Origin of the sequence: Collinsella aerofaciens (genome assembly GCF_039752775.1) — a bacterium.
Classification (GTDB): domain Bacteria; phylum Actinomycetota; class Coriobacteriia; order Coriobacteriales; family Coriobacteriaceae; genus Collinsella; species Collinsella aerofaciens_R.
Genome location: NZ_JBDMGT010000015.1, coordinates 1 through 49,405, shown reverse-complemented (window position 1 = coordinate 49,405; position 49,405 = coordinate 1). Strand labels below are relative to the sequence as shown.

Sequence of the window (49,405 nt, the reverse complement as noted above, 5' to 3'; positions counted from 1 at the left end):
GTGTTGGCTAAAATGGGTCGGCCGGGATTGGTCAATCTCGGCCGACTATATTTGGCTAAATTATTCCGGCGCTAACATTCAGACGCCTCTTACTCGCGATATATTAAAACTCAACCCCTGGCAGCATCGTCAATCGAAAATTGCCCCGCCGAGCACTTTAGCTTGGCGGGGCATTTCAATATAAAAGCGGATTTAAATATCAACAAGGCCTGCACGCTCCAACGAGACAGCCGGCTTCGCTGCTCAAATTGCCCTTGGTGAACCACAAGTTGAGCAATCAGTGGCCAGAATCCCCTTTAGGCGGCGCTTGTTTCTTTGTATTCGAAGACTGGTTCTAGGAGGTCTTCGATGTTACAGTGGAGGGCTTTTGCTATAGCTCTTACGGTTGTTACCGAGGCTTCGTTGATGTTTCGTTGGCGCTGTTCGTACATTTGGATTGAGCGGAGCGATACGCCTGATTCGTATGCCAGGTCTTGTTGGGTTTTCTTAAGCTTCTTTCTTGCTAACGCAAGTTTTGTTCGCCTGGACGCTTTCTTCGCCATATCGCAGACGAGGCGAGCCACACGTTCCTCCGAGGCTTCGTGCCAGGGGTAGTACAGACTGCGTAGCACATCAAATGGAACGACATGCAGCAAATCTTCGAAAGACTCTCCTAGGCGCCACTGAAGGTATGCCAATATCCAGCCTGTCCAATATTCCGGTGTCTTTTCGAATCGGTAGGTTCGATTTGGCATCGGCCTTGATTGATAGCCCGACCTTTCGGCGATAAGCGCGAACAGCTCAACGCCCGATTTTCCCGACACTACCCATGCGTTGCCGCGTTCGAACTCGCGAGCTACGCCGCTCAGGCAAAAGAGTTCAGCAACTTCCGATCCTTCTGCTCCATAATCGTTAACGGCATAGTCAAAGCAGTCGCCGAGATTGTTCATTGCATCCTCGAGATAGTAGACGGGGTATGTTCTACTCGGCCCACAATCCGTTAACTCTTGGATCATTTAAATCAACCCTCCCTGCCATTAAATCCCTAATGTAGACACCCTCAGAGTCGAATCCATTCACAGTTTCCAAGTACTTGCGCCGCGCGTTCTGCTCTCGCTTAAAGCGCTTGGGATAATACTCAGATCCCAACGCCTGCTTCCATTCGCAGAATCTGATTGCTGAGAACGCACGCTCACTCATAAGCGCATATTGAATGCCCAAATCCCCCAAAAACATAATGCGCTGCAATTGCCTGAGCGAAATCATGCCGTTGACAAACTGTCTTGCAAACGAGAAATAGGAATCGTCGGCGCGATAGCCTCGAATAACGTCATAGGGAGAAATATCAATCAGGCAGTTATCCAGCAGATAACGAAGTCCTTCGCGCGCTAGCGGTGTCGAAACATTGAACTCCCTATTGTTAGCCAAAATCGCAAGCCAATTGAGGATTGAAAACTCCCCGGACTCCAAATCCAAGACCGCGAGACCATCAATATCGAGCTCATATCGATTCGCGATACCATCGGACTCGGTCCGACATGCCCACTCCATTGCCATTTCCTCATGTGGCGTGCAATAAAACCCACACCCATAGTCATTGAATTGTCTGCATTTATCCAACGACGGATGCTCGACAACAACCTCCGACCCGTGCCAAAGCTCCATATCGACCTCCAAACAAAAATATCACCCCAGTGATAGTGTAGCAATAACTATCACTGGGGTGATATAGATAGATGCAAACTATTGCCTGCCAAGAGCCCTTATTAGAGGCAAGCCTCGGCGATGCGGCGCTTGAGTTCATCGATGCCGGTACCGGTCTGGGAGCTTGTGATGATCACGTTCTCGGCCGGGACGTTGAGCTGCTTTTTGATGGCTGCTGCCTGGCGGGCCTGCTGGGTGCGGCTGAGTTTGTCTGCCTTGGTGAGGCAGACAATAAAGTTGAACTCGTTGCCCTGCAGGTAGTCGATCATGTCATGGTCGAGTTTGCTCGGGTCGTGACGAATATCCACCAGCGACACGACCAGGTTAAAGCTGCGCTCCGAGTCGAAGAAGTCGCCGATAAGTTCTGCCCAACGGTCACGCTCGGCCTTGGAACGACGGGCGAAACCATAGCCCGGCAGGTCAACGAAGTGCACGTCGTCGGCCTCGAAGAAGTTGATGTTGCTCGTCTTGCCCGGTGTGCTCGAAACCTTGACGAGGTTCTTGCGGCCAAAAAGCTTGTTCATGATCGACGACTTGCCCACGTTGGAGCGGCCGACGAAGCTCACCTCGGGGCAGGTGGACTCGGGAATCTGCGAAACCTTGCCATAGCTGGCAACGAACTTGGCAAGCTGGTAGTTAATGGAATCGGCCATGGACACTCCTTGGTCGTAGGTTCTTACAAAAGAGCGCGCTAATAGATAGCAGCGATACGGCGAACGATATCGAGCGTAATGCCACTCGCGGTGCGGGCATACTCGAACAGGTCGAACTCGCGGTCGCAAATCGCATCGTACGCCTCGTCACAATTATCGCTGATAGCGCGCAGCACCAGGCAATCGACACCATTTTTGGTTGCGACGTGGGCAATTGCCGCGCCCTCCATGCCGACACAATCGGCATGCGTCGCCTCGATAGCGTCATTGCGCATGGCGGCGCCCGTCACAAAGCGGTTACCCGTGGCAATCGTGCCGACCAGGAACTGCTTTGCGCCCTCGTTCGAGGCGGCTGCATTTATCGAAGCGTTAACAAAGCCACGCTCAGAAAGCACATCGGCAGCAATATCGACCAGCGCAGGCGTCGAGCCAAACTCCTCGAGCCCCGGTGCAGACTCGGCGATAAGCGCGGTATCGGTATCCAGATAGCGTAGGCATTTGCCGATAACCACGTCGTCGATATGGAGCTTGGGGTTCAAACCGCCCGCGATACCCGAGAGCACAACGGCCTGCGGGGCATATTTACTAATGAGATGCTGTGTTGCGGCGGCGGCATTCACCGTGCCCATACCCGCCGTTGTGGCGACAATCGACAGACCGTCGAGCCCGCCGGTCACAACGTTCAAGCCCGCCTCCTGTACCATGCAAGCGTTACTCAACTCTTCCTTAATCTGCATGATCTCTTTTTCGAGTGCGCCGATAATCGCGATTGTAGCCATGCCATTCCCCAAACCTATACGAAATTCTCAACCACGGTATGGTACCAGCATTTTGTTTGACCTCGTCAAACGAACACGCTAGGCCAGCGCAGCTCGCGTATCAAACAGAGCCTTTGCAATCGCAGCCGTAACCTCGCTCGAGCGGTCGCTCCACGGCATCGATGTCATGATGCTCATGACATAGGTACGGCCATCGATGTCGATAAGGCCCGCATCGCATGTCGAATAGCAACCATCCTCGCTAATCCAGCCTGCCTTGTTGCGCACCAAGGCTTGGTCGTCCGCAATGCCGTCACGAATAAACGATCGGGCCGTAGAGGCCAGAAGGCCCGACAGCCATTGTGACGTCTCGGTATCATGGCTCAGATACTCGCTCATCTCGCGCCACAACTTGGCCGAGGTTCGCGGGCAATAGGTGGGAAAATCACTCATCGGATCGAGTGCGGTATCGTAATCGACGCCAAGACTGACAATCCAATCCTCGTAACCGACACGGTCAAACGCCGCGCGTAACGCAATAAACGAATCGTTGTCCGAATTAACGACCGCGGCCTCGATCAGGTCGCGCACCGTCTGCCAGCCCATGTTGTAGCCACCATAGGTGCCAAGGGAATCATCGAGTGAGACCTGGCCCGTCTCGACCAGGGATTCGCAGATGTACAACGCATAGAGTGCCTTATAACTGCTCGCACCGTACACCTCGGCGTCCGCGTCATACGTCACACCCTTGCCGCTCGTCAGATCGTAAAACACCACGCCCACATCGCCCAGCTCCTGCGCCTGACTCAGGGCATCTTGGAGCGCGGCGAGGCTCTCATCCTCCAGGGCGGGGATCTGGTCATCAACCAGTGAGAAGGTCTGCACGGTATCGCCTGAGGGAATATCGTTAAAGTCCGCCTTCGAAAGCCTCGTCTTGAGGCTCGCTGTCGACAGGGTTTGGCTTGCGGTGGCTTTAGATTCAGAGACCTTTTTGTTTTGCATCTGTACCGTTGACGCATCTGAGTGTGCCATTCGCTCCGACGCGTAGGTTTTGGCGGTAATTCCGAGGATAATAACCGCCAACGTTAGCATCCCAATGGCGGCAATCTTCGTCACGCGGATGCGAGCGTCGACAAGGCCACGCGAAGACGTGCCCTTCGTCTCATATCTGCTGCTATGCTGCGGCACATACTCGTCCCGCGATGCGTTGTTTCGCACGTGGTCTCCTGACTGCTACCGTTTATATACGAGCAGCATAATACCGAGCAGGCATTTCTTTCCAAAGATATTCAGCGGCGTTTAAGGCGTCTTTAAAGAAACCACAAGCGTATTTATCCAAATGGCACGATTCTGTTGCGCATCTCCGCCCAAAACGCAGTTGCGGTGGAATAGTTCCTATTTGGGCGGCATAAGCCGAAAAACAAGAACTATTCCACCACAACTTGACGGGCCTCTTTGGCAATCAACTTGGTGCCCAGAGGCACTCATTTAAGTCTGTCCCCAATGAGTGCCTGAAAATGGCTCGCTAGCCGATGGCGTTTTTGAGTTCCGCGCGGCGCTTTTTCATGCCCGTCATGACGGCGTTGCGCAGCTCGGGCATGCGCGCGGTATCCATCTGTGGAACGCCCTCGAGCTTATAGGGAATCCCCAGCTGCTCGTACTTGACGACACCCATCGTGTGATACGGCAGCATTTCCAGACCGACCACGTTATGCCATGGAGCGATCAGACGACCGAGTGCCTCGCACTCCTCAACCGTATCGGTAATGCCGGGCACCACCACGTGGCGGATAACGACCTTAATCTTGCGACGGGCAAGCTCATCACCAAACGCCAGAATGCGTGCGGGATCGCAACCGGTCAGCTTTTTATGCTCGACGGGATCGGCGTGTTTAATGTCGAGCAGCACCATATCGGTCTCGTTGAGTACGGCATCGAACTTCTCGGGATGGTTGGGATCGAACGCATAGCCGCAGCTATCCAGGCAGGTATGCACGCGACCGTCGGGGTTATTGTGCATGGCGCGGAACAGGTCGGCCAAAAACTCAGGCTGCAGGAGCGGCTCGCCGCCGGACACCGTAATACCACCGCTGCGGTAAAACTCATGGTTGCTCTGAAACTCGTCCATCAGGTGCTCGACGGTCACCATGGTGCCGCCGTTAACCGACCAGGTATCGGGGTTGTGGCAATACGCACAGCGCATGGGGCAGCCCTGAACAAACACCACAAAGCGGATGCCGGGTCCATCGACCGTTCCCATCGTCTCAATCGAATGCACGCGGCCCAGGGCAAACGCAGAGTCCTCGGGACGAGCGTCCACACCCTCGAGTGTCATCTCAGCCATTCCCGCTACCTTGCCTCTCATTGGTTTTAGCTACATAAATGCCAGAGTCATTCTAGCCCATATGCATGATGGCGAAACGGTTTAGCGGTCAATTGGGTTGTTCTATTTGGCCCCACGCAAGAGCGGCGGGAAGGTTGTCGCAACCCGCCCGCCGCCGAGGCAATAGAAATCGATAGACGCCAGGTCTTACGCTTTAAGCGTCAGCACCGCACCGAAGGCGGTCGGGCCGCAATGGCTCGAGATGACACCGCCGACCTGAGTCCAGGTAACGTCCTTAAAGCCCAGGTCGTGCGCATAGACTTCCATGTCGTCGCGCAGCTCCTGGGAAAGACCTACCGAATACGCCAGGCCAATGTGCGAATAGTCGATCTCGCCCTTCGCAACCATGTGGTCAATAAAGGCGCGGGCGCATTTGAGCATAGAGCCGCGAAACTTCTTGGTCGCCACAAACTTACCGCCCGTTACCTCAATGCAGGGCTTAATCTTGAGCAGGTGGGCGCCCAGGAACGCGACGTTGGACAAGCGACCGCCCGCCTTAAGGAAGGCAAGGTCCGTAGGAACAAAACCCAGCAACACACGGTCCATGACGGAATTCGTAAATGCAAAGATCTCGTCGACGGTGGCATCGGGGTGAGCCTCGATGTATTTGGCGGTCTCGACGGCAACGAGCGACTGGCCCACCGAGACAAAACGCGTATCCATGGAGAAGACGTAGTCACGGCCCTTAGCCGCAATCTTGGAGGACTGATGCGAGCAAGTCGTGACTTCGGAGTACGCAAGATGCAGAATGGTCGCATCGGGCTGCTCGGCATGGATACGGTCATACACGTGAGCAAAATCCGCAGGCGCGCAGCCACTCGTCTTAGGCATAACACCGAGCTCGTTGCAGCGCGAGTAAATCTCGAGCGGATCGATGGAGCCGTCCTCAACGGTCTCGTCACCAATTGTGACATGCATGGGCACGCGCACGATGCCGTAGCGCTCGCAGAGCTCCGGCGTCACATCCGACCCAGACTCAACCACGATTACGTACTTGCCCATTCTTATCACGACCCATCTCGACATTGGCTTTTCAATACATGGCGCGCGCCGCCGCACTGTTGCACAACGGCCGCAAAGCGCCAAAGAGACGCCGCCCCTTGCGCACAACAAAGGACAGCGTCTCCCTGGAAAACTCCGTGCTTATCTGAGATTCTACACGGTTTATTAAAGAGTGTTACTTACTCCGCAAACGGTAGCTATACACGATAAACGGTAGTTCGCTGCGGCAACTGCGACACATTCCGCCCGGCAAGTCCAATCGTGCTCCACGCACGGTTAATGCGCGAGGCGGTAGAAATCCATCGACGCCGCACCCTCGGCATGCAACCCCATCGCCGAAACCGCCGGCGAATAGGTACGGCTCGTAAGTGCCGCCTCGCCGCTGTTGGCAAAAATCTCGACCATCGTAGTGTCCGAAAGCACGCGCAGGTCGCGAAGCTCGCTGAGCTCGATCGACCTTTGGTCGCGCCCATAGCCTTCGTCACCCATGTCGAGGGTAAGCATCCCATCTGCATAGCGCACAAAGACACCCTTGCGGATTTCGAGCTCGACCATCTTGGCGCCCTCACAGGAAACCACAAGATCAAACAGGCGGCCCGGCTCCTCAACGGTTTCACCGCCTGTCGCGCGAGCGCAGTCGCCGCGCATCCTCTCAATCTCGTGCGCCGGCTGCTGGCAGAGCTTACCATCGCGCATGCTCAGCTCTCGCGGCACCGTCAACGCGCACTGCCACCCGCGCGCCACCGTCGGGTTTTCTGCCGTCGCATCGGGGCAACCCGACCATCCGATCATCAAACGCCGGCCTGCAGCATCCTCAAAGGACTGCGGAGCATAGAAATCAAAACCGGCATCGACCATCGGGGGCATGCCCTGCCCGACGATTTTAAAGCTCGGCGCCTCCCAATCGGCCTCGATAGGGAACCACACGCACTGATGCGGATTGCGGTAACGCCAACCATCGGCAGGCACACCCTGCGGACAGCAAACGAGAATAAGCTCGCCATCGAGCTCAAACAGATCGGGGCACTCCCACATAAAGCCAAAGTTCTCGTCCAGCTCAATACGCGTCGCATAGTTCCAGTCCTCTAGTTCGCGCGAGGTATAGACAAGCACGCAGCCGCGGTCGTCTTTCGTACGAGCGCCCAGAACCATGTAGTAGATACCGCCATGTTCAAGGATCTTGGGGTCGCGCACGTGCGTACCGATATCGTCGGGGTAATCGACCGGTCCAACAGCTATGCGCTTCTCGCCCAATTCGTCGGGATTCTCGGCAACCATATGAATCTGGTTTTGCTCACGGCCCGTCAACACGTAGTCGTAATCATCGCGGTCAAAATGCTTGACGTTGCCGGTATAGAAGTAGTGAATCTTGCCATCGCGTACAAAGGCAGAACCAGAATACGCTCCGCTCGAATCCAAATCGGAATCGGGGAACAGCACGGGGCCGTGATTCTCGTACGTCACAAAATCCTTTGTCGTCAGATGGTTCCAAAGCACTGGACCGCCATGCGCAGCATCGAACGGATCGTATTGATGATAGATGTGATACGTATCACCAATCTGAACCAAACCGTTGGGGTCGTTGAGCCAACCAAGCTCAGGCTCCACATGGAACAGGAGCCTATCGGGGTCGGACGCGATGCGACCCGCCGTCTCATCCTGTCCAGCTCGCCACTGCTCATAGTCCGCACGCATCACCTTGTTTTTTTGATTTAACATCGCCATTGACTTTCTCGTCTATAGGGAAGGACGCCCGACTCACACGAGCCGAACGCCCTTCCTCAAATGGACTTATCCGCACATTGCACTGAATGGCTCAACTAGAAGCTGACATCGAAGCCTGCGCCAGCGCCCTCTTCATCGGTGGTCGGCACGCCCTTTGCCTTGTTGTAGGCAAAGATCAAGACGATCGGCACGATAAAGGCGATGAGATTGCCAGCCACATACCACACGAGGGTCTCGGGCGTGACGATGAGCAGGCCAAGCACGCCGGTCAGACCCTGACCGATAGCGCGCACCTCAAAGAGCTTGACGAAGGCACCGCCGCAGCCTGCACCGATGCATGCGCAGATGAACGGAATGATCGAATAGCGCATGTTTGCAGCAAAGATAGCGGGCTCGGAGATTCCGACCAGCGTCGGGATAAAGGACGACATGCAGATGTTGCGCTCTTTGGAGTGCTTCTTGTGAATGAGGTACATACCGATGGCGCCGCCGCCCTGGGCGATGATGGAAACCGACCAGATGGCCTGGATGTAGTTGAAGCCGGTCGTGGCAACGAGGTTGGCCTCGATACCCTGGATGAACTGATGCGTACCGGTAACGACGAGCGGCTGCAGGAACGCGGCGAAGACAAAGGCACCAAAGACACCCATCCTGTTGTACAGGATATCGATTACGCCGGCGAGGACGTCACCGATCAGGTTGCCGAGCGGGCCGAACACGGTGAACAGGGCAACGTTAGCAAGAATCAGGGTAACGGTCGGGACAAAGACGAACGAAACGACCTCGGGGATGTACTTCTGGGCAATCTTCTCGACCTTGGCCATAAACCAGGCAGTCAGGATTGCGGGGAACACACCGCCCTGGAAAGCAACCATGGGAATGGATAGCGGACCAAAGTTCCAGTACTCAGCACCCGTCGGGTCCATAACGAACGTGTTGCGGTTCATAAGGCTCGGGTGAACCATGACGATACCGACGAGGATGCCCAGGATCGGGTTACCGCCAAAACGCTTGACCGCGCTGTACATAACCAGGACAGGCAGGTAGTCGAACGTGGTGGCGATAATGGCAAAGAAGCTTGCGAGGTTCTTGAGGAACTCGCTGTGATCGGCGAGGCTGCCTTCCATGCCAAAGAGGCCGTTGGCAACGATCAGCGACTTAAGGCCGATGATGATTGCAGCGCCGACGAAGGCGGGAATGATGGGGATAAAGATGTCCGAGAATACCTTGAGGACCGAGAAGAACTTGCCCTTCTTGTCCGCCTCGGCGCCCTTGACCTCGGAAGCACTGATCTCCTTAACGCCCGTCAGAGCCATAAACTCATCGTAAACCTTGTTGACGGTACCGGTACCGAAGATGATCATGAGCTGGCCGCTGTTGTACAGCACGCCCTTGACGCCATCGATGTTCTCGAGCTCGGCCTTGTTGTATTTGCTCGTATCCTTGAGCACCAGACGCAGACGGGTCACGCAATGCGTGGCGCCCTCGATGTTCTCCAGTCCGCCGACGTTGTCGACGACTTGCTGGGACACTGCCTTGTAGTCCATGTTCCTCTCCATTCCTTTTCTAAATCATAAAACGGTTCGTTGCCGCTACAGAGACGCGATCGTTGCGTTTGCGCACTTGAGCGCACCGTCGGTGACGGTAAGCGCCACACCCTGGCCCTGCTTGTTGCAGAAGCGAGCGTTGAGCGCGACATCATCGACAAAGATGGTCGCGATGTCGTCGTCGACGACCAGACGCACATGGTGAGTGCCCTCGCCCTTAAAGAACAACGGACGCTCGAGGCCCATGTTGTTGACCTGGAACCACGGGTACTGGGGAGCCGGCGTGAACTCGAGCTTGCCCTCGCGCAGGTTGGCGCGGAACTCATAGGCAAGACCGGTCTCGGCGTCCTCAGCGAACTTGACCGAGAAGCCGGCAGCGTTACCGCCGAGCTCAATGTCGGCATCGAGCAAGTAGGTGGAGCCGGCATCCGCGGCGAGCACCTGCTCGACCTTGCCCGACTCGCAGGAAAGCTCAAAGGTCTCGACAGCCTTGCCCTCGCCAAAGGCGCCAAGCATGCTGTCGGGGAGCTTGGTGCCGAGCGTTCCGTCGGCACGCTGAACGATCTCGAGGGGCATAAAGGTGCCACCCCATAGGTAAGAGCTGGGGTCGCCGCCCTCGTCACGCGTAGGAACCCAACCAAAGAGAACGCGACGCTCGCCATCGAATGCGGTGCGAGCGGCGTAGTACGCGCGGCCGTCGAAGGAGTCGTCAGCGGGGGTAATCCAAGGACCGTTGATGGACTTGGACATGCGGTAACGGGTCTTGTTGCCGTCGCTGTACTCGGAAAAGACGAGGTACCACCAGTCGCCCATCTTAAAGAGATCAGGCATCTCAAACATGGTGTACAGGCCCGGGTTCCACCAGTCGCCCTGGAACTCCCAGTTGGTCAGATCCTTGGAGGTGAACTTGACCAGGCGGCCGGTCATCAGACGCTTGTCCTCGCCCACACGCGTGCCGAGGATGAGCATGTACTCTTCGTTCTCCTCATCCCAAAGCACAAAGGGATCGCGCCAGTTGCGGTCATCGTAACCCTCCTGGGGCGGAAGCAGCGTCTCGGCGATGTTCTTCTCCCACTTGACGGCGTCGTCGCTCGTTGCGTGAAGAAGAACCTGCTTCATCAAACGTGCGCGGACCTTATCGCGATTGCAACCAGTGTAGAGCGCATGGTACTTGTCGCCCACCTTAAACACCGTGCCGGCATAAATGTACTGGTCGACTTCCTCGTCGCCGCCGCGCTCAAGGCTCTCGCCAAAGTCCTTGTAGTTGACGAAATCCTTGGTCGTGGCGAGTGCCCAGCCAAACGGCTCTCCGAAAGGTTCGGGGTTACGCGTGTCACGCTGATGATAGAGATAGAACGTGCCGTCCTCGCCGTACGGCATGATGTCGCCTACCCAAATTCCCTCAGGCTGGTAATACACCTTGTGCATCCGAGACTTCCTTTCCACGACATACTAACTCGGTACAATGGCAAGATATGTCAATCGTTTTCATATGTCAAACGTTTTCATACCAATACGTCTTTTCGCAGTTCCAGTCGTCGGCAAACGGTTGACATATGCCGGTGAACGGTCATCAGAGGCGTTTGAGGAATTCTTTTGGCACGGGATGAACTACGCGGTTTTGCCCTCAATGAGTTCAACGGGGAGCTTGATATTCGATTCGGGATTATCGCCGTTAATAAGAGCGATGATGGATTGCGCCGCGAGCTCTCCGATGCGATCGATATCTTGACGTACGGTTGTTAAGTCAGGCATAAACGTCATAGTTCGGCGGGCACCATCCGCGCCCACGACCTTAATATCGTCCGGAGCGCTCAAGCCGCGCTGCTTCATCACGTTGAGACAGATGGCCGCCATCGTGTCGTCTCCCGCAAAGATGCCGTCAATATCGGGGTTCTCATCGAGGATCTTCGCAACGACCGCGCCCTTTTCGTCGTCGGGCTTAACGAACTCAACCTCACGGACAAGCGCGGACAAACCGGCCTGCTCAACAACATCGAGGTAGGCATCGGTACGCTTATTGGCAGGCATGCGCATGCGGCTATTGCTGCGCAGGCACAGGATACGCCTGCAGCCGTCATCAATCAGACGGCGCGTGGCGAGCTCGCCAATGCCATAGCTGTCACTTGCAATCTGGACAGAGCCCTCGCCAAGATCGCAGTCGATGCCAACCAGGCTCAAGCCCATCTCGGCATATGCCTCGGCACCGATATTGAGGGAGTTGACGATGACGCCGTCGACCATATTGCGGCGGAGCATGTCAATATAGGAACGCTCAAGATCGGGTCGATTGGCGCTGTTGCACAGCAACATCTTAAAGCCGTTTTCCGCTAACGTGCGCTCGACCGCCTGCACAACCTGAGCATGGAACGGGCTGCTCACAAAGGGAACGATCATACCGATAAGATTCAGGCGACCGTTGAGCATGGCACGGGCGATATCGTTGGGCGTATAGTTGATGCGCTCCATCGCGGCATGGACCTTATCGCGGGTCTCTTGGCTAATATAGCCGCGATTATTAAGCACGCGAGATACCGTAGTAGGCGAAACCCCCGCCACCGCTGCAACTTCCTTGATGCCAGGCTTAGCAGAATCCTTAGAACGAGCGCCCTCGCGAGCCATAGCACCCTCCCCCATCAACATGTCAAACGTTTACATACGAACAAAGCATACCCCAACAACAGCGGGAAGACGGTAACAGCACAAGTAAGTAAACGACTCATCCAAATAATTAGGAGAGTTCCGCCTAAAGGGTGACTCCGAAGAACCCCGCTTGGCCGGTTTTGGGTTATTTTCCAAAACATCCCGCAGGACGCAAAGAGGCCCCGCCGCGCAACGCGCGCAGCGGAGCCTCTTTGCATGTCCGAGGACGTTTTGGAAAATAACCCAAAACCGGCCCCAGTAATCCTACAGGAGTTGAACCCTTTAGAACTTATCGTGGAAGGTACGCGCAATGACCTCGTCCTGCTGCTCCTTGGTGAGCGTGTGGAAGTTCACGGCATAGCCGGAAACGCGGATGGTCAGCTGCGGGTACTTCTCGGGGTGAGCCTGAGCGTCGAGCAGCGTCTCACGGTTGAAGACGTTGATGTTCAGGTGGTGGCCACCCTTCTCGGCGTAAGCGTCGAGCATGTGGACCAGGTTATCGGCCTGAGTCTCGGAAACTTCAGAAACCTTCATAATGTGTCTCCTTCGATCGATAGGCGCCGGCCGAAACCGGCGCGCTAATCAGTAATCGTTATTGTTAGTATAGCACTAACAATAGTTACTCGCCCAGCTGATCAAGGTCGATATCGCCAAAGAACACCTGGTCCTCCTTACCGAGCGCACTCGGGATGATGGAGAAGGTGTTGGAGATGCCGTCCTGAGCATCGCGGAACGGGAGCTTGGAAACCGAAGACAGCGAAGCGATGGCGCCATGGCTATCGCGCTTGTGCATGGGGTTAGCACCCGGGGCGAACGGCTGGCCAGCCTTGCGGCCGTCGGGCGTGGAGCCGGTCTTCTTACCGTACACGACGTTGGAGGTAATGGTCAGAACCGAGGTCGTGGGCACGGAGTTGCGGTAGGTGTCGTTCATGCGGATGTACTCCATGAACTGGTGCACAACGTCGTGAGCGATCTGGTCGACGCGGTCGTCGTCGTTACCGTACTTGGGGAACTCGCCCTCGGTCTCGAAGTCGACGATGATGCCATTCTCGTCGCGGACGGGGTGAACCTTGGCGTACTTGATGGCGGACAGGGAGTCAGCCACGACGGAAAGGCCAGCGATGCCCGTAGCGAACCAGCGGTGCACGTGCTTGTCGTGCAGAGCCATCTGGATGCGCTCGTAGCAATACTTGTCGTGCATGTAGTGAATGATGTTCAGCGAGTTGACATACACGCCAGCGAGCCACTTCATCATGTCGTTGTACTTGGCCACAACGTCATCGTAATCGAGCGTATCGCCCTCGACGGCGCGATATTTGGGGCCGACCTGCTTCTTGGAGACCTCGTCAACACCGCCGTTGAGTGCGTAGAGCAGGCACTTGGCCAGGTTGGCGCGGGCGCCGAAGAACTGCATCTCCTTGCCAATGCGCATGGAGGACACGCAGCAGGCGATGCCGTAGTCGTCGCCGTGGTAAACGCGCATGAGGTCGTCGTTCTCGTACTGAATCGAGGAGCTGGCGACAGAAGTCTTGGCGCAGAACTTCTTGAAGTTCTCGGGCAGACGGGTCGACCACAGAACGGTCATGTTGGGCTCGGGGCTGGTGCCCATGTTCTCGAGCGTGTGCAAGTAGCGGTAGCTCATCTTGGTAACGAGCGTACGGCCGTCAACACCCATGCCGCCGATGGACTCGGTGACCCACTGCGGATCGCCAGTAAACAGGGCCTGGTACTCGGGGGTACGGGCAAACTTGACCATGCGGAGCTTCATGATGAAGTGATCCACGAACTCCTGGATCTGCTCCTCGGTGAAGGTACCGTTGGCAAGGTCGCGCTCAGCGTAGATGTCGATGAACGTGGAGGTACGGCCGATGGACATAGCGGCGCCGTTCTGCTCCTTGACGGCAGCGAGGTAGGCGAAGTACATCCACTGGATGGCCTCCTGCGTGTTGGTAGCAGGGTTGGAAATATCGAAACCATAGGTCTCGGCCATCATCTTGAGCTCGCCGAGGGCGCGGATCTGCTCCTGCAGCTCCTCGCGGTCGCGGATGTTGTCGGCGGTCATGACCGTCGGGGTGGAAGCCTTCTGGGCCTCCTTGTCCTTGATCAGGTAGTCGACACCGTACAGGGCGACACGACGGTAGTCGCCGATGATGCGGCCGCGGCCATAGCCATCGGGCAGACCGGTGATGATGTGAGCCGAGCGGCAAGCACGCATCTCGGGGGTGTAAACATCGAAGACGCCGGCGTTGTGGGTCTTGCGCTCGAAGGTGTAGCGCTCGACAACGTTCTCGTCGACCTTATAGCCGTGCTGGCTGGCAGCCTGGCAAGCGATGCGGATACCACCGTTGACGTGCAGCGCGCGCTTAAGCGGCTTGTCGGTCTGGAGACCGACGATGGTCTCCTTCTCGCGGTGGGCGTTATCGATGTAGCCAGCGGGGTGGCTCACGATACCCGTGACGGTCTTGGTGTCCATATCGAGGACACCGCCCTGCTCGCGCTCCTTAAGCAGCAGGTCGAGAACCTCGCCCCACAGCTCCTTGGTACGCTCGGTCGGGCCGGCGAGGAACGACTCGTCGCCCTCGTAGGGGGTGTAGTTCTTCTGGATGAAGTCTCGGACGTCAACCTCTCCCGTCCAAATGCCTTCCTTGAAGCCTTCCCATGCCTCCTGCATTGTGTAACCACGCTCCTAGTTACGTGTAATGCGGCGCTCTCTCACACCGCTGCTTATTGAATTCTTGAATGTTCGGCTTGCACTACCGGCTTCTTCCGTTCTTCACCACACATTGGTGCAGGGAAAACGTTTGTCCACCTTGGAACTACAACCCAAAACCCAAGATTTCACCCGTCTGAGAAGGATAACATAGCGACCCTCTCCATCTGGGCTGTTATATGTTTCTTTTTTTATATCATAAGGACGTTTTTTACAAACCCGCAGGAAATGCGAGTGCAAACAACTACCGTTCACCGATTTGTATGGTATTTTTCCTTGCCTTTGTACGACGTTCGCTCTAGCTGTTATGCCAGCTTTAGCAGGGTAAAGTGTCCCAGAGACCCTACAGAAACTGCAGGGCGGCCACGGAATCCCCCGTGGCCGCCCTGTGGCGTAGCTAGTTTTTAGCTTTGATTGCCGCTTGGCATTAGGCGGCTGCGGCGGCCTTGTCGGTCGTTGCCTTGCTATTGCCGTTGCCCTGGCCCTCAAAATGCTTGTAGCACCAGCTGGTGACCAGCGGGGTCAAAATAGCCGTCACGATTGCGCAGGCAGCAACCTGTGCCGTAGCCGTCGCGAGCACGGCGCCGCCGTACATGGCCCCGTTGACGCTTGCCATGGCAGCAGGCGTGGCCACATTGGCTCCGGCGCAGCTCGAAATGGCCGCACCTGCGACACCCGTACCACCCGTGAGCTTATCGACCGCGATGACGGGAATTGCAAAGACCACCGAGCAGATCACGCCGAGCAGAATACCGGGGAGACCGCCATTAATGAGCTGGCCAAAGGTCATGGTCGAGCCCATGGCAAAGAAGACGAGCACGATGATGGCGGAAAGTGCCGGTGCCATCATCTTCTTAAAGCTGGGGAACAGGTTACCTAGAATAATGCCGACGACGATCGGCAGGATGGCACCCACGAGCGACCAGCCGATCGGAGCCTGGCCGGCAGCGCCGAGCACAATCATCGTGACCGGAGGGCCGACAACGAGCGTGGTGATGGCGACAGCGCCACGCTCGGCCTCGTTGCCCATGGTGCCCATCAGACCAGCGTACATAGCGTTGTTGGCGCCGGTGCAAGCCGCCAGCATCACCATGGCAGAGATGCCAAACAGGTTGTCGTTGAACACATAAAGGATGAGCAGCGACACGGCAACGACCACGATCTGCTTGACAGCGATGATGATGGCGCCGCGTGCAGCGGCGGCGGGAGCACTCTTAAACGAAATCGTCGTACCGACGATGAGCAAAAAGGCGCCAACGAGCGGGCCTGCACCCTGCTGGGTCATGCCAAGCGTAAAGCTACCGAGCGTTTTAAACAGGTCGGGGAATAGCGTGTTGAGCAGGCAGCCCAACAGAAGCGGCACCAAGATATTGGCGCCCGGGATGGAGGACATCTTAAAGAACGGCTCCTTTGCCGCCGGCGCCTCCACCGCAGTCGATTCACTCATATATATCTCCTTTGGATGCATGCGAATCGTAGCCGCACGCGCCTATGTCAGAAAGAAGGCGACGGTCCCGAGTCGCAGGAGCCGTCGCCGAATAATCGTCGCGGGGTATTACCCGTCCAAGACGATGCCGCCGTCGCAGTCACCGATCTCGCCGTTCACGAAGCTGGCGAGGTCGGAAGCGAAGAACAGCACCATCTGCGCAGGCTCGCTGGCCTGGGCGGCGCGGCCCAGAGGAATACCGTTGATGATGCGCCGAGAGTTCTCGTCAGAGAGAATCGAGGTCATATCGGTCAACGTGAGCGACGGGCACACGGCGTTGCAGCGGACGCCAAACTTGCCGCCTTCCTTGGCGACTGCCTTGGTCAGGCCGTTGACACCGGCCTTGGAGCTCGCGTAGGCCGCGGTGCCGAGCAGGCCGCCACCGATCTTGCCCGCAACGGAACTCACGTTGACGATAGTGCCGGCATGGGCCGCCTTAAAGTGCGGGTACACGGCGTTCATCATGGTAAAGGTGCCGTTAAGGTTGATGTCGATGGTGCGACGCCACTCGGTGTCATCGATCTCGTCGAACTTCTTGGTGCTGATGACGCCAGCGCAGTTGATCAGGATGTTGGTTTGCGGCAGGTCCGTAAAAATCTGCTCGACGGTCTCGCGCGCCTTGGGCGCATCGGCGACATCGAGCTGATAGAACTTGTTGCCCTCGCCAAGCTCGGCCACAGCGGCCTCGCCCTTAGCAGCGTTCCTTGCGATGAGCGCGACATGTCCGCCGCCCGCGACGATGCCCTTGGCAATCTCGAGGCCAATGCCCTGAGTGCCGCCCGTGACAATCGCGGTCTTGCCCGTGAAGTCAAATGCCATGACTCCATCCCCCTTTATGTAAGGTGTCTCCTTGCGGGAAGTTGGAGCATCGCACGTGGCGATTATATGAGTCCCAGTCGTCATGGTGGTGACAACCCCTCGCCTAACCGCGTGCATAGTAGTTCTTTGAAACGCTTCAGCAATTGAATGATTTTAAGTCTTAATGCACTCTTAATATTGCCTAGCGGCCAAGTAGATTTTTGGGACATGCTTAGAAATCTACCGCATAGGGCGTGCGTGCAGGGGTATCATCTTTCACCGAAAATAGTTTCTAGTGTTAGGGGTTTTCGGTGGAAGATACCGATTTCCGTGAACTTGGGCGTCAGCTCCTTACCGAGTTCGGCAGCATGCATCAGCGCATTTCGCGTTTTGCGGACAAAGCCCTCGGCGGCGAGATGGCCGTCATGCGCGCCCTCATACTCGCCGGCGGTTCGCTCACGCCGAGCGAACTCGCTGATCGCGCCTGGGTCTCGAGCGCCCGCATCGCCAATATCTTACGCGCCCTCGAAGCCAAGGGCTGGGTCGAGCGCGAGCACTCAAAGACCGACCGTCGTCGCGTGCACGTCACGGTGACCGACAAGGGATTCCAGGATCTCGAAATCAAACGCCGGGAATTCGAGGACCGCACCGCGGCTTTCCTCGAGCAGCTCGGCGAAACAGATACCCAAGAGATGGTGCGCCTTCTTAGACGTGCCAACGAAATTATCGACCGCAATCAAGAAAGGAGAGATGCCGAGTGAGGATTCTCAAGCTCTTTAAAAAGCATGTCCTGGCACTGTTCGCAGCTATCGTACTTATCGTAATCAGCTGCAACGCCGATCTGGCACTGCCTACCTATATGAGCGACATCGTCGACGTGGGCGTGCAGCAAGGCGGCATCGCCTCGCCCGTGCCCGACACCATCCGCGCCGAATCGCTCGACGACCTCGAACTCTTTATGAGCGCCAAGGACGCCAAGACGGTAGAGGCTGCGTTTGGCAAGGCAGACAAAAACGGGATTCGCACGCACAAGGGCACCGAGGACGAGCGCGCCGACGGCAGCAAGCTCGCCGACATTATGAGCCTGCCCGAAACTGTCGTCCTTTCGCTCAACCAGGGCATTGACGCCAGCTCCATGGACGACATGATGGGCACGTCCGGTGAGAAAGACAACAGCGGCGCCCAGGCCATGCCCACCCCCGAGCAGATGGCGGCGATGACGCCCGAGCAGCTCGCCGAGATACAGCAGAAGGCCGCAGCGGCGCAGAACATGCAAAAGCAGATTGATGCCGACGGCGGTAAGATCACTATGAAGAGCCTGCGCCTGGGTGTCGAGGGCGGTCTGGTAGACCAAAGCAAGCTCGTCGAGGGCGCCAACCAAATGGCGGACAAAATGGGCTCCATGTCGGGCTCCATCGTCACCCAGCGCGCCGTGAGCTATGTACAGGACGAGTACAAGGCGCAGGGCATCGACCCCGCCGACGTGCAGAACGCCTACCTGAGCCGCATGGCGACCACGATGTTTGGACTGTGCCTCGTGTCGCTCGTCGCCACCATCCTGACCGGTGCCGTGGCTTCGCGCACCGCCTGCTCCATCGCCCGCGACCTGCGCCGCGAGACCTTCAACAAGGTTATGCACTTCTCGCCGGCCGAGGTGGGCAAGTTTAGCCAGGCCTCGCTCATCACCCGCTGCACCAACGACATTCAGCAGATCCAGATGGCCGCAACTCTGTTTATCCGCATGTGTCTGATGGCCCCCGTCATGGGCATCGTCGCCGTCATGCGCGTCCTGGCCAACCATACCGGCCTGGAGTGGACCATCGCCGTTGCCATCATCGCGGTCTCGGCCGTCGTCGGCGTGCTTATGGGCCTCACCATGCCCAAGTTCAAAAAGATGCAAAGCTTTGTTGACCGCGTGAACCTTACCGCCCGCGAGCTGCTCGACGGCCTTATGCCCATCCGCTCGTTCAACCGCGAGGAACATGAGCTCGAACGTTTTGACAAGGCGTCGCTCGACCTGATGACCACGCAGCTCTACACCAACCGAGCCATGAGCTTTATGATGCCGCTCATGATGCTCGTCATGAACTGCATCACCGTGCTTATCGTCTGGTTTGGCGCGCAGGGCGTGTCCGACGGCGTGATGCAGGTCGGCAACATGATGGCGTTTATCTCCTACACCATGCAGATCGTCATGGCGTTTATGATCCTCACCATGGTTTCGGTCATCCTGCCCCGTGCCGAGGTCGCAGCCGAGCGCGTAGATGAGGTCATCACCTGCCCCACGAGCATCAACGACCCTGCCTCGCCCAAACTGCCCACGGCCAGCTCGCCGCGCGGTGAGCTCACCTTCCGCGACGTGAGCTTCCAGTACCCCGATGCCCGCGCCGACGTCATTAGCGGTGTGAACTTCACCACGCATGCCGGTCAGATGCTCGGCATCATTGGCTCCACGGGCTCGGGCAAGTCCACGCTCGTACAGCTGATTCCGCGCCTGTACGACGTCACGGGCGGCAGCATTTCGCTCGACGGCATCGACGTGCGCGACATGACCCTTTCCGAGCTGCGCCGCCGCATTGGTTACATCCCGCAGCAGGGGCGTCTGTTCTCGGGTACCGTCGAGAGCAACCTCAAGTTTGCCGGCGACATGGTGAGTGACGAGGATATGCGCCAGGCAGCACGCGTCGCCCAGGCGGAAGACTTTATCGCCGAGCGCGAGGGCGGCTACGACTCCCCCATCAGCCAGGGCGGCTCCAATGTCTCGGGCGGTCAGCGCCAACGCCTGGCCATCGCCCGCGCATTGGCCAAAAAGCCCGAGGTCGTGGTGTTCGATGACTCGTTTAGCGCCCTCGACTACAAGACCGACGCGCGCCTGCGCGAGGAGCTGGCAAAAAACGTTACCGACGCCGCACTCGTGGTCGTAGCCCAGCGCATCGCGACCATCATGCACGCCGACCAGATCATCGTGCTCGACGACGGCCACGTAGTGGGCACCGGCACGCACGAGGAGCTGCTGCGCAGCTGCCCGGCGTACCTGGAGATCGCACAGTCGCAGCTTTCCGCCGAGGAGCTGGGGCTTACCCAAAAAGAAATTGCAGCCGTCATGGAAGGAGGCGAGCGCTAATGGCAGACGAGACCAAGACTCAGATTCCCAAGCCCACCCGCCAGCGTGGTCCCATGGGCCGCATGGGTGGCATGCGCCGCGGCGAAAAGGCCAAGGACTTTAAGGGCACCATGAGGCAGCTGCTCGGCTATATCGGCCAGCACAAGATTGCCGTGTTTGCCGCCGTCGCCTTTGCCGTGTGCTCGGTCATCTTTAACATTGTGGGACCCAAGGTGCTCGGCCAGGTTACGACCAAGCTGTTCGAAGGCCTGGTCGCCAAGGTCAACGGCACCGGCGACGTTGACTTTGACTGGATCGCCAAGACGCTCGGCTTTTTGCTCTGCCTGTATCTGGCGAGCTCTGTCTGCAGCCTGGTCCAGGGCTGGCTCATGACCGGCGTCACGCAAAAGATCTGCTACCGCATGCGCAAGGAAATCGCCGCCAAGATTGCCGTCGTGCCGATGAGTTACTTCAACGGCCACAGCAAGGGAGACGTACTCAGCCGCATCACCAACGACGTCGATACGCTGGGTCAGTCGCTCAACCAGAGCGTGACGCAGCTCATCACGTCGGTGACGCAGATTATCGGCGTGCTCGTCATGATGCTTTCGATCAGCCTACCGCTTACCGGCGTCACCGTGCTCACGCTGCCGGCCGCCGCGATTATCTTGACCGTGATGATTCACTTCTCGCAGCCGTACTTCCGCGAGCAACAGCAGGTTCTGGGCGCCGTCAACGGCATTATCGAGGAGGACTTTGCCGGCCAGAACGTCATTCAGGTGTTCGACCGCGCCGAGGCCTCGATCGAGGAGTTCGACCGCCAAAACGACCGTCTCTTTATTAGTGGCTGGCGCTCGCAGTTCCTGTCGGGCCTGATGATGCCGCTTATGAGCTTGGTGGGCAACATGGGCTACATGGGCGTCGTCGTGGTGGGTGCACAGCTCGCGCTGACCGGCAATGCCACGCCCGGCGACATTCAGAGCTTTATCCAGTACGTTCGCAACTTTACGCAACCCGTGCAGCAGCTGGGCAACGTGAGCAACACGATGCAGTCGATGGCAGCTGCCACCGAGCGTGTGTTTGAGTTCCTGGCCGCGCCCGAGGAGGAGCAGAAGGCCGACGCGCAGATTCCCGAAAAGCGCCCCGGCCACGTGGAGTTTGACCATGTCAAGTTTGGCTACACGCCCGACAAGACCATCATCCACGACTTTAGCTGCGAGGCGCAGCCCGGCCAGACCATCGCCATCGTCGGCCCCACCGGCGCCGGCAAGACCACGCTCATTAAGCTGCTGCAGCGCTTCTACGATGTGGACGGCGGTTCGCTGCGCGTCGAGGGTGTCGACGTGCGAGATTGGGATCGCGCGGCGCTGCGCGGCGAGTTTGCCATGGTGCTGCAGGATACGTGGCTGTTTAACGGCACCATCCGCGAGAACATCCGCTACGGACGCCCCGATGCGACTGACGCCGAGGTCGAGGCCGCTGCACGTGCCGCGCGCTGCGACCACTTTATCCATACGCTCGCCGGCGGCTACGACTTTATGATCAATGAGGAGGGCACTAACCTGTCGCAGGGTCAGCGCCAGCTCGTGACCATCGCCCGCGCCATTTTGGCCGACCGCCCGGCGCTGATTCTAGACGAGGCGACTTCCAACGTGGACACCCGCACCGAGGAGCTCATCCAGCGTGCCATGGATGCGCTGATGCAGGGCCGTACCAGCTTTGTCATCGCGCACCGCCTGTCCACGATCCGCAACGCCGACGTGATCTTGGTGATTCGCGACGGCGATATCGTCGAGAAGGGCACGCACGACGAGTTGCTCGCCCAGGGCGGCTTCTACGCCGACCTGTACAACTCGCAGTTCGACGAAGCGGCGTAAAAACCGGCGGCAAACAACCGCAATGCCAAGAAAACGGGGGCGCAGGACAACCTGCACCCCCGTTTTGTGTCCTTCGAGCCTCGAAACGCCTTCCCTGAGACCTCACTGACGGCGCTTTCCAGACCCCGTGGGCAAAAAAGGGCAAATATGAGTACTGTTACCTTTTTAGTAACATCCAAAACCGCCTCAAATGCCGCTCCCACGGCTTACGCGCGTCCCTAAATTGATCAAACAGCACCATAGCGGACTTATATGTGTTTGCGTTAATGAACATATTTTGCTGTTATGTCTATTATTTTGCGAAGGCAATATGATACTAAGATAGCAACCGTACTCATATTTGGCATTTTTTGCCCACAGGGTATTTCCTAGGGAACCGACAACAGCCTTAGGGTCCCGCGCGGCGCCGCTCCCTCCCGGCATCCGCCGACGTTTACCCAGATAAAACCGACCAAAATAAACCTGTCCCTTTTTGGTAGGTTTCGGGGTGACAAGGGGTTGCACTTTAGCGTGCGACAGCGGATAATGCCGAGCATTCGACAATACGCTTATTGCTCTTTCTATAGATTGAGGAGACCCCTATGGCCATGGAATTCAAACGCAGGCTGCCGATCCCCATGGAGATCCGCGAGGAAATGCCACTTTCTGCCGAGCTTACCGCCAAAAAGCAGGCATTTGACGCCGAGGTCGCCAAAGTCTTTACCGGCGAGGACGCACGCAAGGTGCTCATCATCGGCCCGTGCTCTGCCGACCGCGAGGATTCGGTGCTTGAGTACATGAACCGACTGGCCAAGACCGCCGAGGAGGTCAAGGACAAGCTCATCATCATTCCGCGCGTCTACACCAACAAGCCGCGCACCAAGGGCACCGGCTACAAGGGCCTGCTGCACAACCCCAACCCCGAGGCTCCCGACGATCTGCTCGAGGGCGTCAAGGCCATCCGCCATATGCACCTGCGCGTTATTGAGGAAACGGGCTTCTTCACCGCCGACGAGATGCTCTATCCGTCCAACTACCAATACCTCGTCGACCTGCTGAGCTATGTTGCCGTGGGCGCACGCTCGGTCGAAAACCAGGAGCATCGCCTGGTGTCGAGCGGCATTTCGGTACCCGTTGGCATGAAGAATCCCACTGCCGGCTCTACCACCGTTATGCTCAACTCCATTTACGCCGCGCAGGCGCACCAGAGCTTCATCTTCCGCAACTGGGAGGTCGAGTGCGACGGCAATCCGCTCGCGCACGCCGTTATGCGTGGCTACATCGGTCTCGATGGGCGCACCTACCCCAACTACCACTACGAGCACCTGGAGCGCCTGGCCGAGCGCTATACCGAGCATGCCGGCTATGCCAATCCGGCAGCGATCATCGACTGCAACCATGACAACTCGGGCAAGCGTCCGCTGGAGCAGTATCGCATTTGCAAGGAAGTGCTCGACAGCTGCCGCCGCAACGAGTCCATCTCCAAGCTGGTCAAGGGCTTTATGATCGAGTCTTACCTGGAGGACGGCAACCAGCCGGTCGACGGCGGCGTCTTTGGCAAGTCGATCACCGATCCGTGCCTGGGCTGGGAAAAGACCGACTACCTCATCCACGAGATCGCGGAACGTATTTAGTTACGCGGTTTTACCAAACCGCGTAACGGCTCGACGCTGCAAACCCGCCAGAACGGCAATCTGCCTTTCAGCTTCGACGGCATGACCAGAAGGTCAATGCCGCCTCGTTTCAAGGCACCTTGCTCGCTCTGGCGGGTTTTCGCTGACGTTTTTTCGACCTGCATTGTTGCCAAGGTTGGCACCAATGACTAATGCGGTAACTAGCTACGTCGGTCCGCTTGACCGGCTGGGTTTCCGAGGTGCCCCAGGTCGCCGCGAGAGAGGAGCGAAGCGTACTTTGGTACGCGAGCGACGGTTTGAGCGGCGAGATGGGGTGCCTCGGGAAGCCGGACGATTAAGCGGACGGTTCCTGCTGCGTAATGCAGTGGATATTTCCACCACCGAAGACGACCTGCTCGGACTGAACGCCGACGCACTTGTAGACGCCCTCGCCCCAGACCTCGTCGTAGATCTTCTGGAGCGTGTCAACGGCAAGCTGATCGTTCTCGTCGCCGTACTGCGGGACGATAACGCCGTGGTTAGTGACCAGGTAGTTCATGTAGGAGGCGATCAGCGGCTCGTCGGCAACGCGCGGCTCGGCGTTCTCGTCGGCGTCGATGGTGTCGCAGGAAGCCTGGTCCATGAACAGCGGGTTCACAGGCATGCAGAGCTTGTAGACCTTCATCTTGCGGCCCTTGGCGTCAACGGCGTTGGAAAGGGTCTCGTAGACAGCATGGCACTGCTCGTAGAACGGATACTCGGGATCGTCAGTCCAGATGCAGGCCATGACGCCCGGAGCGATGAACGTGGCGACGTCATCGATGTGACCGTTGGTCTCCTCGGGGTCGATGCCCTCCTTAACCCAGATGACCTTCTCGACACCCAGGTAATCCTTGAGGTGCTCGTCCATATAGGCGCGAAGTTCCTCACTCCAGGGCTCAAACTTCTTGTGGAACTTGGGCCAGATGGACTCGGGATCCTCTTCCTCCTCCAGAACCGCAGAGCAGGTGCGGCCCGGGGAAAGCAGGCACTGGTCGGTCACGACCACGGTACCTTCGCCGTCGACGGTGATGGAACCGCCCTCGAGGATCATGTCATCGGGACGATAACGACGACAGCCGGAAAGCTCAGCCATCTTAAGGGCGATCTGCTCGTCCTTGTCCCACGGGAAGTACAGGCCGTCGACAAGACCGCCATAAGCGTTGAAGTGCCAGTGGTTGGCGCGCTTATCGCCCTTACCGTTGATAACAAAAGTGGCAGCGGTGTCGCGGAACCAAGCGTCGTCGGTGGTCATCTCGATAACGGAAACGTTCTCGTCTTCCTCAAAGACGGCCTTGCAGTTAGCGTAGTCGGCCTGGTTGGCGCATATGGTAACCGGGGTGAACTCGGCAATGGCGCGGGCGATGGCGGCATACTGCTTCTGAGCCGGCTTGGCGCCATGGGCCCAGGTATCGGTGCGATGGGGCCAGCCCATCCACACGCGATCCTGCGGAGCGAACTCAGCAGGCATAAAGTAGCCGTCGGCCTTAGGGGTGGACTCGGACTCGGTGATCGTACGCATAAGATATCCTCCAAATCGAACGATCGCTTGCTGCAGGCGGGTTACCCGCAGCCTAAAACCAAGAGGTGGCGGACGCCCGTTCCCCGGCAAAGGTCGGGGCGCCCGGCGCCGGTTTTCACGGAGTCGCACCGGCAAGCGACGACGTAACCTGGCGCGCGGAGACAAAACGCACGAAGGATACGGAAGAGAGATTGGGGCGGGCGGTGGTTACCAGAGCTATCGCTCACACCCACCCCGGGGAATGGTCAAGTGGCGAGGAGGGTTGGAGCCCCGAATCCGGATGCTCTAGTTCTCCTCGGCCTCGGCGGTCTCCTCAACGAGACGCTGAGCAGCTAGTTCAGGGGTGAGACCCTTATACTCGGTCTCACGACCCTTAGCGCTGACGACGCGGACAACCTCGCCAATAAGCAAAAGCACGATGAAGATAACGATCATCGGGACCTTATCGCCAATCTCATCGACAGAGAACGGAATCAGCGTTGCAACGATAGCCAGAATCAGCTCGATGCAGGGAATAGCCAGCATGACCTTCATCATGGCGCCCTTAAACGGAAACGTAAAGATGCGCGCACGGTTAGGGTCGTTCTTACGAAGGTTGAGAAATGCCGGGAACATCGGGATATAAGTGAGCAGCAGAAAGACGACGGAGGTACCGAAGAGCATCCAGAAGACACCGTTGGAGATGGCGTCGATAGGAACGAGCTGCAGGCACAGCACCAGGGAGGCGACGATGGCGTTGACCAGGTTGGCGCCGTTGGGCATGTCGTCGTCCGAGATCATCGAGGCGAAGACCTTGGGCATGTTGCCATGCTCGGCAGCATAACGAGCAACGGAGTTGACGCCGAAGGACCAGGCAGCCATGTCGGCGAACAGGGTGATCAGGAAGGCAATGCAGATGACCTTGAAGATCATGGAGTCGCCCACCATGGTCTGGACAGCATAGATCATGCCGTAGTCGGGATCGATGGAATCGGCCGGCACAGCAGCGCCGATGCCAAAGCCGGCGAACAGGTAGATCACGGCGATAGACAGGCCGCCAACGATGATAGCCTTGGGGATATCGCGAGCGGGATCGGCCATATCGTCGGTCATGATGCAGATGACCTCGAAGCCCATGAAGTTAAAGATGATGATCGACAGGTAGCCGAGCGCGTTGGTGTTGGTGAGCTCGGGCAGGAAGGTGGCAGCGGACATGTCGTTCGCAAAACCGTTCTCCATGGCATACCAAATACCCAAAGCGCCGACGATAACGGCAACGGCAACCTTGATGATGGCGCCGCCGTTCAGGACCCACTCGGAGTCGGCCGCCTTGGAGCGGCCCATGAGGTAGACGATCCACACAAAGGCAAGATCGATACCCAACTTGGCGATCAGATTGAACTCGACGCCAAAGACCATGCCCAGAATGTCGGGGAACATGGTAGCCAGCGAGGCGATCCACAGCGGGTAGTTAACCCAGTAGTAGTACGAGATGCGGGCGCCCCACTTGTCGCCCAGGCCATCACGTACCCAGTCGTAAATGCCGCCCTCGCCGTCATAGGTAGTGCCGAGCTCGGCGACAACCATGCCATAAGGGAGCAAGAAGGTCAGAATCAGGAAGATCCACCAGAAGAACTGCTGGTTGCCAATGGCAGCAGCAGGTGCGGCGGCCTCGCAAACGAAGACGACGCAGATGATGGTCGAGATGACCGTCAAGAAGGAAAGCTTTTTCTTTCCGTCGCTCATGATGAGCTCCTTCGCTCAGTTTTGGACAAATCGAGACCCTTAAGATATTAAGGCAATTGCCGGGCCTCGGTGAGCGAGCGACAGGAGACGAGCATCCGACGCCCGCAGACGCGCTTTTAGAAGCCTTGAGGCTTAGAGCTGCTCGAGAGCCTCGAGAGCGGCGCTCTCGCTTGCCGCCTACGCCTCGTCTCGCCGACAGTTCTTTATCTATGGCAGCGGCGTTTTTATTTGCTATGCCTTCGAGATGACCGAGATTTTCTTTTTTGAATACACGCTGCAAAAACTAGAGCTTTCCAGCTAACGACTATTACTCAATCATCATGCCCGTGATGCGGACCCTTGTGGCGACCGCTTCGCAGGCTTTTATTTGGGCCATTGCCAGGGACTTGCTCGACAAACATTCTAAAAAGCAATTCGTTATCCCCGTCGTAACGTTTTTGCTGTGCGAGTCGCTGACTATCGTCGCTGTCCCCTACGGCCCCATGCATCAGTGGCTCTACTACGCAATGCGCCAGGTGTTCCTTATCTTTGTGGGGCTGTACATCTTTTGGACGGCTCATAAAAGTACAAAGGTCGAGTTGAAGGCACGCGTTAACAACCAACGAAAGCACCTGATTATCGGCGCCGTCCTGGTCGGGCGCATCGTTGCCGAGGACTTCTACAGCATCCTGGTCGTCCCCATGAGCCTGGCGCCCTCTTGGCTGCAGCTATACCTGTCCGAGCGCAACTTTAGCGAGAACGTCTTTGCGTGCTACTTTGCGATTCTGCTCATCGCCTACACCTATCACGTGCTTTCGATTCGCATGCAGGAGGCGTCCGAAGAAAAGAACGTCAGCGATCTTGATCGACACATCGAAGGGCAAATGCCCTCTTATCGCAACGCCTACAAGCTCTCCAACCGCGAAGCTGAGGTTTTGCGTCTGGTAGTGCGGGGCAAGTCGAACCAAGAGATTGCTGACGAGCTATTCCTTGCCGTGGGCACCGTCAAGACCCACATCCACAACATCCTGGTCAAAACCGAACAGCAAAATCGCACGACGTTAATCCTCTACTTTTGGAAGCGCTAACCTGCCAAAAAGGGACAGGTTTATTTTGGCAGGTTTTATCTGGGCAAACGTCCAAACCGACGTAAGGGAGTTGCCTTCCCTCGTGGCGGTCTTCTAGCAGAAAAACCAAGTGAGTAGGCTTTTTGCAGAAGGCCGAGCACGCCCTAAAACGCCACAGCTCTGACCTGCAGTTTTATAGATCATTTGTCGCGATGTGCTCGGCAGGTTCAAAAAAGTCTACTCACTTGTATCTGAGACGCACCAGATTGGCAAAAACCGCCGCGAAAGGGCCCCTGGTCCCTTCGCGGCGGTCATACGCCTCTATTTTTGCGACGGTTTTGCCCGCTTGTTATTCGCTGTAGCGGGTGGCGATAGCGGCTCGCACCATGCCGGTGCTCATGAGGTAGGTCACCAGGAAGTAGCCACCGTATGCTGCCAGGAAGATTGCACAGCTGAGGCCCACGGTGCCGCCGATGCTCATATTTCCGAATATGCTCACCAGCTCGATGATCACCTTAAGTGCCACAAAGGAGTGCGCCAAGCCCACTGCCAGCGGGAACAGGAAGAATACCGCTTGCTGCGCCATCACCGAATGGCGAATCTGGCGGTCGTCGCAGCCGATCTGTGCCAGCACACGATAGCTGCGGCTGCCGTCGGCCACGTTGGAGAGTTGCTGGATCGACAGAATCGCCGCGCATGCAACAACCAATACAAAGCCGATGTAGATGGCTAGGTAGCTAATAAGACCGTTCATTTGCGCTGCTTGCGTGTACATCTCGGAGCGTGTGATGAAGGTTCCCCACGACCCCGGCTCCTTGCCGTCAACGAGCAGATTGTCGAGCACAGTGTATTTAATACTCTCGTCTGCCTCGGTCGTATCCATCCCCTGTTTGTAGTTAACGAGCAGGCTACTGGAATACGGCTGCAGATTAAGTTGGGACAACAGCTCGTCGGCAACGACGACGGTACCCGGATTACTGCCCATCGCCGAGTTGGCGATGGCCGCCGTATCTTCGTCCGACTTATCGGTTGCGGGCTTGAGCGTATGCCCGCCCAAGGTAAGGGCATGGCCGCCAGCCATATACTTGGTGTACAGGTCGACCAGCTCGCCGCCCATATCACACGTGAGCAGATACTGGTCGTGACCGATGTGCACCGGCTCCTCGCCCATCATCTGACGCAGTTTGTTGTACTGGCTCGCCGGCGTCACAAACAGACCCATCGTATCGGCATTGCTACCCCCGAACGCCTTGGGAAGCTTTTCGCCCATGGTCTTGCACATCTCACTTGGAGTCACCGAAGGATCCGAGCCGCCAAGCGGGTAACTCAGATACGAATCGATCTGCACATGCTCACCGGCAACATCGGCGATACTGACCTTCTTGCCGGTCTCGTCGTTGTTGTCCGCCGACTTGCCCTTACGATCGCCGTGCCATGGATCGCCGTGCCATGCGGAGTACAAATCGACCGTACTATCGGCCAGCACCATGCGATCGGCCTCAGACGGATTGACATACTCCTTGTAGTAGTCGAGCGTTTCGGGCGTGTAATAGATATACGTCTGCGACATGTCGGCCGGATTATAGCGCTCCAGGTTTTCGTTCATCACGTTGGCAATCGACATACCGCACGTCACCGAGGTGATGGCCAAAAACAGGAGCATCGCGATGACGCCCATCGAAAAGCACACCGTATTAACCTTCGCCGCAAGCTGGCGCACGGTAAACATGTTGAGGCCGCGCCAATACACGCCGCGCAGGCTCTGCAGCAGCTTGATGAGCATGCCCGAGAGTCCCCAGAACAGGGCAAAGGTGCCCACGGTAACCATAGCGGTCGTAATACCAAACTGGTTCATGGCCTCTTGCAGCTTGCTGTCCGTCGCGGTTAGCGGGAACCCATCACGTAGCAGACGGTAATAGGCCACGCCCACCAGCACCGCGCCCACGACAAAGATGGCAATCGCTATCCAGGGGTTGCGTGTCTTGATGCTCTCGTTGCGACGCTCGGCACCCATAAGCTCGATGAGTTTGGTGCGACGCACGGCGCGAAGGTTCAGCAGTAGCGTGAGCACAAACATTACGAGCATGCAGACAAGGGTCAGATTGAACGCATGCATCGAGAAAAAGAAGTGGAAATTGGCGATCTGTGTCTTAAAGAGCGAGGCCGTAAAGAACGTCATGAGCTGGGAGAGTCCCATACCCAGCACAATGCCGGCGACAAAGGCCACCACCGAGACAATCACCGTCTCGAGCGCCATGATAGTGGCGACGCGCCCGCGCCCCATGCCGAGCACCTGGTACAGGCCAAACTCCTTCTTGCGGCGTTTCATGATGAAGTTATTGGCATACACCATTAAAAAGGCCATGACACCGGCCAAAAAGTACGTCAGGTCGCCGAGCATGCTGCCCATAACCTGCGCCAAGCCCTCTTCATCGATTCCGGCGATGTCGACCTGCATCGAGATGGTGTTAAAAGCATAGAAGACCGTGACGCCCAGGGTGAGCGTCAAAAGGTAGACGAGGTAGTCGCGGCCGGCGCGGCGGACGTTGCCCCAAGCGAGTTTACAGAGCATCGGAGCCCTCACCGCCCATCATGGCAACGACCTCCATAATGCGGTCGAAGAACTCTCGGCGGTCGGTGTCGCCGCGGCGCAGCTCGGTGAAGATCTTGCCGTCGCGAATGAACAGCACACGGCTCGTGTAGCTGGCGGCAAAGCTGTCGTGCGTGACCATGAGCACGGTGGCGCGTAGGCGGCGGTTAAGGGCCTCCAGGCTCTCGAGCAGCAGGCGAGCGCTCTTGGAATCGAGGGCGCCGGTGGGCTCGTCGGCCATGATCATGGTGGGGTCGGTAACGAGCGCGCGAGCCGCGGCAACGCGCTGCTGCTGACCGCCGGACATCTGGTAGGGATACTTGTCGAGCACCTGACTGATAGACAGGCGCGCTGCCACATCCTGCACGCGGGTCGAGATCTCTGCCGAGTTTGTGCGGGCGATGGTGAGCGGCAGAGCGATGTTCTCGCGTGCCGTGAGCGTATCGAGCAGGTTGGAGTCCTGGAAGATAAAGCCCAGCTCCTCGCGGCGGAACTGCGAGAGCTTGGCCTGCTTCATGCGCGTCACGTCCTGCCCGTTGATGCGGATCGTGCCACTTGTGGCGCTATCGATGGTCGACACGCAGTTGAGCAACGTCGACTTGCCCGAGCCCGAAGCGCCCATGATGCCAACGAACTCGCCGCGGTTGACGGTAAAGCTGACGTCGTTGAGCGCGCGGGTCACGTTGCCCAACGCGCCGTATACCTTTTCGAGATGCGCGACCTCCAGTACCGGGGTCGCCATGTGCGTGGTTTGCATACCGAGTCCTTTCTTGCGATTAGTCTACGGCATCTATAGTCGCAAGAAGACGAGTCGGCTACCATCGATATGGCTTACGCTTGCCTTACCGTTGTGTAAGGTACGGGTAGCCAGCCTGCCACGTGTTGATATTGAGAGAGGACTCCTGTTGAAGACTGTTCATGTTGCCGCTGGGATCATTCGCAAGGAAGGATCTGACGAGCTGCTTGCCGTGCAGCGCGGCTACGGCGACATGCAAGGACTTTGGGAATTCCCGGGCGGCAAGCTCATGCGCGGCGAGACACCCGAAGACGCCGTGCGCCGCGAGCTCATGGAAGAGCTGCAGGTAAAAGTTACCAACCTGCGCGATTTCTATACCGTTGAGTACGACTACCCCGATTTCCATCTCTCCATGGAGTGCTACTACTGCTCGCTGGCCGATGAATCCGATGAGCCCCAGAAGCATGACCGCCAACTCGATATCCGCTGGATTCCGCGCACCTCGCTTGCCACCGTTGAGTGGATGCCCGCCGACAAAGGGCTTATCGATGCGCTGATTGAGTTGAAGGAAGACCGGCTCGAGACAAGCTCCGCCGATGACGCTGTGCCCAAAACAGCCGACAAACCCGCCACCAAACCCAAGCGCGCACCTAAGCGCCGCAGCAAGAAGCGTCCCAAGCCCGGCCTGCTCGACGGCATCGATACCTCGGACCTCTCCGCTGACGAGCGCGAACTGGTCCGCCGTCGCGCCGCCATCAAAAAGTCCATGAAGGGCAACAAGCGCGCCAACACCAAGCCCGAGCTGCTCGTTCGCCAGCGCCTGCGCGCCGCAGGCCTTACGGGATACCGTCTGGAATGGAAGGTGCCCGGAAAGCCCGACATCGCCTTTCCCGGGCGCAAGATCGCCATCTTCGTCAACGGCTGCTTTTGGCATCGCTGCCCCAAGTGCAACCCTAGCCAGCCCAGGCGCAACGTTGAGTTTTGGGAGGCAAAGTTTCGCCGCAACGTCGAGCGCGACCGCGCTGCCATCGACGCGCTTACCCAAATGGGCTGGACGCCCATAACCATCTGGGAATGCGAACTCAAAAAGGACCGCATCGACGCCACCATGGAAAAGGTCATCGAGCAGGTGCGTACTGCAGAGCCGCAGCGCTAGGAACGAGCCGTCCACACGCCCCGCACGTCCGCGCCACATCCGCACCACAAACCTTAGAAAGCCCTTAAGCTCAAAACCTTTCAAGAGTGTTACCCGATAGCTTTGACCTGCGGTTTCATTGTTACATCAAATCTGATTAAGCCTTTCTTTAGCGCTTCTTTGCAGCAGCCGCGGCATAATACTGCCAACGCACGGGACCTAGCAGCACGCCCCGTGCGCAACCTTTTGGTGGACATCGAGGAGGCCGCATAAGCATGCATTCTTCCAACGGCGCAGCACAGCAGCCATCCCTAAATCATGCAAACCTTTTCTCCTTCCCCCCGACACAGAGAAACGGCCTCCTCGACTCCCCCACCACAAAAGCCAAACGCTCAACCGACCAGAGCCACAACTTGCGAGCATCGTTCGAAAGGCTCCAAGCATCCCTAGACAAGGCGTTCCCCGAACAGGCAAGAGCAATCTAAGCCCATCGCGCTTTATACTGATGCCATGCGAAACATGGATCACATAGAATTGCACCGCGGAGGACGCGAAGAAGCGTTTCCCGAGACCGCCGAAGACTGGCCCTATATTGCCGAACGCGCAGAATTCGCTCGCTATCCGGGCAATTCCGTCCCCTGGCACTGGCATTCCGAAGTTGAGCTTTTCTACATGGAGCAGGGAGCGATTGACTATCGAACGCGCGCGGCTCATGAGCACGTACGCTTTGAGGAAGGGTCCGCCGGCTTTATCAACGGCGGCGTTTTGCACAGCACGCTGCAATCACCCAATTCGGCGCCAGCCATTCAAATGCTGCATATCTTTCAGCCGTCGATGCTCGGCGATCCCGCGGGACGTCTCCAAAAGCGCTACATCAACCCATTGCTTCAATGTCGAGGCGTCGATGTGCTCAAATGGTCGCCCACCAACCCCGACGATATGCCCTTTATCGATTTGCTAAAGAGTTCCTTTAACCACGACCTTCAACAGCCGCAGAACGAGATGGCGCTTCGGAATAGCTTGTCAGAGCTCTGGATTCAGATTTACGCCAAGGCCGAACCGCTCTTTTCCTCCGACAACGCCTCTTGGATGACCAACCGCGACGTACAGTTCAAGGCAATCCTGGACTATATCCGCGCAAACTATGCAGCCACTATAGATGTGCCCCAGATGGCATCTGCAGCCGGCGTAAGCGAAAGAGAGTGTTACCGCATTATCGAAGCTTGCGCAGGAACGACCCCGGCGGCATATCTGCGCGCATACCGCGTAAACCGTGCTTGCGAACTTTTGGCACACACCACGCGAACGGTCCAGACAGTCGCGCGCCAATGCGGCTTTATAACAGCAAGCCATCTTGGCCAGGTATTTAAAGAACAAATGGGGTGCACTCCTTCGAGCTATCGAGCAGCGAGGCAGAATCTCGATAGCACCAGGCAGAAATCCCGCTAGCCCTTCTTCTGTCACTGCATCAAACTTGCAGGCAAACAACAGAGAGGAGCAATCATATGAAGCACTTTGACCATATCGCATTTGACGTTGATGGGACATTGGCAGATACAGAAGAAAGCGTTCTGTCATCGCTTGTCCAGATTGTCCAAGAAGAGACCGGCAAAACGCTCCCCCGACACGAGCTTGAATTTGCCCTCGGCATACCCGGCAAGGATGCCCTTGAGAAACTTGGAATCTACTCGCAGGCAACGTTGAATCGTTGGTGCCAAGTTGCTGCCAGCTTTAAAAGCACCATCAGCGTGTTTCCAGGCTTGCTTGAAGTCATCGCAACACTCGCCAACAACGGCTGCAAACTTGGCATCGTCTCCTCACGTGCGCGCGACGAATACGCAAAAGAAATTGCACCCCTTGGTTTCGATAAGTATTTTGAGCACATCATCCTTGTCGAAGACACAACCGAACATAAACCCGCACCCGCACCCATGCTCGAATATCTCCGGCGTACGGGCGCGAATCCTGGCAACGTCGTCTACGTTGGCGACACTGTCTACGACGAACAATGCGCAACTTCGGCAGGGGTCAGTTTTGCCAGAGCGGCATGGGGATCACACCAAGACATCCCAAACGCCACCTACAACCTCAAAACCCCCAACGACCTGCTAACCCTAACAACCAAGTAACCCCCGCGCCCCACCCTTTCAGCCCCAACGCCACAAGGGCGACGACCTCGAGTAGGTCAACCTGGGAGGGACGAGGGCTTAGTTCCCCAATCTTTCCGCAGGGGGCAAAAAGCCTCGCCGCACGAAGTGCGCAGCGAGGCTTTTTGCATGCCCGAGGACGATTGGGGAACTAAGCCCTCGTCCCTCCCCGGGATATGTAGCGAGTCGGAGTACCCTTGCTGTTACTCTGCTTTGCCCACAGAGTTGAGGTTGGTCATGCGGATCTTAACCAGCTCGGTGATCTCACGCATACCCTCCTTAGCCGGCTTCTTGGGGTCGAAGCAGGCAGGGTTCTCGGCCATGTAGGCCATGAAGCCCTTGGTGTAGGCCTGACGCAGCTCGGTGGCGTAGTTAACCTTGCAGATGCCGTTCTTCACAGCCTCGGCAACCTGCTCATCGGGCACACCGGAGGTGCCGTGCAGAACCAGCGGCACGTCGACGGCGTCGCGGATGGCCTTGACCACGGACTGCTCGATGTGCGGATCGCTCGTGTACACACCGTGGCTGGTGCCAACGCCAATTGCGAGGGAGGTGCAGCCGGTGCGCTCGACGAACTCCTTGGCCTCGGCCGGATCGGTGTAGGGGCTCTCGCCCTCAACCGCGGGACCGTCGTCCTCCTTGCCGCCAACCTTGCCGAGCTCAGCCTCGACGGGCACGCCCATGGCGCGGCCAGCGTCGGCGACGGACTTGGTCAGAGCGATGTTGTCCTCGAAGGACTCGTGCGAGCCGTCGATCATGACAGAGGTGTAGCCAGTGCGGAAAGCCTGCATGCAGCGGTCATAGCCATCGCCGTGATCGAGGTGCAGAGCGACGGGCACGGAAGCGCGCTCGGCGGCAGCCTTGACCATGCCGTAGAAGTAGTCCAGACCAGCGGTCTTGATGGTGCCCGGGGTGGTCTGCATGATGACGGGGGACTTGGTCTCCTCGGCAGCGGCCAGAACGGCCATAACAAACTCGAGGTTCTCGACGTTGAACGCGCCAACGGCGTAATGACCGGCCTGAGCGTCCTTGAGCATCTTTTCGGTGGTAACAAGTGCCATGAGCGTTTGCTCCTCTCCCTCGCCCGCATCTGGACATCGGGCGTAGTTGTTCACAAGGCGTTTTACCTTGCGTTTTGCTGCGCCCATTGTATGAAATTCAGCGGCTTTGCACGCGCGAGATATTGAGCCCATGCAGGTCAATACAGTCGTTTTTGAAAAGTAAACGGAAGGAATTTGAGCCGAGTGGACATGTTCGATATTGAATTTTGGGCGTTCAGCGTCTTTCTTTTATAGAAAAGATAAGTAATCGAAAGGTGTTTTCTTACTCAAAAAGAAAATGAACGAAAATAGAGTCAACACAATTCCTGCAAATTTAGCCGAGAATGGAGAAAAATGGCCCAAGCCACCAACCGTGCCTTTGCCGACGAACGCCGTACCGCCATTTTGGAAATGCTCGATCATAATGCCTCGGTGCAGGTAGCAGAAATCGCCCAGACCTTTGGCGTCTCCTCCGTCACCGCCCGCGCCGACCTTGACGCGCTCGCCGAAGCAGGCAAGTTGCGCCGCACACATGGTGGTGCCGTTTCGCTTCACAAGCGCCTGACCGTTTCCACGCAGGATCGCCGCATCAATGTCAACGTCGCCGCCAAGCAGGCCATCGCGCAAAGCGCCATCGAGCTCGTCAATGACGGCGACACGCTGCTCGTCGACTCGGGCACCACGGCGCTCGAGTTCGTCCGGCTCCTCGATCAGCGCGACGGTATCACCGTCATCACGGCCGACATTACCATTGCCGATTACATCGACGAGAGCATGCCCTCGGTCGATGTCGTCATGCTGGGCGGGGCGCTGCGCAAAGGTCATCGCTATCTGTACGGCCCACTTACCATGCAGGCGCTCCAAATGGTCCATGCCGATCTGGCCGTCATGTGCCCCGGCGCCTTTGTCCCCAGCTGCGGCTTTACGACCGACTTTCCCCAGATGGCCGAGACCAAAACGGCTATGGTCGGCGCCGCCCGTCAAAGCGTCGCCCTCATGGACGCCAGTAAGGTCAACGGACGCGGCATGTACCGCTTTGCCAGGCTGACCGATGTCAACACCATCGTGATGGACCGCGACCCCGACCATGCCGTCGCCACCTCGATCGCCGAGGCCACTGACAGCTCACGTCCAGCCCTCATCATCGCCACCAGCTAAAATAAAAACCACCACAAAGGTGCCTTTGTGGTGGTTTTGCTCGTTAAAGGCGAAATATCGCTACTTGGAAAGCTCCTCGGCGAGAACCTCGATCTGAGCGCGCGAGGCGTCGTTGAGCGAGCCCAGCACGGTCACCTTGTTCTGCGCCAGGGTGATGTCCTTCATGCCCCCGAGCTCCTTGGTCATAACCTTGGCAGCGGTGGGCGCCCAGGAGCCGGCCTCAACGAGCGCCACCGTACGGTTCTGATAGGCGTGCTCGGCAAGCGTGTGGATAAAGGTGCTCATGAACGGGAAGATCTCGCCCTGATAGGTGATGGAAGCGAGCACCAGACGGTCGTAGCGGAACGCATCCTCAACGGCCTCGGCCATATCGTCGCGAGCCAGGTCAAAGACGGAGACCTTCTGGCCGCGGGCCTCGAGAGCAGACGCGAGCTCCTCAACGGCAGCCTTCAGATGGCCGTACACGCTCGCGTAGGCAATGGTGATGCCCTCGTCTTCGGGCTGATAGCTCGACCAGGTGTTATAGGTGTCGAGGTAATAGCCCAGGTTCTCGGTCAGTACGGGGCCGTGGAGCGGACAGATGATCTGAATGTCCAGATTGGCGGCCTTCTTGAGCACGGCCTGCACAAACTTGCCGAACTTTCCCACGATGCCAAAGTAGTAACGGCGCGCCTCGCAGGCCCACCCTTCCGGATCCTCGATGTCGTTGACACCGAACTTGCCAAAGCCGTCGGCACTAAAGAGCACCTTGTCGGTGGACTCGTAGGAGAAGAGCACCTCGGGCCAGTGCACGTTGGGGGCGCCGACAAACGTTAGGCTGTGACCGCCCAAATCGAGCACGTCGCCATCTTTGACGACCATCTTGCGCTCGGGGAAGTCGGTGCCAAAGTAGTTGACCATCATGCGGAAAGCACCCATGCTGGCCACAATCTGCGCCTGGGGATAGCGCTCCATAAAGGCGGCGATACCGGCGGAGTGATCGGGCTCCATATGATGGACAACCAGGTAGTCGGGCGTGCGGCCATCGACCACGGTCTCGAGGTTACCGAGCCACTCGTCGACAAAGCCAGCGTCGACCGAATCGGCGACAGCGATTTTATCGCCCAAGATAACGTAGCTGTTATATGCCATACCGTTCTCGGACACGTCGTACTGGCCCTCGAACAGGTCAATGTCGTGATCGTTGACGCCAATGTAGCGGATATCCTTGGTGATCTCCATCAGGCAAAGCCTCCTAGATAGACAAAAGAGCTCGTCTATCATAGCACTCGTCTTTAGAGCCACAGCTATCTGCCGGCAACCTTACCGATTGTTATTTAGGCGGAATATACCGCCGTTGACCTGCAAAAACTATACGCGATGAACTGCCGTGGTATGTCGAACGATGAGCTGGCCGGGAATACGAATAGCAACGGTTTTGCCCGCCGTACCTGCCTCGGGAACCGCATGCTCGAATACCTCGCGTCCGCGCTGATGTAGATCGAATCGCACGGTCGTGAGCTCGTTGTGTGCTACAAAATCATCGAGCGAATCGTCGACGCCCACCACGCTCACGTCCTCGGGCACGCGCAGGCCGCTATCACGCAGTGCGGCAATTGCGCCGTTTGCCATCTGGTCGTTTGCCGCGTAAATCGCCGTCATGGTGTGATCGTGCTCGGCCAGGTGCCTGCCGGCCTCGTAGCCGCTGTTGGCAGACCAGTCGCCCTCGAGCGGCTCTGCCGGCTCGATGTGTTTACGCTCGAGTGCATCCTGCCAACCAGCGCGACGAAACTGTTCGTCGACCGAGAACGACGGGCCGCCAATATAGCGAATTTGCTCGTGCCCCAGCTCAAACAGGTGATCCATAAGCAATAGCGAGCAGCCGTAATGGTCGGAGTCGACCGTGGTCACCCGCGGGTGCGCGTACATGGTGACGATAACCGTGCCAATGCCCGGCAGCGGATCAAACGTCTCAAAATCGGGCGCCATGCGGCTCATGCCGATGATGATGCCGTCCACCGGCAATGCGGCCATACGACGCGTGGCCTCGGCAAGCGAGAATTCCTCGGTCTTGGACATCTCGACCAGCGTGATGGCGCAATTATGCTCGCGAGCAGCGCTGGCGATGCCGTCGATCATTGAGAGGTTGCCAAACTTGGTGACATCGTTGACGCACAGGCCGACCGAATGGTAGCGACCGTCGCGCAGCGAGCGACCGGCATAACTCGGACGAAAGCCGAGCTCTTGCATAGCGGCCTGCACGCGCTGGCGCGTCTGCTCGTTAACGTTGGGCAAACCGTTGGCGACGCGCGAAACCGTCTGCTGCGAAACGCCAGCAGCGCGGGCGACGTCGGCCATGGAGACCGGACGCGTACCTGTATCGTTGGACGGGCGCCTTGCCACAGGATCACCTTCACCCTTGCGAGATCTGAATAGCGTGAATGCCGGCCCGGGCAGGAGTTTAGCCCGCGCCGAGGCCCGCTATCGTCGGACGCATGTTAACGTACTCTACTTTTTCAATCCGCATCTCTTCTGCTTTATAAGTCCATACGGCAATACCGTTCACGGCTGAATTTCTACCGATTACCAGATTCTCAAAAAGTGACAAGAGTTGTGTTATGAGTACGTTAACATAGCCCGTAACGTGCGGCATCGTGAACACTTGGTTCATGCCGCTTCAAGTTGTTAACGTACTCATAACGGCGCAAAACTTACCCGTACGCGCCAAGGAAAGGACTCCGATGACCACCCCCGACGAAAAGACACTCGCCACGCTCACCAAGCTGTTTGAGGAGGAGTTTGGGCCCATCGGCGATCGCCAGGTGCTCTATGTGCACGCGCCCGGCCGCTCCGAGATCAGTGGCAACCACACCGACCACGAGGGCGGCCACGTCATCGCTGGCTCGCTCGATGTCGCTGTCGACGGCATCGCCGTGGCAACCGACTCCAACAAGGTCCGCGTCGCCGACGAGGGCTATCCCACCTTTGAGATCACGCTCGATACGCTAGATGTTCAGGAGTCCGAGAAGGGCACGTCCGCGAGCCTCGTCCGCGGCATGGCCCACGAAATCGCTGCTCTGGGCGTTGAGCCCCAGGGCTTCGACTTCGCCTTCACCTGCTCTGTCCCCTCGGGCGGCGGCCTTTCCAGCTCTGCTGCTGTCGAGGCGGCATACGGCCGCGCCATGGAAACCCTCTGGGGCTCATCCGCAATTGAGCCCGTCGCACTCGCCCAGATGAGCCAGCGCACCGAGAACAACTACTATGGCAAGCCCTGCGGTCTTATGGACCAGGCCGCCGTTTGCTTGGGCGGCCTTGCCTACATGGACTTCGAGGACCAGGCTCAGCCTAAGACCCAGAAGCTCGAGCTCAACTTTGAGGATCACGGCTATGCGCTCGTGCTCGTTAAGGTCGGCGCCGACCACGTGGCAGCCACCGACGACTACGCCGCCGTTCCGCGCGAGATGCAAGACGTCGCCGCCGAGTTTGGCAAGGCACGCCTGTGCGAGGTAAACGTTGCCGATTTTGACGCCAAGCTCCCCGAGCTGCGCGCCAAGCTGGGCGACCGTGCCTGCCTGCGCGCCGTTCACTACTGGTACGAGAACGGCCTGGTCGATAAGCGCTGGGCGGCCCTGAACGCCGGTGACATTGACCAGTTCCTGGTCCTGACGCGCGAGTCCGGCGCCAGCTCTGCCATGTACCTGCAGAACGTTGTTGCCAAGCTGGGCTCCGAGCAGCCCTCGATGTATGCCCTGGCACTGGCCGAGCACGTGCTCGACGGCCGTGGCGCCGTCCGTATCCACGGTGGCGGCTTTGGTGGCACCATCCAGGCCTTCGTGCCGCTCGACCTGGTCGACACCTTTATCACCAAGATGAACGGCTGGCTGGGCGAGGGCTCTGCCCGCCACTACGCAATTTCTGACAAGGGGGCTTACGCGGCATGGCTGTAATGACTGACGTGCGCGAGGCCGCGCAGAACCTGATCGAGTACGCTATCCACCGATCGATGATCGGCCAGGACGATCGCATCTGGGCGTATAACACCATTCTCGAGTGCATCGGTGCTACGGGCCCGGCGCTCGACATGGCCTGGGCGCTCCAGGTCGAGAAACTCTCGCTCTTGCACCCCGACACCCTGCCCAACTTTGACCTTGAAGGCACACTTGCCGCGCTTGCCGAGGCGGCTGTTGCCAACGGCGCCGCCGAGGACACGGCATCGGGCCGCGACCGCATCGCCATGCGCATCATGGGCGCGCTCATGCCAAGGCCTTCGGTTGTAAACGAGGAGTTCAACGGACGCATGGGCGTCAACGAGCCCCGCGCCGCGACCGACTGGTTCTACGGCCTGTGCTGCGACGCCGGCTACGTGCGCCGTGCCGCCATCGCGCGCAACATCAAATGGAGCACCCCCACCAACTGGGGCGACCTCGAGATTACCATCAACCTGTCAAAGCCCGAAAAGGACCCGCGCGATATTGCCGCGGCCGGCGCCGCCAAAAACACGGGCGAGAAGTATCCCGCCTGCCAGCTCTGCATCGAAAACGAGGGCTATCCCGGACGCTCCGCTGCAGCCGACGGCGGCGCCCATCCCGCCCGCCAGAATCTGCGCGTTATCCCCATCCAGCTCAACGGCGAGCGCTGGGGCTTCCAGTACAGCCCGTACGCATACTTTAACGAGCACTGCATTGCCATGAGCTCCGAGCATCGTCCGATGCACGTCGACCGCAAGGGGCTGACCTGCCTGCTCGACTTTGTCGACCTGTTCCCGCACTACTTTATTGGCTCCAACGCCGACCTGCCCATCGTGGGCGGCTCGATTCTGTCGCACGACCACTTCCAGGGCGGCGCGCACGAGTTCCCCATGATGCACGCAGCCGAGGTCTCGCAGTTTAGCGTGCCCGGCTTTGACCGGGTTACCGGCTCTGTGCTGCAGTGGCCGCTTTCGGTACTGCGCCTGCGCTCGCACGACCGCGGCGAGCTGCTCGATGCCGCCGAGAAGATTATCCTCGCCTGGCGCGAGTGGACCGATGAATCGGTTGGCGTCATCGCGCACACGGCCGACGGCGTGGCACACAACACCGTGACGCCCGTCATCCGCCGCGTCGACTCCCGCGGCAATGCCGGCGGCGAGATCTACGAGGCCTACCTGGCGCTTCGCTGCAACATCACGACCGACGAGCATCCGCTGGGCGTATTCCACCCGCATGCCGAGTACCACCACATTAAGAAGGAGAACATCGGCCTGATCGAGGTCATGGGCCTGGCCATTCTTCCGCCGCGCCTGGTTCCCGAGCTCGGCGCTGTCCGCGAGCACCTGCTGGCGGCCAAGGTCGATGCCAGCTACGACCTTGCTAGCGCGCTCGAGGGCGATGATCTATGCCGCAACCACGCCGCATGGGCCGAAGACGTTTTTGCCCGCCGCGCCGACGAGCTTACGGCAGACAGCGCCATCGATATCCTGCACGAGGAGGTCGGCGTGGTGTTTGGCCACGTGCTCGACAACGCCGGCGTCTTTAAGTGGGACGAAGCAGGACGTGCCGCCCAACAGCGCTTTATCGACTCGCTGTAGCATGCGAGCTCGAACGCACGCACTTAACAAATAGCGCCTACACGACCGCGGCGCCCGCCGGCAACATCGCCGGCGGGCGCCGTTTTCTGATGCAAGGGTAGCTAATTTGCATCAAAACAAGGAGTGTTCCAAACTGCCGGCAGAGAAGGAGCGCCCCAAGTGCCGACCTAAACCCCACATTATTCGATGGAAAAACGTGGTTACCTCCCACATTATTCGATGGAACAACGTGGTTTACTCCCACATTTTTCGATGGAAAGACCAAAACAGTCTTATACTAACCATGATCGTTAGGAGGCAGTATGCAGCGACAGCTAATGGACGAACTCATCGCTTGGAAATCTAGGGCAAACCGCAAGCCCCTCCTGCTTAAGGGGGCCCGCCAGACGGGAAAAACCTGGCTTCTTAACGAATTCGCAGGCCAGCAGTATCAAAACGTCATCCGCTTTGACTTTATGCTCGAACCGGGCGCACGTTCGCTGTTCGACGGAAGCCTTGACCCCAAACGCATCATCTCCCAGATAGAGCTCCTGCGCGGCCAGACCATAACGCCGACAGACACACTCATCATCTTCGACGAAATCCAAGAGGCACCGCGTGGCATCACCTCGCTCAAATACTTCAACGAGCTGGCGCCGGAATACCATATCGTGGCAGCCGGCTCCTATATGGGGCTCGCGCTCCGACGCGAAAACGAGTCGTTCCCCGTCGGCAAGATTGACCAGCTTACCATGCGCCCCATGGGGTTTGTCGAGTTCGTTCGTGCCGTCGATGGCGATCCGCTCGCAGATGCCATCCTTGCCGCAGACATGGACCTGCTGGCGAATGTTTCCGAAAAGCTCGAGCGCCTGCTCAAGGAATACCTCGTTGTCGGTGGCATGCCAGAAGTTGTCTCCGCTTTCGCCGCCTCCCACGATTTCATCGAGGCCCGCAGGCTTCAGCAGCAAATCATCGAAGCTTATGAATCCGATTTTGGCAAGCATGCGCCAGCCCGCATCGTCGAGCGCATGAGGCTGGTTTGGAAATCCCTTCCCGGCCAGCTCGCAAAGGAAAACAAGAAGTTCGTCTACGGCGCGCTTCGTCCCGGGGCGCGCGCACGCGATTTTGAGGAAAGCCTCCAGTGGCTCATGGACTATGGAATCATTCATAAGGTACCACGTGTTTCCGCCCTAAGAGCACCGCTCACAAGCTACGAGGATCTCTCGGGCTTCAAGCTGTTCTGCATCGACACCGGCATCCTCGGAGCACTCTCCGGCCTCACGCCAGCCATTGTTCTGAACGGGCCTGCTGTTTTTACGGAGTTCAAAGGCTCGCTGACCGAGCAATACGTCGCACAGGAGCTTTTGCTCCAAGGCAATACTCCCGCGTATTGGTCATCCTCCTCCGGCAATGCAGAGACTGACTTTGCCGTCGACCATGCGGGGACCGTGCTTCCGCTCGAGGTCAAGGCGGCAGAGAATCTCAAAGCAAAGAGCCTGAGGATTGCCTGCGAGAAGTTCAAGCTCGAGCGCTGCGTGAGAACATCGTTAGCGGCATATAGAGACGAAGGCACGCTCGTCAATATTCCGCTCTGGGAGATTGGGCAAATCGACAAGCTGGCATAGGCGCTGTGGAGGGGGTGCCCCGTAAGGAGTGTCCCAAACTGCCGGCAAAAAAGGAACGTCTCTATCTGCCGCATTCCCGAAGCAAGGCAACGCCGATGTTTTGGCAACGGCAGCGAGCGGGCCGCATTTGAGACAAGGTGACGTGAAACGAAAGGGCGCTGACCTTCTGGTCGCGCCCTTGAAGTTGAACGTCAGATTGTCCAAATGCGGCCCGCGCAGCGTCGAGCCGTTACGCGGTTTGGTAAAACCGCGTAACCCTAAAGCTCCGTTACTTCAACGTTGTTGTAGATCTCGTCCCAGCGGTCCATGACCAGGTGACCGGTCTTGGGATCCATAGCGTTGAGTTTGCCGCAGGTATTGGCGGTCTTGAGCACCGTGACGTCGTCGGCGCCAGCAGCAATGGCATGTGCAAAGCCGGCGATGGTCGAGTCGCCGGAACCCGTTGCGTTCACAGCCGCAATCGCGGGCGTCTTGGCGCGGAACGCGCGACCCTCATGGAAGCCAACCGAACCGGCAGCGCCCATCGAAACGACAACCCAGGGGATACCGGCAAAACGGTCATCGGCGGCGAGCGCCTCGCGCAGGGCATCGACATCATCGGTCGTAAAGGACGTACCCAGCAGGCCGTTAATCTCGGTCAGGTTGGGCTTTACGAGCTCAGGCTTAGCGTCGGACTCCAGCGCGGCCTCCAGCGATGCACCCGAGGTATCGAGCAGCACCTTGGCGCCCGCCTCCTCGGCGATCTTGACGAGCTCGGCATAGTAGCCGGCATCGACGCCACGCGGCAGCGAGCCCGAAAGCGTCACAACGTCCGCCTTCGCTGCAAGCTCGGCAAACTTGGCCGTAAAGGCCTCGAGCTCGGCCGGGGCGATCTGCGGGCCGCTCTCCAGCAGCTCGGTCTGATTACCCTCGTGCAGAATATTCAGGCAAATGCGCGTCTCACCGGCGATGGGCACAAAGTCGTTCTTGACGCCGTCGGCATCCATAAGCTCGGCCATATAGGCACCCATGTGGCCGCCGAGCAGACCGGTCGCGAGCACATCGTCGCCCAACTGCAGCAGTACACGGCTCACGTTGAGGCCCTTACCGCCAGCAGTCTTTTCGGGCGTCACGCGGTTCACGTCGTCGATGATCAACTTGTCGAGCTGATAGCGCGTATCAATCGACGGGTTCATGGTAACGGTCAGAATCATATTGAACTCCTGTTTCCGGGGCACGGCACGCGCAGCCCCAAACATACGATAGCTCGTTAAAGGATCTCGATCTCAAAGCCGCGGGTGACGGTCTCTCCCGGCTTGGCCACCAGGCAGCCGCGCTTGTGCTCCAGAATATCGTCCTCGTCGGAGCAGGTGGACAGGCCGCCCCACGGTTCCACGGCCACAAAGTCGCCCTCGGGCTTGCTCCACACAATCAGGTACGGCATATCGGGGAACGTCAGGCGCACGCCCTTGTCCTCGGTTTTCTTGGTCAGCGTAACCACGCGGCTCTCGAGCACGTCGAAGATGGTCTCCGCGAAGTCGAAGAGTTCGTGGGTAAGCGGCAGGTTCTGGCCGATCATGGGATTCTTGCTGCGATGCTCAACATCAATCAGGCCCGTCGAGGGAACGGCAGTACAGAGCTCGGCGGCCTCACGCTGCTCAAAACGGAGCTCGTAGTCGTCATAGGACTCGCCCTCGTCGAGCGGGCACTTAAAGCCGGGATGACCGCCCACAAAGAACGGCATGTCCTCGGTGCCCTCATTGGTCACCTCGTACGACACGACCACCTTTTCCGAATCAATCGTGTAGCGAGCAACGATCTTAAACGGATACGGGTACTGCTCGAGCAACTCGGCATGGTCGGCAGAGCTTAGGCTCAGCGCAACCATGTTGTCGCCCTGCTCCTCGAGCTTCCACTCCTGTTTGCGCGCAAAGCCGTGACGGGCGAGCTTTACCTCGCGGCCGCCCATGGCCATTGCGCGACCATCACGAAGGCCGCCGCAGATCGGGAAGCAAATGGGTGCCTGGCCCGACCAGACCGAAGGATCGCCCTGCCACAGATACTCGCGACCGTCGGCCACAATTGAGGTGAACGAGCCGCCCGCCGTGCTCAGTGCTACGCGGATAGAACCGTTATCAAGAACAAACTCCATAGGAGCCTTCCCTTTCTTATGACAGCCCGCCAAGTCAATAGGGCTGATAGAAAACCGGCCCGCGCCCCCTCACAGAAACGCGAGCCGTCAATTGAAAAGCTGCAGAATACTGGGTCCCGCCAAAACGAAGCCCACAAGCTCAGCAAGCAAACGTGTTATCGGAGCAGCTTACTGAACCAGAAAGCTTCGCAACAACAGCGGTAACCCCACAGGTACCCCCAACGTCAGCGAGAAGTCAGCTGGCGAGGCAAGGTGCCGTGAAGCGAGGCGGCATTGACCTTCTGGTCATGCCGCCGAAGCTGAACGGCAGATTGCCCGCCAGATGGCTTCGCAGCGTCGGCCGGTCCGGCGTTCGGCAGAACGCCGGAACCTAATTAGTCGTGGTACTCGCCGCGGTCCCACTTCTCGAGGAACTCGTCAAAGAAGTGCGGGTCAGCCTGAGCCTCGGCGTCGGCCTTATTGCAGGCATCGATCTTGGCGATCAGGGCATCGTGCTCGGGGGTCTTCTCGTAGGGCTCCTCCAGGAAGGCAAGCATGATATCGGCCATCAGGAACTCGCCGGTAATCTTGCCGCCAAAGCCCACGATGTTGGCGTTGAGCTCGCGACGGGCATACAGGGCAGAGGTCATGTCGCGGACCAGGGCGCAGCGGGCGCCGGGAACCTTGTTGACGGCGTTGGTGATGCCGATGCCGGTGCCGCACAGGGCCACGCCAAAGTCGGCCTTGCCGCTGGCAACAGCCTCGCCCACGGCCTTACCGTAGATGGGATAGTGCGTACGGGTGTGGCTGTAGGTGCCGCAGTCGAGCACCTTGTAACCAGCCTGCTCCAGGCGGTCGGCCAGATAGATCTTCTCGTCCGTAACGATATGGTCGCAACCGATTGCGATGGTCTTCTTCATCAGAACGTCCTTTCGTCTGAATTCACAAGTTGAGGTAGAAGTTCGAGTTCTCGGTGGCTCTCGTTAGGCCATCTTGTTGAGCATGTCGACACGGATCTGGTGACGGCCGCCGGCGTACTGTGCACGCAGGAACTCGCGGGCGATCTTCTTGGCGACCTCGGTGCCCACAACGCCCGGGCCCATGGTGACCATGCGCGAGCCGTTGTGCTCGCGGGTCATGTAAGCGGAACGCTCGTCGGAAATGTTGGCGACGACCATGCCCTTGATCTTGACGGCGGCCATATAGGAGCCGACGCCGTACTTATCGAATGCGAAGCCCTGGGAATCCTTGTGCTCCAGCAGGTCCTTGGCAACGGCGGTCGCGGAATCGACAAAGTCCGCGGCAGGGGTCTCGGAATAGTCGACGACCTCGTGACCGTCGGCGATGAGCATCTCCTTGATAGACTCCTTCATCGACATACCGTCGGCATCGGAAGCGATTACAACCCTCATGACATCCTCCTTGAGAGATACGCAGGTGCGTAGTTTCTGTTTGGAAGTGTTGAATCGCGTTCAGGTCCGGGCATCTGAATGTGCGGTTCTTCACTGTTCATGTTTATTTGAACACATTCGAACAGTAACTGCAACAACTATTTGTTTATCTTTGTTCTTTTTTGAACAAATATCGTTCACGGATGATTGCTGACCGTTTGAGCCGGGCGCGGACGTAGCGACCATGTGTTCAACAAACAAAAGGGCGGCCAAGAACGTGTCTCGGCCGCCCTTCGGCGGTATTCCCCGGTATATACAGCTGTTTTAGCTACTCGGACTGCCCACCCTTTTTGGCGTGCTTGGACGGAGCACTCAGAAAGCGGCCCGTCAAATAGTTCGCCGGGCCGGAAATATCGATCCCCAGCAGCACGTGTCCCAGCCACAGGAACGCCACGAGCACCAGCAGCGGGATAACGCACGAGGTCACGATCATCACGATGACGCCTTCAATCAGATCGGTCACCTGCCGCACAATCTCATCGGTCATCTGCTTGGCGCCGCTGGTCACCGACGTAACAAGGCTCGATGCCCCATCAGTCAACTGCTCGAGCACGTTTTTGGACTCCGTGGCCTCGGATTTTTTCTTGTTCGATTTTGAGCTGGTCTCGGCTGACTTGTCCGTGGTGTCGGCCGCGTCCGCAGCGTCCGCAGCCTTTTGCTCAGCTTGCTCAATACTTACGCGATACGTTTCATCGACCTTCTGCGACACCCATACGCTCGCGGGCACGAGCGCCATGCCGATCACGGCAACCACCAGCACGCGCGTCGCCACACGGCGCAGGACGGCGCTCGTGCTCCAGCGCCCGTGAATGCCGAGCGACACCGCAAAGAGCACCAACGCAAACGGGATTAAGATGCCCAGGCCAACCGACCACAAAATGGTTAGCAGGTATTTCTCGAGGTAGAGCACAGCAAGCACGATACCAAGGTTGCCTGAAAGCTGCGCGAGCTGCTCGGCAACTGGCGTTCCCGTATCGCCCGGCAGCGCAGTGATACCCGCAGATAGGGCGACGCACGAGGTCGTGAGCGCCAAAACATTGCCCTTCTTTTGATCGATGACCTCGATGGTAGAGTCCCAAGTTTTGGTATCGGCAAAATGCGGACGAGCTACAAAGCCCGACAGCAGCGCCAGTACCACGAGCGCAACGATAAAGCCAATCTGCAGCTTTTTGTTTGCGCACACGACATCGGACAGGCTGGGCTGCAGCTCGGTTACCGTCGTATGCTCGGTTATCTGGACAGGACGCCCATGAGCCATCTCGTGCGCATCTGTCTTTTGAATCAATCCGTTGTCCGGCATTTGGACACCTCCTCATTCCGGCCTGCATTGCGGATGGAAGTATACCCACCCATCGAAAAACCGAACGGGAGGGCGTGCAGAAGCTCCAAGACTGTCCCCAACGACTAGTCGTTTAAGAACGTCCCCAATGACTGTCTCGGGATGAGTTGCGGTGGAATAGGGTTTGTTTTGTGCCCGCCGGCCCCTATTCAGTCCCTATTTCACCGCAACTTGGAGGAGGATCAGAACCACCCTTAAAAAGGGTGGTTTGCTCTTAGGGTATAACCCACGGGCCCCGGGCTCGCGTCTAAAGGCGCG

The 49,405-nt window shown here is 58.1% G+C and carries 40 protein-coding genes; 13 read left to right on the top strand and 27 right to left on the bottom strand.

The window, feature by feature from the left end:
• Positions 1 to 184: hypothetical protein (locus tag ABHR63_RS05585; protein WP_346965234.1), on the top strand; the 184-nt coding region annotated here is incomplete at its 5' end.
• A 112-nt stretch (positions 185 to 296) separates the two neighbouring features.
• Here the strand turns inward: ABHR63_RS05585 and ABHR63_RS05580 are convergent.
• From ABHR63_RS05580 to ABHR63_RS05510, 15 genes are all read right to left on the bottom strand, one after another.
• On the bottom strand, positions 297 to 929 hold the full coding sequence (locus ABHR63_RS05580; RefSeq protein ID WP_148346455.1) for a helix-turn-helix domain-containing protein: 633 nt from the start codon (positions 927 to 929) through the stop codon (positions 297 to 299).
• 31 nt (positions 930 to 960) lie between these two features.
• On the bottom strand, positions 961 to 1,644 hold the full coding sequence (locus ABHR63_RS05575) for a DUF3990 domain-containing protein (RefSeq protein WP_148346454.1): 684 nt from the start codon (positions 1,642 to 1,644) through the stop codon (positions 961 to 963).
• Between the two features lie 101 nt (positions 1,645 to 1,745).
• Positions 1,746 to 2,336, bottom strand: a complete 591-nt coding sequence (gene yihA, locus ABHR63_RS05570; RefSeq protein ID WP_055252447.1) for a ribosome biogenesis GTP-binding protein YihA/YsxC — start codon at positions 2,334 to 2,336, stop codon at positions 1,746 to 1,748.
• A 38-nt stretch (positions 2,337 to 2,374) separates the two neighbouring features.
• Complete coding sequence (gene mtnN / locus ABHR63_RS05565) at positions 2,375 to 3,115, bottom strand: 5'-methylthioadenosine/S-adenosylhomocysteine nucleosidase (protein ID WP_346965898.1); 741 nt, start codon at positions 3,113 to 3,115, stop codon at positions 2,375 to 2,377.
• 78 nt (positions 3,116 to 3,193) lie between these two features.
• On the bottom strand, positions 3,194 to 4,096 hold the full coding sequence (locus tag ABHR63_RS05560) for a serine hydrolase (protein WP_346965232.1): 903 nt from the start codon (positions 4,094 to 4,096) through the stop codon (positions 3,194 to 3,196).
• A gap of 523 nt (positions 4,097 to 4,619) precedes the next feature.
• The gene (gene pflA / locus ABHR63_RS05555; RefSeq protein WP_346965231.1) at positions 4,620 to 5,438 is read right to left on the bottom strand and encodes a pyruvate formate-lyase-activating protein; all 819 of its coding nucleotides are present in this window, start codon (positions 5,436 to 5,438) and stop codon (positions 4,620 to 4,622) included.
• Between the two features lie 186 nt (positions 5,439 to 5,624).
• Positions 5,625 to 6,479 (bottom strand): DegV family protein, encoded by an 855-nt coding sequence (locus ABHR63_RS05550; protein ID WP_346965230.1) that lies wholly within the window; start codon positions 6,477 to 6,479, stop codon positions 5,625 to 5,627.
• A gap of 276 nt (positions 6,480 to 6,755) precedes the next feature.
• Entirely contained in the window at positions 6,756 to 8,174 is a 1,419-nt protein-coding gene (locus ABHR63_RS05545; protein WP_346965229.1) for a glycoside hydrolase family 32 protein, read from the bottom strand.
• Between the two features lie 125 nt (positions 8,175 to 8,299).
• Positions 8,300 to 9,751 carry a PTS transporter subunit EIIC gene (locus ABHR63_RS05540; RefSeq protein ID WP_052044095.1) on the bottom strand — a complete coding sequence of 484 codons (1,452 nt, stop codon included), beginning with the start codon at positions 9,749 to 9,751 and terminating at the stop codon, positions 8,300 to 8,302.
• A gap of 45 nt (positions 9,752 to 9,796) precedes the next feature.
• The gene (locus tag ABHR63_RS05535) at positions 9,797 to 11,179 is read right to left on the bottom strand and encodes a family 43 glycosylhydrolase (RefSeq protein ID WP_260699377.1); all 1,383 of its coding nucleotides are present in this window, start codon (positions 11,177 to 11,179) and stop codon (positions 9,797 to 9,799) included.
• A 183-nt stretch (positions 11,180 to 11,362) separates the two neighbouring features.
• Positions 11,363 to 12,373 (bottom strand): LacI family DNA-binding transcriptional regulator, encoded by a 1,011-nt coding sequence (locus tag ABHR63_RS05530; RefSeq protein WP_022094949.1) that lies wholly within the window; start codon positions 12,371 to 12,373, stop codon positions 11,363 to 11,365.
• Positions 12,374 to 12,676: 303 nt separating this feature from the next.
• Entirely contained in the window at positions 12,677 to 12,928 is a 252-nt protein-coding gene (grcA3, locus tag ABHR63_RS05525; protein WP_006234861.1) for an autonomous glycyl radical cofactor GrcA3, read from the bottom strand.
• Positions 12,929 to 13,013: 85 nt separating this feature from the next.
• Positions 13,014 to 15,065, bottom strand: a complete 2,052-nt coding sequence (pflB, locus tag ABHR63_RS05520; protein WP_055310750.1) for a formate C-acetyltransferase — start codon at positions 15,063 to 15,065, stop codon at positions 13,014 to 13,016.
• Between the two features lie 466 nt (positions 15,066 to 15,531).
• On the bottom strand, positions 15,532 to 16,551 hold the full coding sequence (locus ABHR63_RS05515; RefSeq protein WP_271761292.1) for a 2-keto-3-deoxygluconate permease: 1,020 nt from the start codon (positions 16,549 to 16,551) through the stop codon (positions 15,532 to 15,534).
• A 108-nt stretch (positions 16,552 to 16,659) separates the two neighbouring features.
• Complete coding sequence (locus ABHR63_RS05510) at positions 16,660 to 17,409, bottom strand: SDR family NAD(P)-dependent oxidoreductase (RefSeq protein WP_346965228.1); 750 nt, start codon at positions 17,407 to 17,409, stop codon at positions 16,660 to 16,662.
• A 290-nt stretch (positions 17,410 to 17,699) separates the two neighbouring features.
• Between ABHR63_RS05510 and ABHR63_RS05505 the strand changes: the two genes are divergently transcribed.
• The 4 genes from ABHR63_RS05505 (at position 17,700) to ABHR63_RS05490 (ending at position 23,981) form a co-directional block, all read left to right on the top strand.
• The gene (locus ABHR63_RS05505) at positions 17,700 to 18,149 is read left to right on the top strand and encodes a MarR family winged helix-turn-helix transcriptional regulator (protein ID WP_217108184.1); all 450 of its coding nucleotides are present in this window, start codon (positions 17,700 to 17,702) and stop codon (positions 18,147 to 18,149) included.
• On the top strand, positions 18,146 to 20,512 hold the full coding sequence (locus ABHR63_RS05500) for an ABC transporter ATP-binding protein (RefSeq protein ID WP_346965227.1): 2,367 nt from the start codon (positions 18,146 to 18,148) through the stop codon (positions 20,510 to 20,512). The genes ABHR63_RS05505 and ABHR63_RS05500 overlap by 4 nt, the downstream gene beginning before the upstream one ends.
• Positions 20,512 to 22,368 carry an ABC transporter ATP-binding protein gene (locus ABHR63_RS05495; RefSeq protein WP_346965226.1) on the top strand — a complete coding sequence of 619 codons (1,857 nt, stop codon included), beginning with the start codon at positions 20,512 to 20,514 and terminating at the stop codon, positions 22,366 to 22,368. Before ABHR63_RS05500 ends, ABHR63_RS05495 begins: the two co-directional genes overlap by 1 nt.
• A gap of 581 nt (positions 22,369 to 22,949) precedes the next feature.
• On the top strand, positions 22,950 to 23,981 hold the full coding sequence (locus tag ABHR63_RS05490; protein WP_148346442.1) for a 3-deoxy-7-phosphoheptulonate synthase: 1,032 nt from the start codon (positions 22,950 to 22,952) through the stop codon (positions 23,979 to 23,981).
• Positions 23,982 to 24,315: 334 nt separating this feature from the next.
• Here ABHR63_RS05490 and ABHR63_RS05485 read toward each other — a convergent pair whose 3' ends face one another.
• The gene (locus ABHR63_RS05485) at positions 24,316 to 25,521 is read right to left on the bottom strand and encodes an agmatine deiminase family protein (RefSeq protein ID WP_346965897.1); all 1,206 of its coding nucleotides are present in this window, start codon (positions 25,519 to 25,521) and stop codon (positions 24,316 to 24,318) included.
• Positions 25,522 to 25,806: 285 nt separating this feature from the next.
• On the bottom strand, positions 25,807 to 27,246 hold the full coding sequence (locus ABHR63_RS05480; RefSeq protein WP_346965896.1) for an APC family permease: 1,440 nt from the start codon (positions 27,244 to 27,246) through the stop codon (positions 25,807 to 25,809).
• Positions 27,247 to 27,632: 386 nt separating this feature from the next.
• On the opposite strand from ABHR63_RS05480, the gene ABHR63_RS05475 reads away from it, so the two are divergent.
• A complete protein-coding gene (locus ABHR63_RS05475) occupies positions 27,633 to 28,313 on the top strand; it encodes a helix-turn-helix transcriptional regulator (RefSeq protein WP_346965895.1) in 681 nt (226 codons plus the stop codon).
• A gap of 328 nt (positions 28,314 to 28,641) precedes the next feature.
• Here the strand turns inward: ABHR63_RS05475 and ABHR63_RS05470 are convergent, their stop codons facing one another.
• Positions 28,642 to 30,864 carry an FtsX-like permease family protein gene (locus ABHR63_RS05470; protein ID WP_346965222.1) on the bottom strand — a complete coding sequence of 741 codons (2,223 nt, stop codon included), beginning with the start codon at positions 30,862 to 30,864 and terminating at the stop codon, positions 28,642 to 28,644.
• Positions 30,854 to 31,639: an ABC transporter ATP-binding protein gene (locus ABHR63_RS05465; protein WP_006234847.1), complete on the bottom strand. Its 786-nt coding sequence runs from the start codon at positions 31,637 to 31,639 to the stop codon at positions 30,854 to 30,856. Before ABHR63_RS05465 ends, ABHR63_RS05470 begins: the two co-directional genes overlap by 11 nt.
• Before the next feature lie 148 nt (positions 31,640 to 31,787).
• On the opposite strand from ABHR63_RS05465, the gene vsr reads away from it, so the two are divergent.
• The 3 genes from vsr to ABHR63_RS05450 all read left to right on the top strand — a co-directional run bounded on the left by vsr (position 31,788) and on the right by ABHR63_RS05450 (position 34,882).
• On the top strand, positions 31,788 to 32,774 hold the full coding sequence (gene vsr / locus ABHR63_RS05460; protein WP_346965221.1) for a DNA mismatch endonuclease Vsr: 987 nt from the start codon (positions 31,788 to 31,790) through the stop codon (positions 32,772 to 32,774).
• 498 nt (positions 32,775 to 33,272) lie between these two features.
• Positions 33,273 to 34,202 carry an AraC family transcriptional regulator gene (locus ABHR63_RS05455; RefSeq protein ID WP_346965220.1) on the top strand — a complete coding sequence of 310 codons (930 nt, stop codon included), beginning with the start codon at positions 33,273 to 33,275 and terminating at the stop codon, positions 34,200 to 34,202.
• A gap of 56 nt (positions 34,203 to 34,258) precedes the next feature.
• Positions 34,259 to 34,882, top strand: coding sequence for an HAD family hydrolase (locus ABHR63_RS05450; protein ID WP_346965219.1), 624 nt, complete (start codon positions 34,259 to 34,261; stop codon positions 34,880 to 34,882).
• Between the two features lie 221 nt (positions 34,883 to 35,103).
• Here the strand turns inward: ABHR63_RS05450 and ABHR63_RS05445 are convergent, their stop codons facing one another.
• The gene (locus tag ABHR63_RS05445; protein WP_022095149.1) at positions 35,104 to 35,961 is read right to left on the bottom strand and encodes a class II fructose-bisphosphate aldolase; all 858 of its coding nucleotides are present in this window, start codon (positions 35,959 to 35,961) and stop codon (positions 35,104 to 35,106) included.
• Between the two features lie 333 nt (positions 35,962 to 36,294).
• Between ABHR63_RS05445 and ABHR63_RS05440 the strand changes: the two genes are divergently transcribed.
• The gene (locus ABHR63_RS05440) at positions 36,295 to 37,098 is read left to right on the top strand and encodes a DeoR/GlpR family DNA-binding transcription regulator (protein WP_346965014.1); all 804 of its coding nucleotides are present in this window, start codon (positions 36,295 to 36,297) and stop codon (positions 37,096 to 37,098) included.
• A 60-nt stretch (positions 37,099 to 37,158) separates the two neighbouring features.
• Here the strand turns inward: ABHR63_RS05440 and ABHR63_RS05435 are convergent, their stop codons facing one another.
• Both ABHR63_RS05435 and ABHR63_RS05430 read right to left on the bottom strand, forming a co-directional pair.
• Positions 37,159 to 38,319 (bottom strand): FprA family A-type flavoprotein, encoded by a 1,161-nt coding sequence (locus tag ABHR63_RS05435; RefSeq protein WP_346965013.1) that lies wholly within the window; start codon positions 38,317 to 38,319, stop codon positions 37,159 to 37,161.
• A gap of 129 nt (positions 38,320 to 38,448) precedes the next feature.
• Positions 38,449 to 39,435, bottom strand: coding sequence for a LacI family DNA-binding transcriptional regulator (locus tag ABHR63_RS05430; RefSeq protein ID WP_346965016.1), 987 nt, complete (start codon positions 39,433 to 39,435; stop codon positions 38,449 to 38,451).
• 383 nt (positions 39,436 to 39,818) lie between these two features.
• On the opposite strand from ABHR63_RS05430, the gene ABHR63_RS05425 reads away from it, so the two are divergent.
• The 3 genes from ABHR63_RS05425 (at position 39,819) to ABHR63_RS05415 (ending at position 44,247) form a co-directional block, all read left to right on the top strand.
• Positions 39,819 to 41,024, top strand: coding sequence for a galactokinase (locus ABHR63_RS05425; protein ID WP_346965012.1), 1,206 nt, complete (start codon positions 39,819 to 39,821; stop codon positions 41,022 to 41,024).
• A complete protein-coding gene (locus tag ABHR63_RS05420) occupies positions 41,015 to 42,643 on the top strand; it encodes a UDP-glucose--hexose-1-phosphate uridylyltransferase (protein WP_346965011.1) in 1,629 nt (542 codons plus the stop codon). The genes ABHR63_RS05425 and ABHR63_RS05420 overlap by 10 nt, the downstream gene beginning before the upstream one ends.
• 302 nt (positions 42,644 to 42,945) lie before the next feature.
• Positions 42,946 to 44,247, top strand: coding sequence for an ATP-binding protein (locus tag ABHR63_RS05415; protein WP_346965010.1), 1,302 nt, complete (start codon positions 42,946 to 42,948; stop codon positions 44,245 to 44,247).
• Positions 44,248 to 44,504: 257 nt separating this feature from the next.
• Here ABHR63_RS05415 and ABHR63_RS05410 read toward each other — a convergent pair whose 3' ends face one another.
• From ABHR63_RS05410 to ABHR63_RS05390, 5 genes are all read right to left on the bottom strand, one after another.
• Entirely contained in the window at positions 44,505 to 45,440 is a 936-nt protein-coding gene (locus ABHR63_RS05410) for a hexose kinase (protein WP_195361267.1), read from the bottom strand.
• Between the two features lie 56 nt (positions 45,441 to 45,496).
• Positions 45,497 to 46,378 (bottom strand): aldose 1-epimerase family protein, encoded by an 882-nt coding sequence (locus ABHR63_RS05405; RefSeq protein ID WP_346965009.1) that lies wholly within the window; start codon positions 46,376 to 46,378, stop codon positions 45,497 to 45,499.
• Positions 46,379 to 46,752: 374 nt separating this feature from the next.
• Positions 46,753 to 47,277, bottom strand: coding sequence for a galactose-6-phosphate isomerase subunit LacB (lacB, locus tag ABHR63_RS05400; protein ID WP_006234831.1), 525 nt, complete (start codon positions 47,275 to 47,277; stop codon positions 46,753 to 46,755).
• Positions 47,278 to 47,340: 63 nt separating this feature from the next.
• Complete coding sequence (gene lacA, locus ABHR63_RS05395; RefSeq protein WP_006234830.1) at positions 47,341 to 47,769, bottom strand: galactose-6-phosphate isomerase subunit LacA; 429 nt, start codon at positions 47,767 to 47,769, stop codon at positions 47,341 to 47,343.
• A 307-nt stretch (positions 47,770 to 48,076) separates the two neighbouring features.
• The gene (locus ABHR63_RS05390; RefSeq protein ID WP_346965008.1) at positions 48,077 to 49,108 is read right to left on the bottom strand and encodes a hypothetical protein; all 1,032 of its coding nucleotides are present in this window, start codon (positions 49,106 to 49,108) and stop codon (positions 48,077 to 48,079) included.
• Positions 49,109 to 49,405 lie beyond the last annotated feature (297 nt).

Coding starts and splice junctions, on each gene's coding strand:
- ABHR63_RS05580 (WP_148346455.1), bottom strand. CDS start 929: ATGAACAATCTCGGCGACTGCTTTGACTATGCCGTTAACGATTATGGA.
- ABHR63_RS05575 (WP_148346454.1), bottom strand. CDS start 1,644: ATGGAGCTTTGGCACGGGTCGGAGGTTGTTGTCGAGCATCCGTCGTTG.
- yihA (WP_055252447.1), bottom strand. CDS start 2,336: ATGGCCGATTCCATTAACTACCAGCTTGCCAAGTTCGTTGCCAGCTAT.
- mtnN (WP_346965898.1), bottom strand. CDS start 3,115: ATGGCTACAATCGCGATTATCGGCGCACTCGAAAAAGAGATCATGCAG.
- ABHR63_RS05560 (WP_346965232.1), bottom strand. CDS start 4,096: ATGCAAAACAAAAAGGTCTCTGAATCTAAAGCCACCGCAAGCCAAACC.
- pflA (WP_346965231.1), bottom strand. CDS start 5,438: ATGGCTGAGATGACACTCGAGGGTGTGGACGCTCGTCCCGAGGACTCT.
- ABHR63_RS05550 (WP_346965230.1), bottom strand. CDS start 6,479: ATGGGCAAGTACGTAATCGTGGTTGAGTCTGGGTCGGATGTGACGCCG.
- ABHR63_RS05545 (WP_346965229.1), bottom strand. CDS start 8,174: ATGCGTGCGGACTATGAGCAGTGGCGAGCTGGACAGGATGAGACGGCG.
- ABHR63_RS05540 (WP_052044095.1), bottom strand. CDS start 9,751: ATGGACTACAAGGCAGTGTCCCAGCAAGTCGTCGACAACGTCGGCGGA.
- ABHR63_RS05535 (WP_260699377.1), bottom strand. CDS start 11,179: ATGCACAAGGTGTATTACCAGCCTGAGGGAATTTGGGTAGGCGACATC.
- ABHR63_RS05530 (WP_022094949.1), bottom strand. CDS start 12,373: ATGGCTCGCGAGGGCGCTCGTTCTAAGGATTCTGCTAAGCCTGGCATC.
- grcA3 (WP_006234861.1), bottom strand. CDS start 12,928: ATGAAGGTTTCTGAAGTTTCCGAGACTCAGGCCGATAACCTGGTCCAC.
- pflB (WP_055310750.1), bottom strand. CDS start 15,065: ATGCAGGAGGCATGGGAAGGCTTCAAGGAAGGCATTTGGACGGGAGAG.
- ABHR63_RS05515 (WP_271761292.1), bottom strand. CDS start 16,551: ATGAGTGAATCGACTGCGGTGGAGGCGCCGGCGGCAAAGGAGCCGTTC.
- ABHR63_RS05510 (WP_346965228.1), bottom strand. CDS start 17,409: ATGGCATTTGACTTCACGGGCAAGACCGCGATTGTCACGGGCGGCACT.
- ABHR63_RS05495 (WP_346965226.1), top strand. CDS start 20,512: ATGGCAGACGAGACCAAGACTCAGATTCCCAAGCCCACCCGCCAGCGT.
- ABHR63_RS05490 (WP_148346442.1), top strand. CDS start 22,950: ATGGCCATGGAATTCAAACGCAGGCTGCCGATCCCCATGGAGATCCGC.
- ABHR63_RS05485 (WP_346965897.1), bottom strand. CDS start 25,521: ATGCGTACGATCACCGAGTCCGAGTCCACCCCTAAGGCCGACGGCTAC.
- ABHR63_RS05480 (WP_346965896.1), bottom strand. CDS start 27,246: ATGAGCGACGGAAAGAAAAAGCTTTCCTTCTTGACGGTCATCTCGACC.
- ABHR63_RS05470 (WP_346965222.1), bottom strand. CDS start 30,864: ATGCTCTGTAAACTCGCTTGGGGCAACGTCCGCCGCGCCGGCCGCGAC.
- ABHR63_RS05465 (WP_006234847.1), bottom strand. CDS start 31,639: ATGCAAACCACGCACATGGCGACCCCGGTACTGGAGGTCGCGCATCTC.
- ABHR63_RS05455 (WP_346965220.1), top strand. CDS start 33,273: ATGGATCACATAGAATTGCACCGCGGAGGACGCGAAGAAGCGTTTCCC.
- ABHR63_RS05450 (WP_346965219.1), top strand. CDS start 34,259: ATGAAGCACTTTGACCATATCGCATTTGACGTTGATGGGACATTGGCA.
- ABHR63_RS05445 (WP_022095149.1), bottom strand. CDS start 35,961: ATGGCACTTGTTACCACCGAAAAGATGCTCAAGGACGCTCAGGCCGGT.
- ABHR63_RS05440 (WP_346965014.1), top strand. CDS start 36,295: ATGGCCCAAGCCACCAACCGTGCCTTTGCCGACGAACGCCGTACCGCC.
- ABHR63_RS05435 (WP_346965013.1), bottom strand. CDS start 38,319: ATGGAGATCACCAAGGATATCCGCTACATTGGCGTCAACGATCACGAC.
- ABHR63_RS05430 (WP_346965016.1), bottom strand. CDS start 39,435: ATGGCCGACGTCGCCCGCGCTGCTGGCGTTTCGCAGCAGACGGTTTCG.
- ABHR63_RS05425 (WP_346965012.1), top strand. CDS start 39,819: ATGACCACCCCCGACGAAAAGACACTCGCCACGCTCACCAAGCTGTTT.
- ABHR63_RS05420 (WP_346965011.1), top strand. CDS start 41,015: ATGGCTGTAATGACTGACGTGCGCGAGGCCGCGCAGAACCTGATCGAG.
- ABHR63_RS05415 (WP_346965010.1), top strand. CDS start 42,946: ATGCAGCGACAGCTAATGGACGAACTCATCGCTTGGAAATCTAGGGCA.
- ABHR63_RS05410 (WP_195361267.1), bottom strand. CDS start 45,440: ATGATTCTGACCGTTACCATGAACCCGTCGATTGATACGCGCTATCAG.
- ABHR63_RS05405 (WP_346965009.1), bottom strand. CDS start 46,378: ATGGAGTTTGTTCTTGATAACGGTTCTATCCGCGTAGCACTGAGCACG.
- lacB (WP_006234831.1), bottom strand. CDS start 47,277: ATGAAGAAGACCATCGCAATCGGTTGCGACCATATCGTTACGGACGAG.
- lacA (WP_006234830.1), bottom strand. CDS start 47,769: ATGAGGGTTGTAATCGCTTCCGATGCCGACGGTATGTCGATGAAGGAG.
- ABHR63_RS05390 (WP_346965008.1), bottom strand. CDS start 49,108: ATGCCGGACAACGGATTGATTCAAAAGACAGATGCGCACGAGATGGCT.